Source organism: Lysinibacillus sp. FW301-JW8, assembly GCF_058788755.1.
The window spans coordinates 1-57,671 of record NZ_JBYTBB010000031.1; the positions used below are offsets into that span (position 1 = coordinate 1).

53 protein-coding genes, 1 tRNA gene, 1 other RNA gene and 1 pseudogene (1 of these 56 running past the window's edge) are annotated in these 57,671 nt (G+C 36.9%); 42 read left to right on the forward strand and 14 right to left on the reverse strand.

What is annotated here, in order from left to right; all coding sequences use genetic code 11:
* Positions 1 to 158: 158 nt before the first annotated feature.
* Entirely contained in the window at positions 159 to 368 is a 210-nt protein-coding gene (locus AC3WOM_RS13595) for a hypothetical protein (RefSeq protein ID WP_427541122.1), read from the reverse strand.
* A gap of 568 nt (positions 369 to 936) precedes the next feature.
* Between AC3WOM_RS13595 and AC3WOM_RS13600 the strand changes: the two genes are divergently transcribed.
* From AC3WOM_RS13600 to AC3WOM_RS13665, 14 genes are all read left to right on the forward strand, one after another.
* On the forward strand, positions 937 to 2,109 hold the full coding sequence (locus AC3WOM_RS13600; RefSeq protein WP_492447262.1) for an ATP phosphoribosyltransferase regulatory subunit: 1,173 nt from the start codon (positions 937 to 939) through the stop codon (positions 2,107 to 2,109).
* Entirely contained in the window at positions 2,102 to 2,725 is a 624-nt protein-coding gene (gene hisG, locus AC3WOM_RS13605) for an ATP phosphoribosyltransferase (protein WP_492447263.1), read from the forward strand. The genes AC3WOM_RS13600 and hisG overlap by 8 nt, the downstream gene beginning before the upstream one ends.
* Before the next feature lie 22 nt (positions 2,726 to 2,747).
* A complete protein-coding gene (gene hisD / locus AC3WOM_RS13610; protein WP_492447264.1) occupies positions 2,748 to 4,022 on the forward strand; it encodes a histidinol dehydrogenase in 1,275 nt (424 codons plus the stop codon).
* A 4-nt stretch (positions 4,023 to 4,026) separates the two neighbouring features.
* Positions 4,027 to 4,626, forward strand: a complete 600-nt coding sequence (hisB, locus tag AC3WOM_RS13615) for an imidazoleglycerol-phosphate dehydratase HisB (RefSeq protein WP_427541134.1) — start codon at positions 4,027 to 4,029, stop codon at positions 4,624 to 4,626.
* The gene (gene hisH / locus AC3WOM_RS13620) at positions 4,623 to 5,255 is read left to right on the forward strand and encodes an imidazole glycerol phosphate synthase subunit HisH (RefSeq protein ID WP_492447265.1); all 633 of its coding nucleotides are present in this window, start codon (positions 4,623 to 4,625) and stop codon (positions 5,253 to 5,255) included. The genes hisB and hisH overlap by 4 nt, the downstream gene beginning before the upstream one ends.
* Positions 5,249 to 6,010 carry an imidazole glycerol phosphate synthase subunit HisF gene (hisF, locus tag AC3WOM_RS13625; RefSeq protein WP_492447266.1) on the forward strand — a complete coding sequence of 254 codons (762 nt, stop codon included), beginning with the start codon at positions 5,249 to 5,251 and terminating at the stop codon, positions 6,008 to 6,010. Before hisH ends, hisF begins: the two co-directional genes overlap by 7 nt.
* Positions 6,007 to 6,624, forward strand: a complete 618-nt coding sequence (gene hisIE, locus AC3WOM_RS13630) for a bifunctional phosphoribosyl-AMP cyclohydrolase/phosphoribosyl-ATP diphosphatase HisIE (RefSeq protein ID WP_492447267.1) — start codon at positions 6,007 to 6,009, stop codon at positions 6,622 to 6,624. The genes hisF and hisIE overlap by 4 nt, the downstream gene beginning before the upstream one ends.
* A 180-nt stretch (positions 6,625 to 6,804) precedes the next feature.
* On the forward strand, positions 6,805 to 8,238 hold the full coding sequence (locus AC3WOM_RS13635; protein WP_427541294.1) for a tetratricopeptide repeat protein: 1,434 nt from the start codon (positions 6,805 to 6,807) through the stop codon (positions 8,236 to 8,238).
* 208 nt (positions 8,239 to 8,446) lie between these two features.
* Positions 8,447 to 9,391 carry a thioredoxin-disulfide reductase gene (gene trxB / locus AC3WOM_RS13640; RefSeq protein ID WP_427541147.1) on the forward strand — a complete coding sequence of 315 codons (945 nt, stop codon included), beginning with the start codon at positions 8,447 to 8,449 and terminating at the stop codon, positions 9,389 to 9,391.
* Between the two features lie 354 nt (positions 9,392 to 9,745).
* Entirely contained in the window at positions 9,746 to 10,213 is a 468-nt protein-coding gene (locus tag AC3WOM_RS13645; RefSeq protein WP_427541150.1) for an 8-oxo-dGTP diphosphatase, read from the forward strand.
* A 10-nt stretch (positions 10,214 to 10,223) separates the two neighbouring features.
* Positions 10,224 to 11,117 (forward strand): RNase adapter RapZ, encoded by an 894-nt coding sequence (gene rapZ / locus AC3WOM_RS13650; protein ID WP_492447268.1) that lies wholly within the window; start codon positions 10,224 to 10,226, stop codon positions 11,115 to 11,117.
* Positions 11,118 to 11,121: 4 nt separating this feature from the next.
* Positions 11,122 to 12,117, forward strand: coding sequence for a gluconeogenesis factor YvcK family protein (locus AC3WOM_RS13655; protein ID WP_427541156.1), 996 nt, complete (start codon positions 11,122 to 11,124; stop codon positions 12,115 to 12,117).
* Between the two features lie 67 nt (positions 12,118 to 12,184).
* Positions 12,185 to 13,132, forward strand: a complete 948-nt coding sequence (gene whiA, locus AC3WOM_RS13660) for a DNA-binding protein WhiA (RefSeq protein WP_492447269.1) — start codon at positions 12,185 to 12,187, stop codon at positions 13,130 to 13,132.
* Between the two features lie 114 nt (positions 13,133 to 13,246).
* Positions 13,247 to 13,504 carry an HPr family phosphocarrier protein gene (locus AC3WOM_RS13665; RefSeq protein ID WP_283869474.1) on the forward strand — a complete coding sequence of 86 codons (258 nt, stop codon included), beginning with the start codon at positions 13,247 to 13,249 and terminating at the stop codon, positions 13,502 to 13,504.
* A gap of 144 nt (positions 13,505 to 13,648) precedes the next feature.
* Here the strand turns inward: AC3WOM_RS13665 and clpP are convergent, their stop codons facing one another.
* Positions 13,649 to 14,239 (reverse strand): ATP-dependent Clp endopeptidase proteolytic subunit ClpP, encoded by a 591-nt coding sequence (clpP, locus tag AC3WOM_RS13670; RefSeq protein ID WP_427541162.1) that lies wholly within the window; start codon positions 14,237 to 14,239, stop codon positions 13,649 to 13,651.
* 309 nt (positions 14,240 to 14,548) lie between these two features.
* Here clpP and AC3WOM_RS13675 point away from each other — a divergent pair.
* The 4 genes from AC3WOM_RS13675 (at position 14,549) to AC3WOM_RS13690 (ending at position 17,437) form a co-directional block, all read left to right on the forward strand.
* Positions 14,549 to 14,623 (forward strand) — tRNA-Arg (locus AC3WOM_RS13675).
* Between the two features lie 503 nt (positions 14,624 to 15,126).
* Complete coding sequence (locus AC3WOM_RS13680; protein ID WP_427541165.1) at positions 15,127 to 15,924, forward strand: basic amino acid ABC transporter substrate-binding protein; 798 nt, start codon at positions 15,127 to 15,129, stop codon at positions 15,922 to 15,924.
* Positions 15,925 to 16,013: 89 nt separating this feature from the next.
* Positions 16,014 to 16,718 carry an amino acid ABC transporter permease gene (locus AC3WOM_RS13685; protein ID WP_492447270.1) on the forward strand — a complete coding sequence of 235 codons (705 nt, stop codon included), beginning with the start codon at positions 16,014 to 16,016 and terminating at the stop codon, positions 16,716 to 16,718.
* Positions 16,715 to 17,437 carry an amino acid ABC transporter ATP-binding protein gene (locus AC3WOM_RS13690; protein ID WP_427541171.1) on the forward strand — a complete coding sequence of 241 codons (723 nt, stop codon included), beginning with the start codon at positions 16,715 to 16,717 and terminating at the stop codon, positions 17,435 to 17,437. The genes AC3WOM_RS13685 and AC3WOM_RS13690 overlap by 4 nt, the downstream gene beginning before the upstream one ends.
* A gap of 54 nt (positions 17,438 to 17,491) precedes the next feature.
* Here AC3WOM_RS13690 and AC3WOM_RS13695 read toward each other — a convergent pair whose 3' ends face one another.
* Entirely contained in the window at positions 17,492 to 18,106 is a 615-nt protein-coding gene (locus AC3WOM_RS13695) for a spore coat protein (RefSeq protein ID WP_427541174.1), read from the reverse strand.
* A gap of 161 nt (positions 18,107 to 18,267) precedes the next feature.
* Between AC3WOM_RS13695 and AC3WOM_RS13700 the strand changes: the two genes are divergently transcribed.
* From AC3WOM_RS13700 to AC3WOM_RS13710, 3 genes are all read left to right on the forward strand, one after another.
* The gene (locus AC3WOM_RS13700) at positions 18,268 to 18,849 is read left to right on the forward strand and encodes a LemA family protein (protein ID WP_427541177.1); all 582 of its coding nucleotides are present in this window, start codon (positions 18,268 to 18,270) and stop codon (positions 18,847 to 18,849) included.
* Entirely contained in the window at positions 18,849 to 19,613 is a 765-nt protein-coding gene (locus AC3WOM_RS13705) for a TPM domain-containing protein (protein WP_492447271.1), read from the forward strand. The genes AC3WOM_RS13700 and AC3WOM_RS13705 overlap by 1 nt, the downstream gene beginning before the upstream one ends.
* 157 nt (positions 19,614 to 19,770) lie before the next feature.
* Positions 19,771 to 22,047 (forward strand): S9 family peptidase, encoded by a 2,277-nt coding sequence (locus tag AC3WOM_RS13710; RefSeq protein WP_492447272.1) that lies wholly within the window; start codon positions 19,771 to 19,773, stop codon positions 22,045 to 22,047.
* A gap of 56 nt (positions 22,048 to 22,103) precedes the next feature.
* Here the strand turns inward: AC3WOM_RS13710 and AC3WOM_RS13715 are convergent.
* A pseudogene (locus AC3WOM_RS13715) lies at positions 22,104 to 23,479 on the reverse strand (aminotransferase-like domain-containing protein).
* 161 nt (positions 23,480 to 23,640) lie between these two features.
* Here AC3WOM_RS13715 and AC3WOM_RS13720 point away from each other — a divergent pair.
* The 14 genes from AC3WOM_RS13720 (at position 23,641) to AC3WOM_RS13785 (ending at position 37,861) form a co-directional block, all read left to right on the forward strand.
* Complete coding sequence (locus AC3WOM_RS13720) at positions 23,641 to 24,507, forward strand: DMT family transporter (protein WP_492447293.1); 867 nt, start codon at positions 23,641 to 23,643, stop codon at positions 24,505 to 24,507.
* 84 nt (positions 24,508 to 24,591) lie between these two features.
* Complete coding sequence (locus AC3WOM_RS13725; RefSeq protein WP_427541189.1) at positions 24,592 to 24,828, forward strand: glutaredoxin family protein; 237 nt, start codon at positions 24,592 to 24,594, stop codon at positions 24,826 to 24,828.
* 383 nt (positions 24,829 to 25,211) lie between these two features.
* On the forward strand, positions 25,212 to 25,334 hold the full coding sequence (locus AC3WOM_RS13730) for a hypothetical protein (RefSeq protein WP_427541192.1): 123 nt from the start codon (positions 25,212 to 25,214) through the stop codon (positions 25,332 to 25,334).
* 210 nt (positions 25,335 to 25,544) lie between these two features.
* Positions 25,545 to 26,576: a sugar-binding transcriptional regulator gene (locus AC3WOM_RS13735; RefSeq protein WP_427541195.1), complete on the forward strand. Its 1,032-nt coding sequence runs from the start codon at positions 25,545 to 25,547 to the stop codon at positions 26,574 to 26,576.
* Between the two features lie 114 nt (positions 26,577 to 26,690).
* Complete coding sequence (gene gap, locus AC3WOM_RS13740) at positions 26,691 to 27,707, forward strand: type I glyceraldehyde-3-phosphate dehydrogenase (protein WP_427541198.1); 1,017 nt, start codon at positions 26,691 to 26,693, stop codon at positions 27,705 to 27,707.
* Between the two features lie 613 nt (positions 27,708 to 28,320).
* The gene (locus AC3WOM_RS13745) at positions 28,321 to 29,505 is read left to right on the forward strand and encodes a phosphoglycerate kinase (RefSeq protein ID WP_427541201.1); all 1,185 of its coding nucleotides are present in this window, start codon (positions 28,321 to 28,323) and stop codon (positions 29,503 to 29,505) included.
* Positions 29,506 to 29,523: 18 nt separating this feature from the next.
* The gene (gene tpiA, locus AC3WOM_RS13750; protein WP_492447273.1) at positions 29,524 to 30,285 is read left to right on the forward strand and encodes a triose-phosphate isomerase; all 762 of its coding nucleotides are present in this window, start codon (positions 29,524 to 29,526) and stop codon (positions 30,283 to 30,285) included.
* Positions 30,278 to 31,819, forward strand: coding sequence for a 2,3-bisphosphoglycerate-independent phosphoglycerate mutase (gpmI, locus tag AC3WOM_RS13755; RefSeq protein WP_492447274.1), 1,542 nt, complete (start codon positions 30,278 to 30,280; stop codon positions 31,817 to 31,819). The genes tpiA and gpmI overlap by 8 nt, the downstream gene beginning before the upstream one ends.
* Before the next feature lie 2 nt (positions 31,820 to 31,821).
* Positions 31,822 to 33,114 (forward strand): phosphopyruvate hydratase, encoded by a 1,293-nt coding sequence (eno, locus tag AC3WOM_RS13760; protein ID WP_427541210.1) that lies wholly within the window; start codon positions 31,822 to 31,824, stop codon positions 33,112 to 33,114.
* A 161-nt stretch (positions 33,115 to 33,275) separates the two neighbouring features.
* Positions 33,276 to 33,806 carry a tyrosine-type recombinase/integrase gene (locus AC3WOM_RS13765; RefSeq protein ID WP_492447275.1) on the forward strand — a complete coding sequence of 177 codons (531 nt, stop codon included), beginning with the start codon at positions 33,276 to 33,278 and terminating at the stop codon, positions 33,804 to 33,806.
* Positions 33,807 to 33,867: 61 nt separating this feature from the next.
* A complete protein-coding gene (locus AC3WOM_RS13770; protein ID WP_492447276.1) occupies positions 33,868 to 34,464 on the forward strand; it encodes a DUF6241 domain-containing protein in 597 nt (198 codons plus the stop codon).
* A gap of 521 nt (positions 34,465 to 34,985) precedes the next feature.
* A complete protein-coding gene (locus AC3WOM_RS13775) occupies positions 34,986 to 35,471 on the forward strand; it encodes a CDI toxin immunity protein (protein ID WP_492447277.1) in 486 nt (161 codons plus the stop codon).
* Positions 35,472 to 35,621: 150 nt separating this feature from the next.
* The gene (locus AC3WOM_RS13780; RefSeq protein ID WP_492447278.1) at positions 35,622 to 36,374 is read left to right on the forward strand and encodes an SDR family NAD(P)-dependent oxidoreductase; all 753 of its coding nucleotides are present in this window, start codon (positions 35,622 to 35,624) and stop codon (positions 36,372 to 36,374) included.
* A gap of 665 nt (positions 36,375 to 37,039) precedes the next feature.
* Positions 37,040 to 37,861, forward strand: a complete 822-nt coding sequence (locus AC3WOM_RS13785; protein ID WP_492447279.1) for a methyl-accepting chemotaxis protein — start codon at positions 37,040 to 37,042, stop codon at positions 37,859 to 37,861.
* 276 nt (positions 37,862 to 38,137) lie between these two features.
* Here AC3WOM_RS13785 and AC3WOM_RS13790 read toward each other — a convergent pair whose 3' ends face one another.
* The 9 genes from AC3WOM_RS13790 to AC3WOM_RS13830 form a co-directional block, all read right to left on the reverse strand.
* Positions 38,138 to 39,319, reverse strand: a complete 1,182-nt coding sequence (locus AC3WOM_RS13790) for an MFS transporter (protein WP_492447280.1) — start codon at positions 39,317 to 39,319, stop codon at positions 38,138 to 38,140.
* Positions 39,320 to 39,343: 24 nt separating this feature from the next.
* Positions 39,344 to 40,165: a MerR family transcriptional regulator gene (locus tag AC3WOM_RS13795; protein ID WP_492447281.1), complete on the reverse strand. Its 822-nt coding sequence runs from the start codon at positions 40,163 to 40,165 to the stop codon at positions 39,344 to 39,346.
* A 199-nt stretch (positions 40,166 to 40,364) separates the two neighbouring features.
* A complete protein-coding gene (gene dltD / locus AC3WOM_RS13800; protein ID WP_492447282.1) occupies positions 40,365 to 41,540 on the reverse strand; it encodes a D-alanyl-lipoteichoic acid biosynthesis protein DltD in 1,176 nt (391 codons plus the stop codon).
* Entirely contained in the window at positions 41,537 to 41,770 is a 234-nt protein-coding gene (gene dltC / locus AC3WOM_RS13805) for a D-alanine--poly(phosphoribitol) ligase subunit 2 (protein WP_402781407.1), read from the reverse strand. Before dltC ends, dltD begins: the two co-directional genes overlap by 4 nt.
* A 47-nt stretch (positions 41,771 to 41,817) precedes the next feature.
* A complete protein-coding gene (gene dltB, locus AC3WOM_RS13810; protein ID WP_492447283.1) occupies positions 41,818 to 42,981 on the reverse strand; it encodes a D-alanyl-lipoteichoic acid biosynthesis protein DltB in 1,164 nt (387 codons plus the stop codon).
* Positions 42,978 to 44,450, reverse strand: coding sequence for a D-alanine--poly(phosphoribitol) ligase subunit DltA (gene dltA / locus AC3WOM_RS13815; protein WP_492447284.1), 1,473 nt, complete (start codon positions 44,448 to 44,450; stop codon positions 42,978 to 42,980). Before dltA ends, dltB begins: the two co-directional genes overlap by 4 nt.
* A 17-nt stretch (positions 44,451 to 44,467) precedes the next feature.
* Positions 44,468 to 44,605 (reverse strand): teichoic acid D-Ala incorporation-associated protein DltX, encoded by a 138-nt coding sequence (locus AC3WOM_RS13820; protein WP_054770455.1) that lies wholly within the window; start codon positions 44,603 to 44,605, stop codon positions 44,468 to 44,470.
* A 317-nt stretch (positions 44,606 to 44,922) separates the two neighbouring features.
* On the reverse strand, positions 44,923 to 46,569 hold the full coding sequence (locus tag AC3WOM_RS13825) for an alkaline phosphatase (RefSeq protein ID WP_427541245.1): 1,647 nt from the start codon (positions 46,567 to 46,569) through the stop codon (positions 44,923 to 44,925).
* A gap of 101 nt (positions 46,570 to 46,670) precedes the next feature.
* On the reverse strand, positions 46,671 to 47,915 hold the full coding sequence (locus AC3WOM_RS13830; RefSeq protein ID WP_492447285.1) for a transglutaminase domain-containing protein: 1,245 nt from the start codon (positions 47,913 to 47,915) through the stop codon (positions 46,671 to 46,673).
* A 195-nt stretch (positions 47,916 to 48,110) separates the two neighbouring features.
* Here AC3WOM_RS13830 and secG point away from each other — a divergent pair, with 195 nt between their 5' ends.
* The 4 genes from secG (at position 48,111) to smpB (ending at position 52,472) form a co-directional block, all read left to right on the forward strand.
* A complete protein-coding gene (secG, locus tag AC3WOM_RS13835; protein ID WP_427541251.1) occupies positions 48,111 to 48,338 on the forward strand; it encodes a preprotein translocase subunit SecG in 228 nt (75 codons plus the stop codon).
* 272 nt (positions 48,339 to 48,610) lie between these two features.
* Positions 48,611 to 49,357 carry an alpha/beta hydrolase gene (locus AC3WOM_RS13840; protein WP_492447286.1) on the forward strand — a complete coding sequence of 249 codons (747 nt, stop codon included), beginning with the start codon at positions 48,611 to 48,613 and terminating at the stop codon, positions 49,355 to 49,357.
* A 34-nt stretch (positions 49,358 to 49,391) separates the two neighbouring features.
* A complete protein-coding gene (gene rnr / locus AC3WOM_RS13845) occupies positions 49,392 to 51,938 on the forward strand; it encodes a ribonuclease R (protein WP_492447287.1) in 2,547 nt (848 codons plus the stop codon).
* Between the two features lie 66 nt (positions 51,939 to 52,004).
* Positions 52,005 to 52,472, forward strand: coding sequence for an SsrA-binding protein SmpB (gene smpB, locus AC3WOM_RS13850; RefSeq protein ID WP_492447288.1), 468 nt, complete (start codon positions 52,005 to 52,007; stop codon positions 52,470 to 52,472).
* On the opposite strand, the gene AC3WOM_RS13855 is transcribed toward smpB, so the two are convergent.
* Positions 52,469 to 53,116: a hypothetical protein gene (locus AC3WOM_RS13855; RefSeq protein WP_492447289.1), complete on the reverse strand. Its 648-nt coding sequence runs from the start codon at positions 53,114 to 53,116 to the stop codon at positions 52,469 to 52,471. The genes smpB and AC3WOM_RS13855 overlap by 4 nt on opposite strands.
* Before the next feature lie 226 nt (positions 53,117 to 53,342).
* Between AC3WOM_RS13855 and AC3WOM_RS13860 the strand changes: the two genes are divergently transcribed.
* The 3 genes from AC3WOM_RS13860 to AC3WOM_RS13870 form a co-directional block, all read left to right on the forward strand.
* Positions 53,343 to 53,939: a GNAT family N-acetyltransferase gene (locus tag AC3WOM_RS13860; protein ID WP_492447290.1), complete on the forward strand. Its 597-nt coding sequence runs from the start codon at positions 53,343 to 53,345 to the stop codon at positions 53,937 to 53,939.
* A gap of 187 nt (positions 53,940 to 54,126) precedes the next feature.
* Positions 54,127 to 54,482, forward strand: a transfer-messenger RNA (tmRNA) gene (ssrA, locus tag AC3WOM_RS13865).
* Between the two features lie 540 nt (positions 54,483 to 55,022).
* Positions 55,023 to 57,671: the 5' portion of a hypothetical protein gene (locus AC3WOM_RS13870; RefSeq protein WP_492447291.1), read on the forward strand. The gene runs 189 nt beyond the window's last position; 2,649 of the gene's 2,838 nt are visible here — the first part of the coding sequence; the start codon lies at positions 55,023 to 55,025; the stop codon falls past the right edge of the window.

Here is a 57,671-nt window from a genome sequence, read left to right on the forward strand (position 1 = left end):
CGTCGCTCGCCCACAGGAAAGCGAGTAGCCTGGAACGGAGATCACCTTCATTTGACTTAGGAGTGTTCACAAAGAGTACCTTGACCATTTAGTTTTTCAACACTATGAAAAAACTGTTCCAAAAACAAAGGTATCTATGTTTTTGGAACAGTTTTATTTTAATGTTGGGAATTTGCTGCTACATATTCAGGCTTAAATTCACAATTATCATGATCTCCTAAACAAATGGACTCTGCAAAAGTTGATTTAATCGCTGTACCATCAATGTCATCATTTGTGTGTAGTGTAACTTTGTCTCCAGGATAAAATTCTCCCTTACAAATACTTACGATCATTTGCTCACTTAGTTGTACGAATGGACATGCCATATTAAATCCCTCCAATTTATAGTGTATATGTTTCTACTTGGTTATTAATGTTATTCTATAGTGTATTCTTTTAAATGTAAAATAAAAAATAGATTGAGAGTAATAATCAATAGAAATATTGATAATATAGTATTCTACTTGATAATGAAACTGAGAATCATTTTAATTTATGAGGTGATATAAATTATTTTGAAATAATTTATAATTACAGTTAATGAGAATAAGATTTTGATAAATTCATCTTTTTTAAGCACCTATTCAAAAGATAATCATTCTCATTTTTTAGCTTACTTCTAATTTTGCTACAAATGTCTTTGTCATAAAATAGACACATTCTCATTCTCAATAGGCTACTGTCCCTATTCATGAAATAAAATTTGGAGATATTTTGAATTTCATTATTTTCCATTAGTAAATGTGTATAATTAACAGAATAATCAGTGTTGAAATTGTTAGAGAATTCAAGAGAGTTTACATTGACTGAATGGGAGAAATAAGTTAGAATTCTTCCATAATCTAATTCTCTAATACTCTAGTGAATTAAAGTGAAACGTAAGGAAGTGTCTACATGTCTTCAATAAAAATGTTTGAGAAACCACTTGGAATGCGCGATACATTTCCACAAATATATGAAAAGGTAGAGGCTGTAAGAAATACTGGACGAGACTTTTTATGCAGCAGAGGTTATGAATTTATTAAGACACCTGCCGTAGAGTATTTTGATACAGTTGGTAAAGCTTCTGCGATTGCTGATGCTCATTTATTTAAGCTCGTAGATAGTCAGGGAAACACGTTAGTACTACGACCAGATATGACAACACCAATTGCTCGGGTTGCCACATCTAAATTATTGAAAGAGATGATACCAATACGCCTTGCTTATTTTGCAAGTGTCTTTCGTGCACAGGAGACAGAAGGTGGGCGTCCAGCAGAATTTGATCAGATGGGAATCGAGTTAATTGGAGACAACTCTGTGTTTGCTGACGCTGAAGTGATTGTGACGGCAATGGAGCTATTACAGCAATATGGTTTAACTAAATTTAAAGTCACTATCGGTCATGCCGGCATATTAAATTGTATTTTACAAGATTATACAGAAAGCGTTGAACAGCAAGGCATACTCCGAACACTTCTTGTGCAGCGCAACTATGTCGGATTTGAAGAAGCGGTAGAATCTTTTGATTTACCTAAAGCGAAAACCGATGCATTACTTCAATTTATTGAGGAAGCAATGAATTTAAAGCAAATCAAAGATATTGAAAAATATGTGCGAAAAAATGACGCATTAGAATATATGCAACAGCTTGCTAAATTACTTGAAATAGCTAATTTAGCGGACTATGTAGCCTTCGATTTTACACTTTCTAGTCATATGAGCTACTACACAGGCATGCTATTTGAAGTGTTTGCATTAGGAAGCGGATTTCCGTTAGGCAACGGTGGCCGTTATGACGGGTTACTAGAAGTGTTTGGTTCAAAAGTAGGTGCTACTGGATTTAGTATTCGGGTCGATCGTCTATTAGAAACACTTGATGGACTAGCAAATGAGCGTGAAGAAGCAGTGGTTGTGCTTTTTGGGAAAGATCAATTCGAGGAGGCATTAGCAAAGGTACAAGCATTACGATCGGCTGGTAAACAGGCTACCTTGCAATTAAGAAGTAGCCTAGTCGATGAAAAAGCATTTTTAGCTTATTTTTCTGAGGTAGTTGTTGTTGGACAGGAGGAAGTTGGCGGTGAATGAATTAACGATTGCTATGCCGAAAGGGCGTATTTTTGAAGAGGCATACCAAATGCTTTTAGAAGCTGGCTTTAATTTACCAGAGGAAGTAGAAATGTCCAGGAAATTGATGATAGAAATTCCTGAGGAGAAAATTCGTTTTATTTTAGCTAAGCCAATGGATGTTCCTGTTTATGTAGAACATGGGGTTGCAGATATTGGGATAGCAGGAAAGGATGTTTTATTAGAGCAGCAACGAGAAGTGCATGAATTACTGGATCTCAAAATTAGTACATGCTATATCGCTTCAGCAGGTTTGCCTAATACGACGATGAATGAAATAGCGCCAAGAATAGCCACGAAATACCCAAACATTGCTATGAAATATTATAAGGGCATTGGGGAGCAAGTAGAAATTATTGAACTTAATGGATCGATTGAATTGGCACCTATGATTGGCTTAGCAGATCGAATTGTCGATATTGTTTCTACTGGCCGAACGCTTAAAGAAAATGGTCTTATGGAATATGAATTTATTACAGATGTATCATCACGGTTAATTGCTAATCCAGTAAGCTATCGGATGAAGGGAGATCGTATTATCGATCTAGTAAGACGCCTAAAGAAATGTGTTAACTAAATAGAAAAAGGGGAGTAATCCTATGAAAATAACAAAGCTAACAAAGGGTATTTCCTTAAAGCGTCAGCTTGAAAGTGGAAATGAAGAACAGTTAAAGGTAGTACGTCAAGTATTAGCGGATGTTCGAGCAGAGGGCGACACGGCTATACGTTCTTATACAGAAAAATGGGATGGCTTTGCACCTAAAAATCTACGTGTGACACAGGAAGAAATAGAAGAAGGCGCTAATGCAATTGATCAACAGCTTTATGATGATTTAACAGAGGCTGCTCAAAATATTCGACTATATCATGAGCAACAAAAACGTTCAGGTTATCGCTTAGAGCTAGAAAATGGGTCATGGCTAGGGCAACGAATTACAGCGCTCGATGCAGTGGGGCTGTATGTTCCTGGGGGTATAGCGGCTTATCCATCGTCAGTTTTGATGAATGTTATTCCTGCACAAGTTGCTGGTGTGAAACGCATTGTCATTTCTTCTCCAGCAGGGAGAGATGGAAAATTACCACCGGGTGTACTTGCTGCAGCGCGAATTTTAGGTGTAGAGGAAATATATAAAATTGGTGGAGCACAAGCCATTGCGGCACTTGCATATGGTACAGAAACCATTTCACCAGTTGATAAAATTACAGGTCCAGGAAATATTTTTGTAGCATTAGCCAAACGTGAGGTATTTGGTGAAGTATCGATTGATATGATTGCGGGACCAAGTGAAATTGCTGTGCTAGCAGACGATACTGCATTTGCGGATGAAGTTGCGGCAGATCTATTATCGCAGGCGGAGCATGATCAGTTGGCATGTGCTATTTTAGTGACGACTTCTGAGCAATTGGCTAAAAAAGTAGCTTATGAAGTGGAGAAGCAATTAACTGCTTTACCACGTCAAGAGATAGCAAGTGCATCTATTGATAACTTTGGAGCGATTTATGTTGCTGAAACGATGGCAGATGCAGTAGATGCCATTAATTCACTAGCACCTGAGCATTTAGAAATTGTGACAAAAAATGCTGAGGCTGTGGCTGAACAGGTTCGCCATGCGGGTGGTATTTTCATCGGGCGTTATAGCTCTGAACCTGTTGGTGATTACTTTGCTGGGACAAACCATATACTACCAACCAATAGTACTGCACGCTTTGCCAGCGGGCTAAATGTTGATGATTTTGTGAAAAAATCCAGTATCGTTTTTTATAGTGAAAAAACATGGGCAGAAAATGCACCGAAAATTGCACGACTTGCACGTATGGAAGGCTTAGAGGGGCATGCACGTGCAGTGGAATCACGTGGATGGGAAAAGGAGTAGTACAATGACAGAAAAAAAACGCTTTGCGAAAGTAGAAAGAACAACAAATGAAACACAAATCTCAGTAGCCATTGATTTAGATGGTGAAGGGAAGGCTGATATTAAAACTGGCGTTGGCTTTATGGATCATATGCTAGATTTATTTATCAAGCATGGACTTTTTGATGGAATAATTCAAGCGAATGGTGATACCTATATTGACGACCACCATACAACAGAGGACCTTGGAATCGTACTAGGTCAAGCGATTCGTGAAGCACTTGGTGATAAAAAGGGCATTAAACGCTACGGCACAGCATTTGTGCCAATGGATGATGCGCTAGCACAGGTCGTTGTAGATTGCTCTAATCGTCCACATTTAGAATACCGTGTACCGCAATTAAAAGAAAAAGTGGGTAGCTTCGATACAGAATTAGTTCATGAATTTTTATGGAAATTTGCTCTAGAAGCACGAATGAATGTTCACGTCATTGTACCTTACGGACAGAATACACATCATATTATTGAAGCAATTTTTAAGGCGTTAGCACGTGCAATCGATGCGGCAGTGGAAATTGATCCACGTGTTAAAGGTGTGCCATCAACTAAGGGGCTGTTAACGTGAAAATAGGTGTGATCGATTATGGTATGGGCAATTTATTTAGTGTAGAGCAGGCATTAGAACGACTTGGCTGTGAGGTGGTTGTTACGGCTGATGAAAAAGCGCTGGATACAACAGATGCACTTTTATTACCGGGTGTGGGAGCATTTCCAGATGCTATGAAACGACTGGCTGAGACAAAATTAGATCGCTATTTACAAAAGGTAAAGGCAGACAATCGTCCACTGCTTGGTATTTGCTTAGGTATGCAGCTGCTATTTGAGGAAAGTGAAGAGGTTACGGCAACAAAAGGCTTAGGATTTTTCAAAGGTAGCATTAAACGTTTCAATGGTGTGAATGATAGTCAGGTATATCGGGTACCGCATATGGGCTGGAACGAGCTAGTCATGACTAACCGTCCAACCTGGCTAACAGCATTGCCATCAGCAAAGTATGTGTATTTTGTTCACTCCTTTTATGCAACAGATATTGATGATACAGAGCTTGTCGCCTATGCGGATTATCATGGTATTCGGGTTCCTGGTATTGTTGCCACTGGCTCTGTAACGGGAATGCAGTTTCATCCAGAAAAATCAGGTGAGCTAGGTGTTTATTTATTACAGCAATGGTTGAAGGGGGTAGCTTCATGCTAACAAAGCGTATTATTCCATGTCTGGATGTGAAAGAGGGACGGGTTGTAAAAGGTGTGCAGTTTGTGTCTTTACGAGATGCGGGTGACCCAGTAGAGTTAGCCAAGTTTTATGATGAGCAAGGGGCTGACGAGCTTGTCTTTCTTGATATCTCTGCCTCACATGAAGGGCGTGAAACAATGGTGGATGTTGTTCGACAAACTGCAGCGACACTAGCTATTCCATTTACAGTAGGTGGTGGGATTCGCACATTGGATGATATGAAACGCATTTTACGTGCAGGCGCTGATAAAGTATCAGTCAATACCTCTGCCTTAGAGCGACCAGAGCTTATTAAAGAAGGATCTGACTTTTTTGGTGCACAATGTATTGTTGTTGCAATTGATGCGCGCTATAGTGATGAAGACGGTACATGGATGATTTATACTCATGGTGGTCGCAACAAAACTAGTTGGCAAGCAACAGAGTGGGCGAGGGAAGCGGTTCGCTTAGGCGCTGGTGAAATTTTATTAACAAGCATGAATCAGGACGGTGAAAAATCAGGTTTTGATTTAGACTTAACTAAGGCAGTGAGAGAGGCTGTGACAGTTCCTGTTATTGCTAGTGGCGGTGCAGGAAATGCCGAACATTTTTACGAAGTATTAGCGGATAATGTTGATGCAGATGCAGCGCTGGCAGCATCCATCTTTCATTACAAAGAAACAAGCGTAGCGCAAGTAAAAGAATACTTACGTGAAAAAGGAGTGGCAGTAAGATGATAGAGGGCATTAAATTTGATGATAAAGGTCTTGTTACTGCGGTTGTACAAGATGTCAATACAAAAGAAGTACTAACTGTAGCCTATATGAACAAAGAATCATTGGAAAAAACACTTGAATCAGGTGAAACATGGTTTTATTCACGTTCACGCCAAGAGCTTTGGCACAAGGGGGCAACTAGCGGTCATACGCAGAAAGTGGTATCTATTAAAGCTGACTGTGACGGTGATGCATTAGTTGTGGAAGTACTTCCTGCTGGTCCAGCTTGTCATAATGGCACAACCTCTTGCTTTACAAAGCTTATTCAGCAAAATACAAAGGTTGGCTCTGTTGAGATTATATCTAAGCTTGTAAACGTTATTGAAAAACGTGAGCAAGAAATGCCAGAAGGCGCATATACTACATATTTATTCGATAAAGGAATCGATAAAATTTGTAAAAAAGTCGGTGAAGAAGCAACAGAAGTTGTCATTGGTGCGAAAAATCGAGATGCAGAAGAGGTTAAATGGGAAGCGGCTGATTTGATTTACCATTTATTAGTGTTGTTGCAAGAACAAAAAGTAAGTGTTTATGATGTGTTACATGTGTTAGAAAAACGTCACGAAGAGAAATAACAGCATATTGCTAATTGTATGGTATAATAGAGTTTACTGTGTAAAGGAACGTGGAATACGTTCCTTATTTCTTGTTTCGGAGGAAATATTTTGGAAAAGAAACATAAAAAAGAGAATTTAACGAATGTCGTGTCGTTCATTCCAACAGGCGACTATTATTATAAAAAATCAATTCAAGCAATGAATAGTGGTCAAATGAATAAAGCTTATAAATATTTACAGCGTGCAGTAGATCTAAGTCCAGATGATCCAATGATCTTATTGCAATTGGCAATCGTGGAGTTAGAGGGTCAACGTTTCGAGGAAGCGTATGATCTTCTTCGCCATGCCTATCAAATTGATCCAGAGAATCCAGAAATCATTTTTTATATGGCAGAGGTTTCAGGTTGTATTGGTATGATACAAGATGCTAAACGCTTTGCGGAGCAATATTTGCAAAAAGAGCCAGATGGAGCCTATGCAGATGAGGCGGCAGAAATATTAGAATTCGTTGCTTTTGAGCAGGATGATTTTGAGGAGCTTGATGGTACTGGCGAGGATTTATATCGACAGGAACAGGCGAGGCGCTGTATGGAAAAAGGGGACTTCCCCGAAGCTATTAATATTCTAGAAGAATTAATTGAAGATCGTCCAGATTTTTGGTCAGCTTATAATAATTTAGCACTTGCTTATTTTTATGTTGGTGAGGCAGAGCAGGCAAAGTCACTATTAAACACGGTCTTGCGTGAAAATAAGGGAAATTTACATGCTTTATGTAATTTAACAGTTATTGCGTATTATGAAAAAAATGAAGAAGAATTAAAGGACCTTTTAAATGTACTTGTAAAAATTCAGCCATATACTTGGGAACATCGCTACAAGCTAGGTGCAACATTAGCGTTAGTCGGGCAATATGATTTAGCCTTTAAATGGTTACGCAGTATGCAAAAGCGTGGTTATATAGGTGATGCTGGCTTTTATTTTTGGTTATCCCATGCGGCATACTTTTCAGGACATAAGGAAATTTCTAAGAGTGCTTGGGAGCAGCTATTAGAGCTAGATCCAGACAAAGAGGGCTTTGAACCTTGGCGTGAACAGGAAAATGTATATGAGCTTGATGCATTAGAGCATGACCGGGATTATATTGTGGAAAAACTAGAGAGTAATTATACTAGTGAGCGTATTTTTGGGTTGTTTTTATTGAGCTGTACAGCGCATAAACAAGAAATTATTGCACATCCAAAATGGATAGATGTTGAGCAATATGGTTCATTCGAAAAGTTATTCTTAGCTTATGCACTGGGTCATCATTTTGATATGAAGAACAAGGTCGAGGCTAGTTTTTTACGGGCAGTAAGTGTGCCAGAAATTTTATTAGAACAGTATGGGAAGCTTACAGCCCTCATTGCACCAATGTTTCAAATGTGGTTTGTTCTCTGTGAACAGGCACTTAATAGCAATTATCGTTTTACAAATCCAGCAGCTATTGCAGGAGCGAATGATTTCTTATTTCGTTCATCACGAATGCTCAAGGTTACAAAAAAAGAGATAGCCCAGCAATATGGGGTATCTGTGGCGACTTTATCAAAGTATATTGATGAAATTTTAATGTTCTTACCAAACGGTCATAAGTAACCTCTGAGCAACATAGTTGAATAACTTTTTACTTTCACATACGATGAACTTACTATCGTTATAATAGGTGAGACTTCAAAAAGTAGTTGAACCGATCAGGCTTTCATGGGCAGTTAATCGCCAACTCTTGCATCACTTAAATCTGAAAGTGGAGACTTACTGTACATTTAAGCAGGATAAAAAAGTATTTGTGTAGGGGGAAGAATTTATGTCGGAAGAAAAAATTTATGATGTTGTAATAATTGGTGCAGGTCCTGCAGGAATGACTGCTGCTGTATATACATCACGTGCAAACCTTTCAACTTTAATGATTGAACGTGGTATCCCTGGTGGACAAATGGCAAATACGGAAGAAGTAGAAAACTATCCAGGATTCGATACAATTTTAGGACCAGAGCTGTCTACAAAAATGTTTGACCATGCTAAAAAGTTCGGCGCAGAATATGCTTACGGTGATGTTTCTGAAATTATTGATGGGGATGAATATAAAACAATCAAATCTGGTGCGAAAGAATATAAAACACGTGCGATTATCATTTCTACAGGTGCGGAATATAAAAAAATGGGCGTGCCTGGCGAAAAAGAATTAGGTGGTCGTGGTGTCAGCTATTGTGCAGTTTGTGATGGTGCTTTCTTCAAACAAAAAAATCTTGTTGTCGTAGGTGGCGGAGATTCAGCAGTCGAAGAAGGTGTTTACTTAACTCGCTTTGCTGAGAAAGTAACAATTGTTCACCGCCGCGATAAATTGCGTGCACAAAAAATACTTCAAGATCGTGCCTTTGCAAATGAAAAAATTGATTTCATCTGGAATTCAACAGTGAAAGAAATAAATGAAGCTAATGGCAAAGTTGGTAGTGTAACATTACAATCTACTGTAGATGGAACAGAATCTGAATTTGTGACTGATGGCGTATTTGTTTATATCGGGATGCTACCATTAACAAAGCCATTTGAATCTTTAGGTATTTTAAATGATGCGGGCTATATTTTAACAAATGATAACATGGAAACAACTGTACCAGGTATCTTTGCAGCAGGTGATGTACGTGAAAAATCACTTCGTCAAATTGTGACAGCTACAGGTGACGGAAGTATTGCCGCACAAGCAGTACAGCATTATGTGGAAGAATTATTAGAGAAAATTAATGCTTAATGTTAATAGCTGTACCAAGGAAAAAAATACAAATTTTAACACGGTTTTAATATTGTTGTAACTTGAATGACATATAAAAGGTGTAATATATATTGTGTAATTAGCAATCCCCCTTTTATTTTGTTTAGTAGGTTGTTTCCGCCTAATATGGTGGGGCAACCTATTTTTGTTATGTAGGATTTTAATAATAATTGTAAGTAGTTATTTAGACCTCTTAGGTGATAGCAAAATCATGATTACTAGGAATACGAGTAAGATGAAAATTGTCAAACACTAAAGTTCTGATTGGAGGACAAATATTGTTGGGTCTTGCTATAATGAAAGATAGAATGCAAAGTGATTAGAGGTGTGCCTATGCAAAGAATTGCAAATTTAATTGCCGTTAAAGACGGTCAAGTATTATTACTTCAAAAGCCTAGACGTGGCTGGTACGTTGCTCCAGGTGGAAAAATGGAGAACGGTGAATCCATCTATGAGGCTGCTATACGTGAGTTTCAAGAGGAAACAAATGTCACACCATTAAATGCGCATTTAAAGGGTGTTTATACAATGGTTATTAAAGAAAATAATGCAGTCGTTGATGAATGGATGCTTTATACATTTGTTGCTAAGGATATAGAGGGTACACCTTTTGATGAAACGAGAGAAGGCAAGCTTGCATGGCACCCAGCAGAGGATTTAAAACATTTGCCAATGGCTGAAGGTGATCGGACAAATTTACAATTTGCCATCTCACAATCAGGCATTCAGTATGGAACATTTGAATATACGACTGATTTTGAATTATTGCATGAAAAAATACAAATATCAAAAGAACAATAAAAGGAGCTGCATGACAGTGGTGGTTGAAGGCCAACAAAGTACACATGAATTGGTTATTATTACAGGAATGTCTGGAGCTGGAAAAACAGTAGCTATTCAAAGCTTTGAGGATTTAGGGTATTACTGTATTGATAATTTACCACCGGCGTTACTTACAACTTTTTTAACCCTTCTCAGAGATTCGGGAAAAAATACTGCACGTATTGCAGCTGTCATGGATATGCGTGGTGGTGACTTTTTTGATTCTCTTATTGGTGCTCTTGACCATATAATAAAAGAAGGAGATATTGTTGCACGTATATTGTTTTTAGATGCACATGATGCAACATTAGTTAGACGCTATAAAGAAACAAGACGTTCACACCCGCTAGCTGTCAATGGCCTACCATTAGATGGTATTCAACAAGAGCGTATTTTGCTATCAGAAGTTAAAGGTCGTGCTGATTTTGTTTATAATACATCTACTATGAAGCCTAAGGAACTACGTGAAAAAATCGCGAAGGAGTTTGCAAGTGATGCAGACCATGTTTTTTCGGTTAACATTATGTCTTTTGGATTTAAACATGGTATGCCAATAGATGCAGATTTAGTGTTTGACGTGCGTTTCTTAAAAAATCCATACTATGTTGAAGAGCTACGTCCTAAGACGGGGTTACAGACGGAAGTATCCTCTTATGTTTTAGCGCTTGAGGATACACAAACTCTCATTCAAAAACTGAAGGATTTATTTGAATTTATGATTCCTCTATATAGACAAGAAGGAAAATCACAGCTTGTTATTGCCTTTGGTTGTACGGGTGGACAGCATCGCTCAGTGACATTAGCAGAGTATTTTGGGGCATATTTAGGTGGAAAAGAGAATACGGTTATAACGCATCGTGACATCAATCGAAGAAAGGATTGAGTGAATGGGGAAAAGACAAACTAAGCTTGTAGTTATTGGTGGTGGTACAGGGCTTTCAACATTACTGAGGGGACTGAAGCATCATCCATTTGATATTACTGCTATTGTAACAGTAGCGGATGATGGTGGTTCTTCAGGGCGCTTACGGGATGATTATGATATACCACCGCCCGGCGATGTCCGAAATGTTATTGCGGCATTATCGGATGTTGAACCACTTGTAGAGCAAATGTTTCAATATCGTTTTTCAGCATCACAAGATTTACGAGGGCATTCATTAGGTAATTTAATGCTCACTGCTTTAACAGAGATTACTGGAGATTTTAACCATGCCATTAGTGAAATGGGAAAAGTGTTAAAGGTCCATGGTCGCGTTATACCAGCTGCCAATAAAAAGATTAATTTACATGCAGAGCTTGTGGACGGTTCTACAATAGAAGGTGAATCTAAAATTCCAACGGCTACAAAACGAATTAGTCGTGTTTTTTTAGTGCCTGAAAATGTGAAACCGTTACCAGAGGCAATACGAGCAATCCATCGTGCGGATTATATTTTAATTGGTCCTGGTAGCTTATATACGAGTATCATACCTAATCTGCTTGTCAAAGAAATTGGTGAGGCTGTCGTAAGAGCTAAAGGAAGAAAAATTTATGTTTGTAATTTAATGACTCAAAAGGGTGAAACCATTTCCTATACAGCAGGAGATCATGTAAAAGCAATTTACGAACATGTTGGCGCTTCCTTTATCGATTCTATTTTAGTAAATGAAGAGAAGTTACCACATCCTGTACAGGAGCTTTATAAGGAAGAATGTGCTGAACCTGTAACATTTGATGTGGCAAAGCTTGAAAGTATGGGATTAGAGGTTATTAAGCGCGATATTGCAACGATTCGGTCAGATGGAACGGTTCGTCATAATGCGGCAAATGTTGCTAAATGGCTTGTAGAATACGCAAATATTTATAAACAAAAAGTAAACAATCTAAAAATACAATCATAAAGCGCTTATTGTATATGATAGGATGAGCATATACATAGAACTGAAAGTTGAAAGGGGGGCACGTGATATGTCTTTTGCTTCTGAAACAAAAAAAGAATTAACGCAAATAGAAGCGGACAATCATTGTATGAAAGCAGAAGTATCTGCCCTAATTCGTATGAATGGTTCATTATCCTTTGCGAATAAACAGCTAAGCTTAGACGTACAAACTGAAAACGCTGCAATTGCAAGAAGACTCTATACGATTATGAAAAAGTTGTATCCATATAACGTCGAGTTACTTGTCCGAAAGAAAATGCGTTTGAAAAAAAATAACGTATATATTTGCCGTGTAAGAGAAGGTGCACGTGAGCTATTAATTGATTTAGAAATCATCTCAGACGACTTTCAATTCAATCATACGATTTCTCCAGAGCTCATTAAAAAAAGTGGTCAAAAAAGAGCATATTTACGAGGTGCATTTTTAGCAGGCGGCTCTGTTAATAATCCAGAAACATCAGCCTACCATTTAGAAATCTATTCTTTATATAAAGAGCATGGCGAGGCTTTAATGGATGTGATGAATGAATTTGAGCTAAATGCAAAAACAATAGAACGGAAAAAGGGCTTTGTGACCTATTTAAAAGAGGCAGAAAAAATTTCTGATTTTCTTAATATTGTAGGAGCTCATCAGGCAATGATGAAGTTTGAGGACGTTCGTATATTGCGGGATATGCGGAATAGTGTTAACCGTATTGTCAATTGTGAAACAGCAAACTTAAATAAAACAATAGGTGCAGCATTACGTCAGGTAGAAAATATTCGATTTATTGAAAATTCTATTGGTTTAGATCAATTACCAGAAAAGCTTCGGGAAATTGCTCGTTTACGAGTGGAATATCAAGATGTCACACTTAAAGAACTGGGTGAAATGGTATCAAGCGGAACAGTCAGTAAATCAGGTGTCAATCATCGTTTACGAAAAATCGACGAAATAGCAGATGCATTAAGACGTGGAGAAAAGATAGGCGGTTAAGTTTTCATACTTTTCAGGTATGAATGTGATGCGTAATCGCGTATTGTTCTTTTGCTAGTAAGTGAGGTAAGATAAAACTAATAAGATGAACGGTAGTAAAGGGGAGTTTTGAGAATGACCGAGAGAAGAGTCCAAGTCAAATTAAAATTAGGACTACAGGCTAGACAAGCAGCGTTATTTGTTCAAGAGGCAAATCGTTTTAGTGCAGATATCTTTCTTGAGAAGGATGAGAAAAAAGTTAATGCTAAATCCATTATGGGTGTAATGAGCTTAGCTATTGCCAAAGGAACAGAGGTAGTTTTAAGCAGTGAAGGCAACGATGCTGAGCAAGCGGTTACAGCATTGGCAGAATTAATCGAAAAAGAAGATTAAATATAAAGACTGTCCAATAAATTGGGCAGTTTTTTGTGTATCTAATTACTAGAAGTGGTGGATAGCGTAGCTAATGTGACGGATAGAACGGATTAAAAGTAAAAAAAGACATCTCAGAACTAAATCTGAGATGTCTGTACTGTGTTATTTACGGTCGTTACGGTCCATAATATGGTCGATTAAGCCATATTCTTTTGCACGTTCAGCCGTCATGAAGTTATCACGATCTGTATCTCTTGAAATGACTTCAAGCGGTTGCCCAGTACGTTCTGATAAGATACCATTTAATTTTTCACGTAGGAATAAAATTCGTTTTGCAGCGATTTCAATCTCAGTTGCTTGACCCTGTGCACCACCAAGTGGTTGGTGAATCATTACTTCTGCATTTGGTAATGCGAATCGTTTACCAGGCTCACCTGCTGCAAGTAGGAATGCCCCCATAGATGCTGCCATACCGATACAAATTGTCTGCACTTGTGGTTTGATAATTTGCATTGTGTCATAGATGGCCATACCAGCAGTGATTGATCCACCTGGTGAGTTAATATAAAGTGAGATATCTTTATCTGGATCTTCAGCTTGTAGGAATAAAAGCTGTGCTACGATAGAGTTAGCCACGTTGTCATCAATCGCACTTCCTAAAAGGATGATGCGGTCTTTTAGTAGTCGTGAATAGATGTCATAGGCACGTTCACCACGGCTTGTTTGTTCAATAACTGTAGGAATTAAATTCATGTTAAATCCTCCTTAATAAAACTAAATTCGAATACTTTTGCTGAAAACTTCTGTTGTATTTCAGCTGTATCCTTATCATACACATTATAGTCAGGGAAGGTCAAATATTAACCCTGCTAAAGTGAAATAAAAAAATAAATTGTTTTTGCATTCTATAGTTGAATTGTTAGCAATACGTTTGTATAATAGTTAAGGTCATAAGTTTAAAGTACGGTTCACTATTTTGCGGGTATGCTTCAAAAAATGAGGATTATCTACATCATGCTTTTCATAAAGCCTAGAGTGAGTACTTTTTTTTTGTTTTTAATTGCCCTCGTGGTGTAATGGATAACACGTAAGATTCCGGTTCTTGCACTGGGGGTTCGATTCCCTCCGAGGGCGCCATTTTACTGATTATTTGATATACATTTATAGCTCGATTCTCCTAATAAGTAGTTTAGCAGCCTGCTTAGTGGAGAAAGAAGGGAAAATAGTGGAAATACTGCCCTAATTGGCATTATTCCCGTATTTGTTCCATTCAAACCTTCAAAAAAAGCAACAACTCCAAATTATTTTTTAGTGAACATACTGTACGTGAGGACTAGCCATCTAGTCGAAAAAAAGAATCCTATCTGAGGGGATTCTTTTTTTTTTGCCTAAAACTATCTAATTATGGCATGATTAGCCGTGTATAAATATACATTTTTGATGCTATTTTCGTTTATTCATACCGTTTTTTGCTAAAATAACGCATAGAGATAAATTTTTATGAAAAAATAATTACTTTTATACGAAAAGTTATTGTCTATTGGCAATAATGTTACTATAATTGACCTAATAGTCGAACATTTCCGAATTGTGAAAAATGAAGTCATATTTCGGAAAAACTTATTTTAGGGGGAAACGCTATGAAAAAAAGATTAACCATGTTACTTATGCTCGTGGCAGCACTAATGCTAGCTCTAGCAGGATGTGGCGCGAAGGAAGATAAATCATCAGGTAGTGCACCAGCAGAGGATGGTGGAAGCGGTAAAAAAGTTTATAAGGTAGGTACTGAGGCTACTTTCGCTCCTTTTGAATCAATTGACGATAAAGGGAATATTGTAGGGATTGATGTCGATATTTTGAAGGCTATTGCTGATGAAATGAACTTTGAAGTAGAATGGCAAAATATTGGTTGGGAGCCTGTATTCCAAACAATTCAAAATGGTGAAACAGATATTGGGGCATCAGGGATCACAATTAATGAAAAGCGTAAAGAGTCATTTGATTTTACAGAGCCATATTATGAATCTCAATTATTAATTGTTGTAAAAGAAGATTCAAAGATTAAGTCATTAGCTGAGTTAAAAGATAAAAAGATTTCGGTACAAATTAATGCTACTGGTCACGAAGCTGCCAAAAAACTACAGGGTGATGCTAGTACAAAAATTATGGCATTTGAAAATCAACCAGTGGCTATCCAAGAAATGCTGAATGGCAATGTAGATGCTGCGATCGGTGATAATGCAGTAGTTTATGAATATATCAAAGCACATCCAGATCAAAAACTTAAAATAGTAGAAGATGATGCATTTGAAAAAGAATATTATGGCTTCATGGTTCAAAAAGGAAATAAAGAGCTTTTAAACCTATTAAATGAAGGTCTACAAAAGATTAAAGAAAACGGTAAATTAAAAGAAATTACTGGCTCAGACTTTAAGTAAGACAAGGATAATGATGCCCCTAGCGCATAGTTGATAGGCTAGCGGTTTCATATTCTTTCGTAACTTTTTAGGGGAAATGGGGTTTTCGGATGGACATCTTTGACTTACGCTGGGACATAGTCTGGAACTACCGAGATATGTTTATACGTGGTATTGGCGTAACATTAATTTTGACACTCAGTGGTTATTTTGGTGGTATTTTTTTAGGATTATTTTTAGGGCTCGGAAAATTATCAACGAAAAAATGGATTTATTGGCCATGTAAGCTTTATGTTGATTTATTCCGTGGAACACCAATGCTAGTGCAAATTTTATTAATTCACTTAGCCGTAATACCTACGATTTTTGGACACTCTTTAGGTTATATGGTGTCAGGGATAACGGCACTTATTTTAAACTGTGCGGCCTATAATGCGGAAATCTTCCGTGCGGGCATTCAAAGTATTGCGAAAGGTCAGATGGAGGCAGCTCGATCACTTGGCTTAACACATAACCAAGCGATGAGAAAGGTCATTTTACCACAGGCATTTAGACGAATGATCCCACCTTTAGGGAATGAATTTATTGCGCTATTAAAGGATTCCTCATTAGTAACAGTTATTGCTGCTCCAGATATTTTATATGCAAGTAAAGTAGTAGCAGGAGCCAGCTTCCGTTTCTGGGAGCCTTACATTGTTGCAGCATTATTATATTTAGTTTTAACGTATGGTGTAACAAAAATTGTGACATTTATCGAGAAGCGATTCAGTAATAGCTATGTCCCTCGTAAGGCAGAAGGGCGGGAAGTACGATGATTAAAATTCAGAATTTACACAAATATTTTGGCAAGCTAGAAGTGTTAAAAGGTATTGATTATGAAATACAAGAAAAACAGGTAGTTTGTGTAATAGGACCATCTGGTTCAGGGAAAAGTACCTTTTTACGCTGCATTAATATGCTAGAAGAAGTGACTGATGGTGCCATTTATATTGAAAATGTGAAGATTAATGATCCTAAAACAAATATAAATGCAATACGTGCAGAGGTAGGCATGGTGTTTCAACAGTTCAATTTATTCCCGCACATGACGGTTATTGATAATGTGACAATGGCTCCTATGCAAATTCGTAAGATGAGTCGTGCCGACGCAGAAGCGTTAGGACATGAGCTTCTTAAGAAGGTTGGTTTAGATAGTAAGGCATATAACTATCCTGAACAGCTTTCAGGTGGTCAGCAGCAACGTGTAGCTATTGCTCGGGCTTTAGCAATGAAACCAAAAGCGATTTTATTTGATGAACCTACATCAGCACTTGATCCAGAAATGGTAAAAGAGGTGCTAGATGTAATGAAGAACTTAGCAGCTGAGGGAATGACAATGATTGTCGTTACACATGAAATGGGCTTTGCACGTGAGGTAGGCGATCGTGTGGTCTTTATGGATGGCGGCTATATTGTTGAAGAAGGAGCACCGGAGGAAATTTTCGGAAATCCTCGAAATGAACGAACAAAAGCATTTTTAGGAAAAGTTTTATAACTAATAATGAAAGCAGTCTCAGGTGATTTGTATCACATGTGAGACTGCTTTTTTTTAATGAAGAGGATTTGTAGTAGTACCGAATGAATCGAGTATTGTTCGCATATCCTGCTGTGAATATTGAGGCACTTGATAGTAGCCATGTTTATTTTGGTAAATAGATAATTCGTATGCCATTTCAATACAGTTGGGAATACTATCTGCAACAACACGACGAACTACAGGGTTTGTAGTCTCAGTTGCCGCAGCCGTCATACATTTTGCTGCACCTTTTTGAGCACCTAATAAGAAGCCAGAAATTGTTTCATCATTAATTTCATTTGCATTTTGCATTGGTTTTTTAGGTTGCCCAGGATTTAATCCATAAGTAAAGTTATTGCCTGTCTCCATTTGATAACGCCCAGTTGGAACAGATGGATCATGCCCAGTTTTAAATGATTCCACAATAGTGTTATACATTCCTAAAGTGAAGTTATATTGGCGATCCAAAATGTTAAGTAATTCTGGGTCCTTTACATGTGGACGTAAAATAATGGATTGATTCATACCAGCAATAATTTCGCCAAGTGTTTCATGCATGTCCATAACTTCATGTCCACCATGATTTAGGCTTTGTTGTTGGTTGAATGATGGTTGGTTAGCTGATTCGTTGTGAAATGATTGTGACAAAAAAAACGCCTCCTAAATGTTATTTTGTTGCAGTATTTAGTATGTCTATTTAGATATATTTCATACGGTATAAATCCATTGGCATATATATAGAATAGAGATGTTTTTTTGCAGCACATTAGAGGTAAAGAAAAGTAAGCATGTAAAGGAGGGAATACAATTTGAAAAAAGCTTTTGGACCTATAGGAATAATAATCATTATTTTAGTTTTACTAGCTTTATTATTTATTCCTAAATACAACAGCCTAGTAACAGCGGAAGAGAGCGTGGATTCAAAATGGGCTCAGGTTGAAAATCAGCTTCAGCGTCGCTATGATTTAATTCCGAATTTAGTGGAATCCGTGAAAGGGTATGCCAAACATGAGCAAGATATCATTTCTAGTATTTCTGAGGCGCGCTCACAAATGGGAAATGCACGTACTCCAGAGGAACAGGCAGTTGCGAATGATGCATTGAATGGCGCACTTAGTCGTTTGCTTGTAGTGGTAGAAAATTATCCAAATTTAAAGGCAGATGCTAATTTTCGACAATTGATGGATGAATTAGCTGGAACAGAAAACCGGCTAGCAGTTGCCCGTGAGGACTATAATAATGAAGTTCAGACCTTTAATAAAAATGTTAAACGTTTCCCAGGAAATTTAATTGCAGGCATGTTTGGCTTTGAGCAGAAGGAATATTTTAAAGCAGCTGCAGGCTCTGAAAAGGCGCCATCTATTGATTTCAGTAATTCAGGTAAGCAATAATGAAACGTTTTATTGTGCAATTTGCAATCGTTTGTTTCTCATTTTTTGTATTGATTAGAATGGCAGATGCAGCAATGCCCACTCCCATGAAAAATACGTATATTCATGATTTTGCTAATGTATTATCCTCTTCAGTTAAAGAAGAGCTTAATCATTATTCACAGCAGCTTGACAAAGGTACAGGTGCTGAAATAATGGTTGTCACAGTAGAATCCATTCATGGGCAGGAGCCGAAGATGTATGCGACTAAAATGATTCGCTCTTGGGGAATTGGCGATGCACAAAAAAATAACGGTGTTTTACTATTAGCAACATTTGGTCAGGGCGAAGGCAATAATGATGTCGTTATTGCGGTTGGTCAGGGGCTTGAAGGGGCATTGCCAGATGGTAAGCTTGGACGGATATTAGATACAGCGTTTTATCCAAATGCAAGTGCTGGTGACATTGATCAAGCATTTAAAGCAACGTATGCTGAAGTATTTCAAACTGTTGCAGAGGAGTACAATTGGGAGGGAGAGACACCTACAAATTCAGCTGAGGATAAAGAGATGCCAATATGGATGATTATTGTACTTGTTGTCATTGTACTTATTTTTTATTCCATTATTTCTAACGGTGGTGGAAGAGGACCTCGCTCAGGTGGCAGAGGAGGCTATCCAGGAGGATTTGGTGGTGGCTTTAGCAGCCGAGGCTCAGGCGGAGGTGGCTTTGGTGGATTTGGAGGAGGTTCATCAGCTGGTGGCGGGGCAAGTCGCAAATTTTAAACGATTAAAAAGTGAGCTGCTGGCAGTTCGCTTTTTTACTGGTTTAAAAGGAAATTATATTTAACTATTATCATTTATTGACAAAAACGCTAAAGTTGTTATAATTTTAATATATCGACAAACGATATAACGCACAATGATATAAGGAGGAATCATTTTGAAAAAAAGATTTTTATCGGCATCATTAGCGGTCATTTTAACGACTTCTGCTGTTTATCCAGTCACAATGCAAGAGGTTCGAGCTGCCAATGAAACTAGTCAACAAGTAGTAGGCCAAGAGGAAAGTGTAACGGCACAGGAATTTCTTAATTTAGCTGTAACAGCTTTAACCTTCCAGCATGGATCAGATTCTATGCGTCAGCAAATCATTGCAACGTGGGTAAAAGGTGAGGAATTAAAGGATTTAACCCTTGCTATTAAACGTGATGAAGCAGCACGTATTTTAGTAAGAGCTTTAAATAAAGAGGAAAAAGAAGCAACGCTTGCTGAGTACAAAGAAAAAGCAGCTAAGCTTGGATTATTTACAGGCCTTTTAATTAGTGATAATACGATTTCTAAGCAGGATGCAGTCAAAATTTTAAATAATGCTAAACAAGTGAAAAACGGTACTAATAACGAGGGCGTAAAGGAAATTTCTGTAGAAGACTTCATGAAAAGCCCAGGCAACTTTGGCTATCAGCTTTCGCCAGATGGTAACTATATAACGTTCTCATCAGCATGGGAAAATCGTTCTAATGTTTTTGTGAAAAAAATGGGTGATGATAGCGAGCCTGCCCGTGTATCAAGTTCAAAGGATCGAGATATAGCTGGTTCCTTCTGGAAGGATGATACATTATTATATGTTAAGGATAAAGGTGGAGATGAGAATTTCCATATCTACTCTACAACATTTAACGGGACAGAGGAAAAGGATTTAACGCCGTATCCAAATGTTACTGTAGGTTTATTGAGTGGTTTGCAGGGTGTTAAAGATGAAATTCTGATTATGATGAACAAAGAAGATGCGACAGTATTTGATGTGTACAAGCTTAATGTGAAGACTGGTAAAACAACACATGTTGCTAAAAACCCTGGCAATATCTCTAACTGGTTAGCAGATCGTGACGGAAATGTGCGTGTTGCGGTTGAATCAGATGGGGTAGTTGGGACTATTCTTTATCGTGATTCCGAAAAAGACGAATTTAAGCCATTTATTGAACTAGAAGCAGGGGATGAAGTAATGCCTCTTGCTTTCTCGAAGGATAATAAATATATTTATGCAACCTCTAATAAAGGAAGAGACAAAGTAGAAGTTGTTAAGTATGATCTAGAAGGCAAAGAAGAAGTCATTATGTCTAATAAAGAAGTAGACGTTGCAGGTGTACTATATAGTGCTGAGCAGGATAAACTATTATATGGTGCTTATATAACAGATAAACCACATTACCAATTCTTTGATGAGAACTTTGAAAAGCTATTCCGTAAAATACAAGATAAATTAGGAGTTCATGAAAGTGAATTAGGTATTAACGATTACAATAAGGAAATGACTAAATTTATTGTTAGTGTTTCTAGTGATACGGTTTTCGGAAAATATTATTACTATGATTCTCTAACAGATAAATTGACAGAATTGGCTACATTAAGCCCTTGGTTAAAATCTGAGGAACTATCTGAAATGCATCCAATTTCCTATAAGAGTAGAGATGGCTTAACAATTAATGGCTATCTGACTTTGCCAAAAAACAAAGAAGCTAAAAATCTACCGCTTATCGTTAATCCACATGGTGGTCCATGGGCACGTGATATGTGGGGCTTCAATCCAGAGGTGCAATTATTAGCAAACCGCGGATATGCTGTCTTACAGGTGAATTTCCGTTCTTCTACTGGTTATGGTAAGGAATTCCTGCAGGCTGGTAATAAACAGTGGGGTCTAAAAATTCAAGATGATATTACAGACGGCGTACAATGGGCAATTGACCAAGGTATTGCGGACCCTAAACGAATTGGCATTTACGGAGCATCATTTGGCGGATATGCTACTTTAGCAGGCATTACATTTACACCAGATTTATATGCAGCAGCAGTTGACTATGTAGGTGTATCGAATATCTTTACATTATTAAATACAATTCCTCCATATTGGGAAACAATGCGTGAAATGTTCTATGAGCGAGTAGGTCATCCAGAGAAGGATAAAGAGCTATTAACAGCTGCTTCTCCAGTTTTCCATGCGGATAAAATTAAAACACCACTATTCGTGGCACAAGGCGCTAATGATCCACGTGTAAACAAAGCAGAATCAGATCAAATTGTGGAAGCATTACGTGCTAGAGGTATCGACGTGGAGTACATGCTAAAAGAGAATGAAGGCCATGGCTTCCTTAATGAAGAAAACAAAGTCGAATTCTATAATGCGATGTTAAAATTCTTAGATAGTCATCTGAAAAAATAATAGAAAAAGAGACTGTGCATATTACTTGCGCAGTCTTTTTATGTGAGAAATATGGTTTATAAGAGCTGAATTTTATGGCTGGTCTTATTATATTTCTTGCTGTCAATCAATGTGATACAATGAGCCAGCGTTTCTACGCCAGTATGAATTTGATCATCTTCCACTTGAGAAATGCTTAGGCGAATTAGGTTTTCCTTTTTATATTCTGACAGGAACATTCTAGAGGCATCATCAACCAAAATCTGTTGTTCCTTTAACAAATGAACAATTTGCTTTGCTGCAACATGCTCTGGCAAGTAGATAGTAAGATAAAATCCGGATGATGGCTTTGTGTAAAGCGTGTTATTAGGTAGTAATAATTCACAAGCCTCCTGTAAGTGCTTCATCTTTCCAAAATAGAGTTCCTTTATTTTTTTATATGACTTTGAAACATTCCATTTTTTAAATAAATCTCAAGTGCACCCTGCGAAAGAATGGAACTATTAAAATCAGCAGTAAACTTGTAGCGTGAAAAATGGCTGCTCATTATTTTGGGAAGAATGATAGTGGCAATCCTTAAACCAGGGAGAAAAATCTTTGAAAAACTTTTTATATAAATAACTCTTCCAGAAGGATTGTATGAAAATAATGGATCAGATTTAGTGTTCGGATCAAGCTCCGCTAAAAAATCATCCTCAACTATATACACATCGTATTTTTCAGCCAATTCTACAATTTTCTTTTTCTCTTTATTTGTGTAGCTATGACCAAGTGGGTTTTGAAACCTTGGCACAATATAGAAAAACTTAATATCATTATTGCGAAAAATATACTCTAGACGTTCATAATCTATCCCATCCATAGATAAATCAATTCCAAAGGTAGTTATAGAATGCAAATTAGCTGATTCGATAAAACCAAAATAAGTAGGCTGTTCAATTAAAATATTATTTTTGCCATTTGGAAATGGCATGGACACTAATAAATTCAATGCTTGCTGTGAACCAGAGACAATAAATAATCTTTCTGGTTCGGTAAAGACCTGTAAGCTTTGTAAGTATTTTACCAACTGTACGCGCAAAGAGTAGAAGCCTTGTTGATCAGAATAAGTAAATAATTCTTCCTTATATGTATCAATTGCTTGATTGATACAGTGCTGAAAATCAATGTATGGCATGATGTTTTTATCGGGACCAGCAGATAAAAAATCGATGGTAGTTCTTCTATTGTCAAGTTGCTGAAATTCATTGACAACATAATAACCACTTTTTGGGATAGAGAATATTAAATGTTCTTTTTCCAATTCGTCATATGCTTTAATAACTGTGTTTTTGCTGCAGGAAAATTTCTCGGACAGTTGCCGGACTGAAGGAAGCTTGCTACCTGCTAGCAGATAACCATTCGCAAGCTGATTTTTAATGTCTTTAACAATTCCATTATATTTTGTATCCATAAAAATCCTCTCCTTATTCTGTACCAGGACAGATGCTAGAAAACTCTATTTCTTTTAACGATGGGTTCTCTTATTATGTATTATACCAGTACAGATGGGACAGTTTTGTACTTAACAATAAGGGGAGCTGATTGATTGTGCAAGAAAGTAGAAAAGAAAAAATGGGGATATTATTGGGTTTATTAGGGGTTATTTGTTTTAGTTTAACCTTACCTGCAACTAGTGTGGCTGTTGAATATTTTGGTACTACATTCGTTGGTTTAGGAAGAGCAGTAATTGCTTCAATTTTAGTTGCTATTATCTTGATTGCAAGAAAAGAAAAATTACCTAGTGCTCGTCAGTTTAAAAGCTTAGTAATTGTCTCTTTAGGTGCCGTGTTAGGATTTCCCCTCCTAACTTCTTGGGCAATGACTAGTTTGCCAGTATCTCATGGAGCGGTTGAGCTAACTCTGTTACCTTTAGCTACAGCAGGCTTTGCAATGATAAGAGCGGGGGAAATTCCATCTCGTAAATTTTGGCTGTCTAGTATAGCAGGTGCCCTAGCCGTAATCATTTATGCAATTTATCTTGGACTGGGACAGTTACATATTGCGGATTTAGCATTATTGGCTGCTGTCGTAATACTCGGGCTTAGTTATGCGGAGGGCGGCATGCTTGCACAAGAACTAGGTAGCTGGCAAGTGATTGCATGGGCCATTATTATTGCGGTTCCTTTTCTAATCATACCAGTATCTCTAAACGTTTCAGAAGAGATGTTACATGCACCTTTAAAAGCTTGGATTAGCTTTTTATATTTAGCGATTGTAAGTCAATTTCTAGCCTATGTAGCATGGTATGGTGGAATGGCAATGGACGGTATTTCTAGAGTTAGCCAAATACAATATTTACAGCCATTTTTAATGATTATTTTTGCAGCTTTATTTCTTCATGAATCGATTACAGTATTTACAATTGTTATTGCAATTGCTGTTGTGTTGTCCGTTATAATTGGCAAAAACTCTTCTATAGTAAAAAAAGACTCTGTATGAGTGTACGAAAAACTAGAGAAGCTTTATAGTATCTTAGTATATATGGTTGATTCGTTTTATAATAGTCTAAGGAGGTGCTGTAAAGTGAATGTGAAATTTTTTACACGGGCTAATTGTGGGCTTTGCGTGGAAGGTCTGTATACTTTAAAGCTTGTACAAGAGGACGTAGTTTTTCATTTCGATATCATTGATATTGAAGAAGATGAGGCAGTACATGAAAAATATATGTTAATGATTCCAGTAGTAGAAAAGGATGGGCAAGTGATACAATATGGTAATTTAGATTACGCAACATTGATGGAGCATTTGTCTTGCAAATGATTGTGTCATAGAATAAACAAATGAGCAGCAAATTGCACGCTTTACAAAAAAAGATACCCTTTATTTAAATTTCGCATTTCTCCTGCTAGATAAAATAGTGGCGAAGAAAGAGCGGAATTTTTTTATTTTATCTAGCAAAATCAATGTTAGTCCTCCTACTTGATGCTTGTTTAGAACGTTAACAATCTCACATTTCACAAATTGTTCAATGAAAGCGTTTTGAATTTGAACAGTTTGTGAAGACCTTCACATTTAGCTTTCTTTTTAAATAAATCGGAGTAGAATAGGGATCAAGAAAGAAATTGTTATAAAACAGTTAAAAAAGTATCACGATTTCTAGTGGTTGTTATATTACAAAAACAAATTCGAAGGGAGATTTTACAATGTGGGTTATTACAGTATTTGAGAAAAAGGATGTTCGTATTTTTGAATATACAAATAAAAATGAAGCAACAAAAGCTTTAGAAGGATTCAAGAAAAACGCCATTTTATCTTTTACAAAATAAGTCGACTAAGGTCTCATAACTATCTTAAAGTTATGAGGTCCTTTTTTTTTTCATAATTGGAAACTAACCAATATTAATTTTTTTCCAATTTCCATAGCATACACTTGCTCTTTAACTAAAAGCATATTATAATAAAACCATAAGTGGGACGTAAAATAATATAGTGGGATAAAAAACGACCCACTGTTATTGAAAAGGGAGTAGATAGATATGTTATCTGTACCTGAGGCACAGCAAAGGCTACTTCCAGAAATGTATCCGCTTCTTCAAACAAGATACCGTATTTTGCAGACAATCCAGCTATTGCAGCCTATTGGACGTCGAATACTTGCAGAATCACTAAAAATGACTGAACGGGAAATACGAAAAGAAACAGATATTTTACGTGAGCAAGGGTTATTAGATTCTCAAAAGTCGGGTATGGTATGTACAGATGATGGTGAAGTAGTAATAGAAAAATTAAGAACGCTCGTCTATGAATGGTCGGGACTTACCCAGTTAGCAAAATTACTGGAAAAGCATTTTGGTTTACAGCATGTGATTGTAGTACCAGGTGATTATAATGAGGACGATACGGTGTTAACCTTGCTTGGTAGGGAGGCAGCACAAGTATATATGTCCTCTAGTTTTGATGGTCAGGTGGTGGCTGTTACAGGTGGTAAATCTGTTGCATCACTCACACCATTTCTACATCCTGCAAATGCACAAAACATCACTTTTGTAGCTGCACGTGGTGGAATTGGACATGAAATGCAGATGCAAGCCAACACACTTGTTGCAACATTTGCCATGCAGATGGATGCGCAATATCGCACCTTGTTTTTACCTGAGCATTTAAGCGAGCAGGCATATCAAGCTATGCTAACTGAGCCAATGGTAACAGAAATGATGGATTATTATAAGCATGCAGATTGTGTTATTCATGGAATTGGTTCTGCGGAGGAAATGGCTTTAAGGCGGAACTCATCACCTGAGGATTTACGAATTCTCGAAGAAAAGGGTGCTGTGAGTGAAGCGTTTGGTTATTATTTTAATGATGCAGGTGAGATTGTTCATCGAATTCGTACAATTGGTATTCAGCTTGAGCAGGTTCAAGGTAGTAAGCAAGTAATTGCACTTGCTGCAGGTAAACAAAAAGTGAAGGCAATGCTATCGTATTTTAAGGTTGCGCCAAAGCAAACTATATTTATTACTGATGAGGCAGCTGCAAAAGCTATCGCTGAGGGTTTACCTTCTTTATAGAATAGTATTAGGTTTGAAAAAATAATTCTACTTCAGTGAGTGTTCTACACTTCTGGTTGAGAATAAAGCCAACTTGGCAAAATAATCATTTAAACATTATTGGAGGAATTGACAATGGCATTAAAATTAGCGATTAATGGATTTGGGCGTATTGGACGTTTAGTATTTCGTGAAGCAATGAAGCACGATGAATTCGAAGTAGTTGCAGTAAATGATTTAACAGATGCTGGTCAGCTTGCACATTTATTAAAATATGATTCAGTACACGGTATCTACGATGCTGAAGTTTATGCAGAAGGCGATTCTTTCATTGTGAATGGAAAAAATGTGAAAGTTTATGCTGAAAAAGATCCTACTCAATTACCATGGGGTGAACTTAGTGTAGATGTTGTACTTGAATGTACAGGTAAATTCCGCTCTATGGAAGAAGTGAGTAAGCATATTGAAGCAGGTGCTAAAAAGGCAATTCTTTCAGCACCAGCGAAGGGTGCAATGCCTACATTTGTAATGGGTGTAAACCATGAGGACTACAATCCTGAAACAGACGATGTTATTTCAAATGCTTCTTGTACAACGAACTGTTTAGCACCTGTTGCAAAAATATTGGATGAAAAATTCGGTATTGTCCGCGGTATGATGACAACAATTCACTCTTATACGAACGATCAACGTATTCTTGATTTCCCGCACTCTGATCCACGTCGTGCACGTGCAGGTGCTGTGTCAATGATTCCAACAACAACAGGGGCGGCTGTAGCAGTTTCAAAAGTTTTACCTCAATTAAAAGGTAAATTAGATGGCTTCTCTATGCGTGTGCCAACACCAAACGTTTCATGTGTTGATTTAGTAGTAGAACTAAAAGCAGATGTAACGAAAGAATCCATTAATGCGGCATTAAAAGATGCCTCAGAAAATGAACTTAAAGGTATTTTAGGCTACAATGAATTACCTTTAGTGTCTATTGACTACAACGGTAATCATGATTCTTCGACAGTAGACGGTCTTTCCACTATGGTATTAGAGAACAGCATGGTGAAGGTTCTAGCATGGTATGATAACGAAATTGGTTATTCGACTCGTTTAATGGACTTAGCTTTATATATTGCGGAAAAAGGATTCAATCGTAAATAAGCGTCATATTTCGAAAATAAAAGTAAAAAGTGTGACATAATACCGCTTTTTAGGTATAAAAAGTATAGCCTTTATAATATCGAAAAGATATAATATACAAGGGTAAAGAGAGTAAGGGATGTTTACCCCTTACTCTTTTTTTATCTAGATTCAGCAGACGTTCCAAACACCTGCTAAATCAAGATAAAGCTCCAGAAGAATGTCACGGATTTTGAAGGGAAGCTTTTCTTGCGAGCTCGAAAAAATCTCAACGCAAATACGCTGGGGCATAATTGATACAGAAATATAGCGTTGGATAGGTGCAAGGTTTAACTAAGGATCTTTCAAACAATTACGTATACAATTGCAAGACATAGAACGTGACTTTTGTTACTATAAAAGCAAGTAAAAGGGTACTTTATCAATAGCTGGTTACTTTAATGAAATCTAAGAGACATGCTATTTTATATCTTGATTCAGCGGGCGTTTGTACGCCCATTGAATCAAGATAAAGCTCCCGATCGCAATTACACTGGGACATTATTGACTAAAAATAGTGATTGTGAAGAATTGAGGAGCCAAGTTGGGTGATCCATGGAATTCACAAATTATAAACTTTGAAGGGGGTTTCTTCATGTTAAATAAGAAGACGATGAAAGATATTGAGGTAAAAGGGCAGCGCGTATTTGTACGTGTCGATTTTAATGTACCGATGGCGGATGGTGTGATTATGGATGATACACGTATTCGTGCAGCAATTCCAACAATTGAATATTTAGTGGAGCAAGGTGCTAAAGTAATCTTAGCCTCTCACTTGGGACGTCCAAAGGGTGAAATAAAAGAAGAAATGCGCCTAACGGCTGTAGGAGTTCGATTAGCTGAATTAATCGGTAAGCCTGTTACTAAATTGGATGAATCAATTGGTAAAGAGGTAGAGGAAGCTGTTGCAAACATGCAAGATGGTGACATTCTTTTACTAGAAAATGTACGTTTCCACGCTGGTGAAGAGAAAAACGACCCAGCACTTGCAGAAGCATTTGCAAAATTAGCGGATGTCTATGTCAATGATGCTTTTGGTGCAGCTCACCGTGCACACGCCTCAACAGAAGGTATTGCAAAGCATGTGCCAGCTGTTTCAGGTTTCCTGATGCAAAAGGAATTAGATGTATTAGGAAAAGCATTATCTAATCCTGAGCGCCCATTTACGGCCATTATCGGTGGTGCTAAAGTGAAGGATAAAATCGGTGTTATTGAAAGCTTACTGGAAAAGGTAGACCATTTAATTATTGGCGGGGGATTATCATTTACATTCATTAAAGCGCAAGGGCATGATATCGGCAAATCTTTATTGGAAGAAGACAAAATTGAGCTAGCTAAATCTTTTATTGACAAGGCGAAGGCAAAAGGCGTGCAATTACATATGCCGATTGATGCAGTTGTTGCAAATGAATTTTCAAAAGATGCAGAAACAAAAATTGTAGATGTAGACGCGATTCCAGCAGATTGGATGGGCTTAGATATTGGTCCAAAAACAGCAGCAAATTATGCAGAGGTCATTCAGAATTCTAAATTAATCATTTGGAATGGTCCTATGGGTGTCTTTGAAATGGATAAATTTGCAAACGGTACTAAAACTGTAGCTGAGGCAATGGCCGATACAGCAGGTTATACAGTAATTGGCGGTGGCGATTCAGCAGCTGCTGTTGAAAAATTTGAAGTAGCAGATAAGATGAATCACATTTCTACAGGCGGCGGTGCTTCATTAGAATTAATGGAAGGTAAAGAGCTTCCTGGAATTGTGGCTTTAAACGATAAATAAACTGTTGGAGGCAAAACGATGCGTAAACCAATTATTGCAGGTAACTGGAAAATGTATAAAACCTTTGAAGAGGCTATCCAGTTTGTCGATGCTATACAGGACAAACTTCCTTCAAATGACAAAGTAGATGCTGTTGTTTGCGCACCAGCACTTTACTTACCTACACTTGTGCAGGTTGCTAGTGAATCAGAGCTGGCAATTGGTGCACAAACAATGCATTATGAAAATGAAGGTGCGTTTACAGGGGAAATCAGCCCAAATCAGCTAGCTAGTGTACAAGTAGACTATGTTATTTTAGGGCACTCAGAACGTCGTGAATACTACAATGAAACAGATGAGGCCATTAATAAAAAGGTAGCAGCTGCACTAGCACATAACATCGTACCAATTATTTGCTGTGGAGAAACGCTCACAGAACGTGAAGCAGGAACGACTGAGCAAAAGGTTGCTAGTCAAATTAAAGCAGCACTTGCTGGATTTGGAGCACAAGAAGTGGAGCATATGGTCATTGCCTATGAGCCAATTTGGGCAATCGGTACAGGTAAAACAGCAACAGCTGAAGATGCAAATCAAGTATGTGGAGCTATCCGTGCGGTTGTGGAAGATTTATACAACGCTGAAACAGCGGCTGCTGTGCGTATTCAGTACGGTGGCAGTGTGAAGCCTGAAAATATCGCAGAATTATTATCAAAAGAGCATATTGATGGTGCCTTAGTTGGTGGTGCTAGCTTACAACCAGAATCATATTTAACATTATTGGAGGCGGCGGCAAATGCCTAAAAAGCCAGTAGCATTAATTATTTTAGATGGCTTTGCATTTCGTGATGAAACATTCGGAAATGCAGTAGCACAAGCAAATAAGCCTAATTTTGATCGTTATTGGAACCAGTATCCCCATGCTACATTAACGGCAGCAGGTGAAGCAGTAGGGTTACCAGAAGGTCAAATGGGAAACTCTGAAGTTGGACACTTAAATATCGGTGCTGGACGTATTGTTTATCAAAGCTTAACACGTTTAAATAAATCAATCCGTGAAGGAGACTTCTTTACGAGTAAAGCATTTTTGGATGCAATAGCACATGCTAAGGCTCATCAATCTAATCTTCATATTATGGGCTTACTTTCAGATGGTGGCGTACATAGCCATTATGAGCATATGTTTGCACTATTAAAGCTTGCAAAACAACAAGGCTTAGACGAAGTTTTTGTACATGGCTTCTTAGATGGTCGAGATGTTGGACCAACAACAGCATTAAGTTATATTGAAGAAACTGAAAAGCAAATGGCTGAAATTGGTGTAGGTCAATTTGCTTCTATTCATGGACGTTACTATGCAATGGACCGCGATAAACGATGGGATCGTGTAGCTCTAACTTACAATGTACTTGTTGATGGCGTTGGCCAAACGGCAGAAAGTGCAAAAAGTGGTGTAGCAGCATCCTATAAGCGTGAGGTAACAGATGAATTTGTGATTCCATTTAGTATTCAAGAGCAAAGTGAGCCAGTGGCAACAATTAATGATAATGACGCAGTGATTTTCTTTAATTTCCGTCCTGACCGTGCCATTCAATTGTCTAAAGTATTTACAAATAATGAATTTGATGGCTTTGCTTTATCAGCTAAGCATCCAAAGAATTTAAAATTTGTTTCCTTCACACACTATAGTGATGAAGCCCATACTCAGGTAGCCTATGAAAATGACAACCTAAAAAATACGATAGGTGAAGTGTTGGCCTCAAATGGTAAAACACAGCTACGAATTGCAGAAACAGAAAAATATCCGCATGTGACATTCTTTATGAGTGGTGGACGTGAGGAGAAATTTGAAGGGGAAGAACGTATTTTAATTGCATCCCCAAAGGTTGCGACATACGACTTAAAACCTGAAATGTCTGCCTATGAAGTGACAGAAGCCTTGCTTGCAGAAATTGCGGCTGAAAAATTTGATGGGATCATTCTTAATTTTGCTAACCCTGATATGGTTGGACATAGCGGAATGCTAGAGCCAACAATTAAAGCGATAGAAGCAGTCGATGAATGTCTAGGGAAAGTAGTAGATGCACTTCTTGCAAAAGGAGGAGCAGCTATTATTACAGCTGACCATGGTAATTCTGATGAAGTGCTGACTTTAGCAGGGGAGCCAATGACAGCTCATACAACAAATCCTGTTCCAGTAATTGTGACGAAACCGAATTTAGTTTTACGAAATGGTGGCATTTTAGCCGATTTAGCACCAACCATGTTAGAATTATTAGAGGTATCACAGCCTGCTGAAATGACAGGACAATCATTAATTGAAAAAGAGGAGAATTAATTATGCCATTTATTACACAAGTTTATGCGCGCGAAGTTTTAGACTCACGTGGTAACCCAACAGTAGAGGTTGAAGTATTTACAGAATCAGGAGCTTTTGGACGTGCAATCGTACCTTCAGGAGCATCTACAGGTGAATACGAGGCAGTAGAATTACGCGATGGTGACCAATCTCGTTACCTAGGCAAAGGTGTATTAAAAGCAGTTGAAAATGTTAACACAATTATTGCACAAGAATTAGAAGGAAACTATTCAGTTCTTGATCAAGTCGTAATCGACAAAACTTTAATCGAGCTAGATGGCACAGAAAATAAAGGGAAATTAGGTGCTAACGCAATTCTAGGTGTATCCATGGCAGTTGCACATGCTGCGGCAGATTATTTAGATGTACCTCTTTATCAATATCTTGGTGGTTTTAACTCAAAACAATTACCAGTACCAATGATGAATATCTTAAATGGTGGCGCACACGCTGACAATAATGTAGATATTCAAGAGTTTATGGTGATGCCTGTTGGCGCAGAATCATTCCGTCATGCATTACGTATGGGTGCTGAAATCTTCCATAGCCTAAAAGCTGTTTTGAAAGCAAAAGGCTATAACACAGCAGTAGGTGATGAAGGTGGTTTCGCACCAAACCTTGGCTCTAACGAAGAAGCCATTACTGTAATTTTAGAAGCTATCGAAAAAGCAGGCTATAAACCAGGCGAGGAAGTTAAACTGGCAATGGATGTAGCGTCATCTGAACTATTTAATAAAGAAGACAGCAAATATCACTTAGATGGTGAAGGTGTTGTGAAAACTTCTGAAGAAATGGTTGATTGGTATGAAGAGTTAACAAATAAATACCCAATCATTTCAATTGAAGACGGCTTAGACGAAAATGACTGGGCTGGACACAAGCTATTAACGGATCGTATTGGTGGTCGCGTACAATTAGTAGGTGATGATTTATTTGTAACAAATACGAAAAAATTATCGGCTGGTATTGAGCAAGGCGTAGGAAATTCAATCCTTATCAAAGTAAACCAAATCGGTACGTTAACAGAAACATTTGAAGCAATCGAAATGGCAAAACGTGCTGGTTATACAGCAGTTATCTCTCATCGTTCTGGTGAATCAGAAGATGCAACAATTGCTGATATCGCAGTTGCGACAAATGCTGGTCAAATTAAAACGGGTGCTCCATCACGTACAGACCGCGTAGCGAAATACAACCAACTTCTTCGTATTGAAGATCAACTAGGTGCAACAGCTGAGTATCTTGGTTTAAATTCATTCTATAACTTAAAGTAAGCAGTAGTTTTAAGCGAAAATGCTTTGAACTTAGTAATACACAACCTTTTTATACAACTTGAACTATGTTGTACATTTAGGTGAATTTAGCAATACTTATGTATTGTTTCAACCTCTGATTTATAAGTGTGATAAACACTTGTAGATTGGGGGTTTTTTATTTGCTTATCAAAGACTTGTTAAAAGAATTTACATTCGAATTACAGATTAAAAATTATTCAATCAGAACAACAGAAACTTATAACTACAATACAACTCATTTCATTCAATATCTGGATGAGTTTCATGACGTGAATGAAATTGAAGACATTTCTACAGTTCATGTAAAAAAATATATTCAACATCAATTAAATCTTGGTAAAAAAGCGACTTACATTAACACTGTAATTAAATCGTTGAGGTCGTTTTACACGTATTTAGTAGCAGAAGAGTATGTAACGTTAAACATCATGGCACGTACCAAATTGTTGAAGGAAGATAAAACTGTTATATCTACATTTACTGACCAAGAAATTGCGAAAATGATTGAAGCATACGATTTTAAAACGTATTTGAACGCCCGAAACAAAGTGATTATTGCTATGTTTGCAGATACAACCATTAGATGTTCGGAATTAATAAATTTAGAGGTAGATTGGGTTTTCATTGCCATAACTACAGGTTATTTCAATGTTGTGTTATTATTATCCTAATTACATAATATAAACCAATATAAAATTACATAATGATACAAAATTATTGAGGAGTAATAACATGAAAAGAAAAACAAAGGCGACTATCGTTATCATTGGAATATTGGGCATTTTTGGTGGAATTTTTGGTTACTTCAAATTCACCGAACAAATGGAGAAACCTGTTCCTGAAAAAGAAAAAGCAGCCGTGGGATATGTCGAAGAAACGTCTGAAGATAATATTGTTTCAGAAAAAGAAAAAGAAAAAGAAAAAGAAGCAGAAGTAGAATATGTTGAAAAAACTTCTGAAGAAATCGCTTTGGAAAAACAATATCCTGACGATTTACCAGATTATAAAATGCTATACGCCATTCATACTATGTCTCATCAAAAAGTTGTAACTGACGGAAAATGGGGACATGAGCAAATCACACAGGCCAAAATTGACCGATTGTTAGCTATAGCCAAAAAAAATGTAAACGGTTATGTATATCAAGAATTTTACATCGAAATATTGGAAAGATGGTCAAAAGGTGATTTTTCACATTCGGTAGAAGATCACAATTTCGTTTGGGAACGTGAAGGTGGCACTGCCGACTCTGGAGGGAAAGCAACTCGTTTATTTACTGCTGAAGAGGAAAAAGAATATGTGGAACAGTTTTTCGGAAATAAGCAATAGCACGTGGTTAATTTAACCAACAAGAAATCGTGCTCGTTACATTTTTCATTGCTACAACATAAAGATATTTCAATAAGAGATTATTGAAATATCAATTACGGAATCCACCAAATTACTAAGATACAAAAAAATTATCGGTGGAGGTTTTTATATGACAGAAGAAGAGTATCATCAAATATTTAGGCTTACATTCATTTTATAATGTAAAATATTTTGAGCCACTTACAAAAATCGCCTCAAAGGTTATCTAATGACCTAGGAGGGCACTGAAAAAGTCGATTTGCCACAAAAATTGTGATGCAAATCGACTTTTTTAAGTTTTCAAATCTAACAAAAGACAAATTTCTAATATAAAAAAGTGAATTTTTTTAGTTTTTCAGTGCCCTTTGACCTAGTAGGCGATTTTTTTTGTAAGTACGGTAAGCAGTCAAGTGATAATAAAGTTATTTAATTCTTTAATTCTAATGGGGGAGTTTAGTTGAAGAGCGTGGTATAGTCGGTTTGTAAAGGAGCATTTTCCTATGAATAGAGAAGAAAGAAAAACGCGTTTAGAATATCTAATCCAAGAAAGAAAGAAACATGAAGAGAAATTGGAAAAGGAGCAACAAATCTCGGTCATGTTAGAGCTGTTCCCTGAAAAGAGCACAGTGGATATATTAGATGAGAGCGAAAGTGAAAAAATTGAATGTAAAATGACAAATTGCTTTCCAATTGCATTTTGGGGAAGAATTGATTGGGAAAAGGTGAGTAAAAAAATTATTCTTACTAAAGAAGACATATTGAATATTCCTACCGTCCTAACTAATCAATCTTTGGATATTTCAATTCCTGTTTATCTTATTGTTGGGATTTACAAATACCCATTGGTAAAGACCTCCTTACTTACAATACTAGAAAGCATTGAGGATATTATGGATATGGGACCAGACCAATGGATTTATAGTCCAACGTTAAGATATGTAATTGAATTTTGTCATGATGATGTAATAACAATAGGTTGGATATGATGGGTTTATTTGGGTGCTGTTAATTGAGTAGGTTTTCTTAAAAGTTCTAATAAACCCACAATTTCCTATATATAATAATCTCTTTAAAAGGTTTAAAGATGTAAAATGTAGAATTACTATTAAAAACATATTGGTAGGAGGGAAAACACTATGCATAATTTATCTGGAAAGGTTATTCTCGTCACAGGCGCTAGCTCTGGTATTGGGCTTGCGACTGCCGAGTTGATGGCATCTAAAGGGGCTAAAGTAATTATTAATTATCATTCAAATGTGAGTGGGGCCATGGAAGCCGTCCAAAGAATTCTCGAAAAGGATGGAGAGGCCATTGCCATTCAAGCTGATGTGATGAATAAAGAAGAAGTGAACGCAATGGTTGAACAAGCTATTTCTTCATTTGGCACAATTGACGTTTTAGTTAATAACGCTGGTGGTGGCATCCGCCAAAGTACATTTATGGATATGAGTGAAGAGCTGTGGGAAGAAACGTTCAAATTAAATGTGAACAGTGTTCTCTTATGTTCCAAAGCTGTATTAAAATATATGATTCCAAAAAAAAGCGGGAAAATTATTAATGTATCTTCAGCGGCTGCACGTATTGGAGGGGCAGGAGAAAGTATTCATTATGCATCTGCTAAAGGGGCGATCAATACAATGACGATTGGAATGTCCAGAGAGCTAATTGAATATGGAATTATCGTGAATGGGGTAGCACCTGGAATGGTAGAAACACCTTTTCACGATAAATTTGCTCCTGGCGATAATCGACTTGAGCGTATGGCTTCATCTGTACCTATTAAACGGGCTGCAACACCTATGGAAATAGCCGAGGTAATTGCCTTCCTTTCCTCCGATGCTTCAAATTATATCCTTGGAGAAATTATAAATGTTAGTGGCGGGAGATAATGAGGCTAAGGAATTTTATTGAGGAATTTTTAGCTCGTAATGTAGATGACTATTAAAATACCTTTAATTGAACTAATAATGTGTTTGTTGAACAAGAATTAAACAATTTTATTATTAGGGTCAAAAACTGATCGGGTTAAGAGGAAAACCGCTCAGGAAGAATCAAGAACTGCTCGGGTTAAGAGGAAGAAAACGCTCAGGTCGAGTCAGAAACAGCTCGGGTCTCCAGGAAAAGCGCTCAGGTCGGGCCCAAAACAGCTCGGGTCCCCAGGAAAAACGCTCAGGTCGGGCCCAAAACAGCTCGGGTCCCGAGGAAAAACGCTCAGGTCGAGTCAGAAACAGCTCAGGTCCCCAGGAAAAACGCTCAGGCCAGGCCCAAAACAGCTCGGGTTCCCAGGAAAAACCGCTCAGGAAAAATCCAACAACGCTCAGCTCATAAAGAACCGCATAATAAGTGTACCAATATCCATAATACCCAAATCAGCCCTGTCTATAAATTCAAAAATTCCTACTCTAGAACTTTAGATTTGTATAAAGTCATGTCAAGAGATACAATTTTCTTGAAATTAAATATTACAAAAAGACTAACATTTACCAAAATATATAACTTACTTAACATCCTATAAGGTATAATTGCATTGAGAGAACAAAGGGAGGGCGTTGTAATGGGGGTAATACAGGCATTAAAAGAAACATTACCAATTTTTCATGAAGTATTTAAGAAGGAAATATCTATCACATTAAATGATCGTATGACAAGAGAAGTACTATTTGTATTAGATGGAATAAAAGTAAAAACACATTTAAAAGTTGGCTTTATTCCAGAGGATTCATCAGATTTTCGTCGCGTTGCACAGGGGGAATTTTTAAAGCGTAGTGTTCCAAAAGAGTATTTTGGTATCCCTATGAATAGTGAGTTGTATCCTATAAGAGAAAATGGTGAAGTCGTAGGAATATTAAGCTTGCTTTTCCCACTAGAGGCTCAAGAAAAAGTCGGAGCATTTATGGAAAGTCTACAAACAATTATTCAAGATTTACAATTAAAAATACATACAATAGCCGCACATTCTGAAGAGCTATCCGCAACAAGTGAATCCATCGCAGAAAAATCTCGACATGCTCTTGAAAATTCCTCACGCTCCAATGAAGTGACAGATTTCATTAAAATCATTTCTAAGCAAACCAATTTACTTGGCTTAAATGCATCTATTGAGGCAGCACGTGCTGGGCAATATGGAGCAGGGTTCAATATTGTGGCACAGGAGGTTCGGAAATTATCGAGTGAAACATCTACCGCTACAGAACAAATTGAAACTTCTCTTAAGACCATCACTAATAATGTTCAATCCTTGATGGAGAGCATGGAGCAAATTGAAGTGGCATCCAATGAACAAGCCGAACTAGTGCAGCAATTTAGTGAGGCAATTGAAAAATTAAGCAATGTTAGTACCCAAATGTCGTATTATGTGAAAGAAGTATTACGATAATTGATATAAAGAAATCGTTCTTTTGCCGTTTTAACATTGGACTATTTTTGATCAAACGGGTGGTTATAATGTAATGAAAGGAACATGGAATGCTCAAGAAGTAATAGAACGTTTGATTTGAAGACAGAAACGATGCCGAGAATTGGCTTTTGAATGAAAAATAAAAGCTAAAAACTGTTTTTGTAGCTGATATGGGGTTGTCTAAAAAAAGTCTTTTATAAGAAATCGAATTTCTTTGATGAACCTTTTAGACAACGCCTATTTTGCTACAATAATCTATGTTATTTGAGTAGAGGCTTTTTGATCGAAATGATAGCTGATAAATGTTAGCAATGCTGCACTGATTGCTACAATTCCTCCAACCCAGGATACATCAACAAGCCTCATATTTGTCGTGACAAATCCTCCTAGAGCTGACCCAATTGCAATGCCGATATTTACAGAAACAGGCGTTAATGATGCTGCTAAATTTTTAGCAGAAGGATAGTGTCTATCTGCTAAATCGATAAAATACAATTGCATAGTGGAGTTCATGATATACACAATAAGGGCTATAAAAGAGATGTTCAATAGTCCAGCAATAATGGAATTTGAAGAAATAAAAAATAACCCAAGAATGATAGCTTGTATAAGAAATATATATCGCAGTTTTCCTATTCCATTACGAGTTACCAATTTTCCACCTATTATCGTACTAAAGATAGATACTACTCCATAAAGTAAGAATACTAAACTAATAGATCGTTTTGGGATGAATAGTACATCAAGCAGTAAAGGTGTTAAATAAGTGTATACAGTATATGTAGCAGCAATGCTTAAAGCTGGAATAAAAAATGCTATGATAATCCGCTTATTCGTTAATAGGCCGATTTGTTTTTTTAAGGAGCTTTTTGTTCCTATTAATTTTTTAGGTATTGTAACGGAGCTAGCAATTAGGGAAATGCTTCCCAATAGAGCAGTAAACCAAAAGGTCAATCTCCAGCCACCTGATTGACCAATAAAGGTCCCAATCGGCACGCCAATTACACTTGCTATAGTAAAACCAGTGAATATAATTGAAATAACATGTCCTCTTTTTTCTGCTGGCATTACCTCGCTAGCGATTGCCATTGCAAGTGCAATTAAAACACCTGTTATAACAGCAGTAAATATTCTCGAAACAATTAGCAGCCCATATGTTTCTGATAAAGCAGATGAAATATTACCAACAATAAATAGTAAGATTAATGTCAACATTAATGGGTATTTTGCAAATCTACTGGATAAAGCAGTTAAGATGGGTGTACCGATTGCAAAAGCTATAGCAAAAGTTGATACAAGAGCTCCAGTCATAGAGATGGAGATATTTAAGTCATCTGCCACTTCAGACAGTAGTCCAACAATGACAAATTCACTCGTTCCAAGGACAAAGGTTAATAAAAATAAATTTAAAGTTAAAAGCTTTTGATGCTTAGTCAAGGTAGTTTCTCCTCCTATACAACCTCAATTTGAAGCTTTTTCTACAGCAATCTGAACCTCTGCAACATAAAATTCTGGATTATCTACTTTTTCATGAGGAATGCAAATTTCACAGCGAGGTTCACCATTTTTCAAGCGATAGCCATTACGTTCAATCCATAATGCTAACTCTGTACTTGCAGTGCATCTGTTTATTGTTGAGCAATGATGTACAAGAGTAGCCATCATCGTAATCTCTGGTAATTTTTTTATAGTAAAGAATGGGTGACTGGGCAAATCAATAGTTAACGGACGAGCTACTTCTATATCAATCTCATCCTCACACTCTTCGCAGCCATGCCAAAGGACCATCTGAGACAAAGAATGTGGTTTAGGGCTTCCTATATATTGATCCAAATGTCGAAACATTTCTGGAATTTCACTTAATGAGGTCTTCTTACGATAAGAGATTACATGCTGTGATTTAATTTCCTTTAAGACAACGTCAAGTGAGGATAAATCTTTTCGCTCATATTCAATGATACGTAGGCTTTCTTTAATTCGAAAAAGCTTAGCCTGTTCCTTTTCTAATATAGATTGAATTTCGTTTTGTTTGACTCTAAACATACCTCGAATATGTTCTAGGGGAATATTTTCGTCCATCATTTGTCGAATTTGTTCTAATGAAAACCCCAGCTCCTTGAAAGCCAAAATGCGATGAATTTGAAACATTTGCTCAGCTGAAAAATATCGATAGCCTGAAAATTGATCGGTATAAGCAGGCTTAAGTAAACCCAATTGGTCATAGTAACGTAATGTTTTGATAGAAACTTGGCTAAGCTTTGAAAACTCGCTAATTTTAAACATTGAGTATCATCTCCTTTTTGAAAATCTAAAACACCGGGCTGTGTAACGCTGCTGCTTGAAGTTTACTTTATAAGTATATCTGTCCAGTTAAGGGGAGAGTCAAGAAGTAAGAAACAGATATTAGTAAAGAGCAATAAAAAAGACAGCCTTAAGTGATTAACACTTTAGACTGTCTTTTCATCTGTTAAAGGATAATAATTTAAGATTGTGTCCAATAGTTATCTAGCTCTTGATCTACGTATACCCAGCCCTTCCATGCAATATGAATCGTATCCATAATAAAATAAGGGTCATATTCATGATCAGAGAAATCAACATATGGAACATTTGCATTTGTTAATACTTGCTCCATTTTTTCGTAATATTTTTGACGACGCTCCTGTGGATATTCGTTATAGTCATACCAATAGCCATTCACAGGAATAGAGATAAATAGCGGCTTTGCACCAGCATCCTTTAAAATATCTATTACGAGCTGAAAATCCTCATATTCAGGTGATACTGTATAATCTTCGTTCTTTCGAGTGCCTTTAAACTTTGTTAAATCAGCATTGACAAGACGTTTATAAAATTTATTTTCAATCATTAAATCATTAGATACACGCTTCTTGCCATAGTTCTCAGCATTTTTCAATTGCTGCTCAAATGTTTGATTTGTTATCAGCTTGTCATTATTTTTTAATTTATGTGACTCTCTAGGGAAAATTGAGTAATATAAATCTTTTTTCTCCAGCAGTGCTTTTTGGAAATGCCCTGCCATCATCGCAAGACGTCCAACAACAGGTTGTTCCTTGCCATTCGATAATTGATATTGATAGATTGTTCTTAATAGCTGATCGCGATTCACTGTTTCAAATTTTAACAGACGCTCCATTGCACGATTTCGAAGCTCTACATCAATGTCCTTATTGTATGCTAAATCATAGGCATGTAGCATGGAATAGTTAGGAGAAAAGTGTAATTCACCCATTCCTTTCTCCGTAAACCATTGAGGAGAAACGATGAAAACAATTTTTTTATCCTTTAAATTTTTCTCCTGTGCAGCAAAATTTAAAAAGTGTGTAATAGACTGCATCCCCCCTCGCCCTATCATAAATGTCGAATACGGTGCATTTGTAGCCCGTGCATAATTATAGGGGTGGAAGGGGTCAAAGCGATTTAATTCCGATGAGCCGTATAAAGGCATTGAGTTCGGCTCCTGCAGCATTCTCTCCTGTAAGTACATGCCCTGGAACACTAAAGGAGACATGTTCGTTTTTGCCTGCTCTACATCTTCATCTGAAATCCATGCTTTGATCCATGAATTTGGGAAAAATACGAAGACCGCAAATAGAACAAAGGCAATAAATAGTGATAAAAAGCCTTTTTTAATCATTGTCTTTCAGCTAATTTCGCTACAATACGATTTGGCGTGTTCCATTCCTCACGATTGAAATCAGTTATTGGTACTGAGATATTAAAGCGGCTTTCAATTTCGACTAATAGATTAATGGTACCGAATGAATCAAGTAGCCCTTCTTCGAATAAATCAATATCTGGGTTTTCTACAATGATATCGTCCTCGCATAATTCCACTAGCATTTCTAAAACTTGTTGTTTCTCCATAGTTAAAATTCTCCTTTATATTTAGGCTGTGTTTAATAAAGCCTTGTTTAAAATAATTTCCCTGAAAAAATATAAAAGCCAAAACAAACAGCATTAAAAGTGATAAACACGCCAATTGCATGTGTCCATTTATTTTTCGGCCAAAGCTTACGTTTTTTGTTCCAGCGTTCAAATTTATCGAAGCTAATGATTAACAGGGCATGGTAAAGACCATAGACCACAAAGTGCCATTCTAGTCCATGCCAAATTCCCATTAAAAAGAACAGTAAAAGGAAGCCAATATATGAGATTGTAAATTTATTTTTAATCCATTTTTTCTTCGTCATCCAAAGCACGAAGCGCATATAAACATAATCTCTAAACCAAAATGAAAGGCTCATATGCCAACGATTCCAAAAGTCTTTAATATTGCGACTCGAAAATGGACGATTAAAGTTAATTGGCGTTTGAATGCCCATAATGCGACTGACTCCAACGGCAAAGGCACTATAGCCAGCAAAATCAAAAAATAAATAAAAACTATACATATACATATACGCTATTTGCCCTTGAAAAGGTGTCAAATAATTATAGGTATGATTTGGTAAATAAATAAGTGTGTAATTATAGATTAAATAAGCCAAAATAAATTTATATAAAAAGCCTACAAATATATAATTAATCCCACTTAATAGTAGTTTTTGATAGTCCTGATTTGACGGAACTGTATGCAAATCTTTATAAAAGCGTCGCCAACGATCAATAGGTCCTGATGAAACAGTTGGGAAGAACAGTAAAAAATAAGCTAGCTCGACCACTGAAATTTTATCCTTTAATAGACCATCGCGTGTTTCTAAAATCATTTGTACAGATTTAAAGGTAATGTAGGATACTCCTAAGAATCCAAATAAATGATGTAGCCCAAGAATCGGAAGAACCTTTACAAGCACAAGCGGCAAGATGGACAGCAGTACAGCCACAATAAATACAGTGCCACTATTTTTTTGTAGTCGGTATTTTTGATAACCAATGATTAATAGTAACTGAAATATTGTAAAGAGTATAAGAGAGATTGTGCCATTTAAAGAATTACCAAAAATAAGAGCCAAAACAATAATGGAAACAAAGATATTATAGCCTTTTGCAGATTTTTCACGTAATCCTAAAATAATTGTTGGCAGCAACAAAATCCCAATAATGATGAAAAAAACGATATTTCCATAAGGCGTCATACTGTTTCCATAACCGCCAATCCTTTACGATCAACTTTACCATTTGTATTTAGAGGTAAAGCGTCCATGTATTTGAAGGTTTTCGGAATCATATAGGCTGGTAAATACTCTGATAACAACGATTTAAGCTGCTTCGTCATTTTAAAGGCAGATTCCAGTAATGGCTCGCGCAAAACAACGAACGCATTAAGTGAAACAATCTCGCCATCCTTTAATACAGGTACAACAACACAGCTAGAAACGGGTGGTAGATTGCCAATTTGCTTTTCAATTTCTTCGATTTCTAAACGATAGCCGTGTAGCTTTACTTGAAAATCCTTACGACCTGAAAAGAACAGATAGCCGTCTTTTTCATAGCCAATATCACCAGTTTTATAAATGCGCTGCCCATTTATTGTAGGAAAGGCCTTTTGCGTTAAATCAGGTGCACCAAGATAGCCTGCACTAACAGTTGGTCCTGAAATAATAATCTCTCCATCCTCTAATAGTGAAAGATTTGGTTCTGATAGCGGAGCGATTGGTAATTGATCAAATTGCTCCAACAGTTCAGGTGTGACTTCCACATAAGATACAGCGACGGTTGTTTCAGTTGGCCCATATAAATTAAAGATAGTTGCCTGTGGGAAGCGCTGCATTAATTCTTGCACAACGGATACTGGTAAAACCTCTCCGCAGAATAAAAATGTATCTAAAGCAGGCATTAACTCCTGATGCCACTCTTTATTCATTAAGCACATTTTCACAAAGGACGGTGTTGAGGTCCAAACACGGATTTCAGCCGTAGCTAATGCATCAAATAGTGATTTTGGATAAGCAATTTGCTCTTGTGTAATCGCATAAAGTGTCTGCCCATTTATCAAGGCAGGATATAAATCCATTACTGATAAATCAAAGGAATAGGGAGCCTGATTTAAAAACACTCCAGATTCCTGTAATGGGAAGTGCTTATTCATCCAATCAACAAAATGCGCTAAGTTATCGGCTGTAATTTGGACACCCTTAGGTTTACCAGTTGAACCAGATGTGTAAATAATATAATAAACGTCTTGCTCCTGAACCCATGAGGAAGGCTCTACTGAAATAGTAGAAGGCTGTGTGATAATATCACTTACCGCCACTTCAGGGATTGACAATGGAGCACTTAATGATTCTGTTTTTAGTAGCATACAGGCTTCAGAGGCTTCAATAATAAGCTGTAGTCTTTCAGAAGGTGTAGACGAATCAACTGGTACATATGGATGCCCAGCCTTAACAGCACCTAAAAAGGCAACAATTTGCAATGTTGACATATGACCGTAGACGACAATCGGCTGTTTTCTTTCTAAGTCAAGAGCTAGTAAATAGTGTGCTACACAATCAGAGAGATACCAAAGCTCACTATACGTTAAGGACTCACGATTGGTTTGATACGCAGTTTTTTGTGGCTGCTGTAGTGCCACATTTTGAATAGCCGATAATATACTTAACATCTATATTTCTCCTTTTTTTAAAATTCCGTATATATAAATGGTCCAGCGTTCATATCATGGAACCCATGAATAATAAACAAAAGCACCAAAATGATAAAATAAAATAACGTAAAGCCTATAAAACGTAATAGCTCATTATTTTTAATGGATTGCATCAGTTCACCTCCAATTTAATAATGAAAAAGGATTATAACTTTGTAAATATACTAAATAAATAGATATTTTTTCAAGTTATTTTTTATAATTCTTCTATTAAAATTTTTAACACTGTTTTGACGGAATGTGGAGAAAAATGTTGCTGTATTTTGCTATATTCATTAAATCATAAGATTAATTTAAGATTAAATTAAGATTTGGGAAAAATTGATGTAAAACAAAGCCCTTAAATCAAAAAAAGTACCATCATCAGTTAATCTAATCAACTTATGATGGCACTTATATTTTTATCCCGTTTAACTTATGGGAAAATCATTTAGTTAACAGCATCTAACACTTTTTTGGAAACATAAAAATCTGTTCCATTGTAGACATTAATGGTATCAAATGTATATGTTTTGGTCGTATTGCTTGAAGCTTGCTCATAAATCATTATGTTTTTATTTACTGGAATCGTTAATGTAATATCTTTTTTTTGAGCAATAAATTTCGGGTTTTCATGATCTGTTCGATCTATCTTTGTCGTATAGCCCTTTTCTGTAAAAGCTTTTGTTGCAGGGATATATAAATCCTTCGTCAGCTTATTTAAATCAAAGCTCATAAATTGTGCCATTGTATATGCTATTTCTGTGTTTTCAACAAGGCCAGTTATTACTGAAGGTCCAAATGTATAAAGAAATACATCCTCACCAGTATGTCCGCCTGTTGTAAAACCAATATTTGCTCGTTTGGCAAGCATCTGTCCCATCTCTTTACTCAGATTCTTAGAAGTTGCTAAGGTTGTTCGCTCACCTTTAGATAAGTCTGTTAAACCATAGAGTGCTGCTACCTCTATCATATTGGATTGATCTTGTTTCAATTGACTTAGGGCACCTTCAAGGGTCATTCTCGCTTTCCTTAACGGATCAATAAAAGCAGAAACAGGCATGCTGGCATATGTCTTTGTTGTATTCGTATTCCCCATTGTAATACCGCTATTACCATGATCTGTCACGGCAATAACCGTTGTATGCCCATCCTCTTTGGCAAAATCAAGTGCTTTTTGGACAGCCTCATCAAACGCTAAAATTTCACTGATGATGCCGATTGTGTCGTTGGCATGTGCTGCCCAATCCACCTTACTGCCCTCTACAAATAAGAAGAAACCTTTGTCATTTTGTTTAAGCGTTTGAATGGCTTTATTTGTCATTTCAGCAAGCGTCGGCTCAGATGCTCTGGTGATAGGGCGATCTATATTGTAAGCAAGGGCATTTGGAGCAAAGCTTCCCCAAATTTTCGATGAGGAACTTTTTAAAAGTTCATCACGAGTTTTTACAATGTCATAATTTTTTTCTTTTAGGACATTCACTAAGTTCTCGCCATCTTTACGAGCATTATTAGCGGCACCTGGAATGAGAGATGCCAATCCACCGCCTAACACAACATCAATGTTTTGATAGACCTGCTGCTCAGCTATATCATCATATTGGCTTCTATTTTTTACATGTGCTGAAAAGCCTGCTGGTGTTGCATGTTGAATTTCGGAAGTAGAAATCAGCCCAGTTGCCATGCCCTGCTGTTTCGCTCCTTCTAAAACATTGGCTACAGGACGCATAGTGTCACCTTTGGCTAATTGCGTTAATCCTGGAGAATTAATAACGGCTGGTAACACACCTACAAATTTACGATTTGATTTATGTCCTGTGGCTAATGCAGTAGCAGCAGGTGCAGAATCGGTAAGGGCAGATTCTGCAGAGTAAGTACGAACTGCACCAGTTAAAATCGCATCTAATGCCAAATTTCCACCCTTATACCATCGAGAGAGTGTGACAGCATTATTACTACTCCCATCCATCACCATCATAATAACATTTGCTGGCTGAGTAGCTTTCGCAGCTTGTACTTGTGGTAGGGCGATATTTGTCGCCGAAAAAATCATTGCACTAGCTATAACCCATGTACGCCATTTTTGTAAGTATTTCATGATGTAGTCTCCTTTAGGTTAATTTCAAAAGTAGTGTAACGAAAGTTTATCTTCACCAGCTGTGTTGAAGCGAGAAATTAGATATGGTGCAAATTCATATATTATAGTTCCTGTTCATACTCCTCACCGTCTACTGTTTGATAATATAAAATGCCATCTGCAATGATGAGATTCAATACCTCTTCTTCTAGTAACACTTCCTCTGCGCCATCGTTAACATCAATTTTTGTTAGATAGCCTGCATTGTCATAATCACTGCAATAAAGTGCATCCTCATAGGTAGCCAAGTAGTAGCAGGCTGTTTCTGAGATTTGCTTATTTTGCTGTGTTGTTAAATTATAGGCGTATACCATGTTGTCGCGAATGCTATTATAGTAAATAATATCTTCGCCCGTATCGGCATACCACATATCATGCATAAAATCATAGTCCTTGCTTGTTGCCGCAAAATAGTTTTCTTTGACCCATAGATGATCTTGACTTAGTTTTTCATCATTCACTAAAAAATATTCGTAGGAAATTGCATAAGGCTCATTTGGATCAACATCATTCCATGTTGTATCAAGATGATACCAATTACTGTCAATGTCTACTAAATTCCATGCATGCAGTTCATTGTCGCTATAGCCATATACATATTGAGCATCAAGATCTGAGGCTGCCAATAGTCGGTAGGCGAGTAAAGCATAGGCCTGACAAACAGCCGTGTTTTCTTGAATTAACTCATATACTGTCTGTCCTTCCGTTGATCCCTGCTCGGTATAAGTGGCTAATTGTACAATCATATCGTTAATAGCCTTGGCACGATGGAAGTCATCCATGTCATCAGTAATATACTGTTCGACAAATTGATTGACAAAGGAATCCACTTTTTCCTCTTTTTTAGCATCTGTCAAATAGCTAATCGTAAATTCAATTAAATATCCATTGTCTTGATCCCACGAGGTCCATTCAAAATTCAAGAAATAACCAGCCGTATAAGGATTCACATAGGAAAGTAAGCTATTCATGTCATTTAGCTGAACCTCGAATTCTTCCCAATCCAGTTTCCCTGTATAAACAACCTCAAATGTCTTATCAAAATTAGCGATATGCTTTTCTACTTTCTTTGTAAATTGCAATAAGGCAGGGTCCTTTTTAAACAAAGTAGTAGAAAAAAGGTCTGAGGCGGAAAAGGAAGCGGATATAACTTTGCTCTCTGGCTTTTTAATGTCGTCCTTTGTGTCTGTTTCTTTTATGGAAGAATCAGTTGTCTCTTCAAGGTATGTATCTAGTGTTTCGGAGCAGGCAATTAGCAAGACAGATAAGCACAATAAACAAAGCATAGAAATGATTTTTCTTATCATAAAGTTCCTCCAAGCGATATTTTTTTCCATTATAAGCGAGGAGGATGAATAAGTGCATTGTAATTTTCTTGTGATAAGGACAATAAGAAAAATTGTGCAATTTACAGATTATTTTCAATCTAAGTTTGTCATGGCAACCTTTTTTTGTTATAATGTGGTGTGTTGTGATGTTTCGAAGTTCGGGAGGTGCAGTGGATGCATACAGTAGTATTAGTTTCATTAATTATCGTATCATTAGCATTGATTGTTGTCGTATTACTTCAATCTAGTAAAAGTGCAGGCTTGTCAGGTGCCATCTCGGGTGGAGCTGAACAACTATTTGGAAAACAAAAAGCACGTGGTATGGATCTTATCCTTCACCGTGCAACAATTGTGTTAGCAATTTTATTCTTTATTTTAGCAGTCGCTATTACAAAAATCTAATAGTTGAAGATATATCGCCTAACCGAACTGGTTGGGCGTTTTCTTTTATCCAGGATGTTGATGGATAGAAGAGCATAAGTGGCGAATTGAACCATCGAACAGACGGATAGAAAACCGAAAGTGATGGATAGGACCATTGAACAGACGGATAGAAAACCGAAAGTGATGGATAGGACCATTGAATAGAAGGATAGTGCATCATCACTGATGTAGAATCTCTAGTAAATGGCTATAATGGTGATAGTATGTATTGGTATGAAGGAGAGCTTACAATGAACAAAACTTTATCTCAGCCATTTTTCTTTCAGGCAGGACCACGAGCGGTATTATTATTGCATGGTTTTACAGGAAGCTCGGCAGATGTCCGAATGCTTGGTAGATTTTTAGAGAAAAAAGGGTATACTACATTAGCGCCTCACTATAAAGGTCACGGTGTGGAACCAGAAGAACTTATCACAACAGGACCTGCTGATTGGTGGCAGGATGTCGTAGCTGCCTATAAGCAGTTACAAGATGCTGGTTATCAGGAGATTGCAGTTGCAGGTCTATCATTAGGTGGTGTGATGGCACTTAATGTGGCGTTAAATAACCCAGTAAAAGGAATCATTACAATGTGTGCCCCGATGACAATGCGTACAACCGATGTCATGTTTGAGGGAGTCTTGAAATATGCAAGAGACTATAAAAAATTCCAAGGCAAACAGGATGAGCAAATCGAAGCAGAGATTTCAAATATTGCTGAAAAAGGTATGCCATCTTTACAGGAGCTACGTGAATTTATTGCCCGTACCCGTCAAGAAATTGACATGATTTATGCCCCAATTTTTGTCGTTCAAGCAACAAATGATGAGGTAATTGAGACAGAATCTGCCAACATTATATATAATCAAACTGAGTCACTTGAAAAGCACATCAAGTGGTATGAAAACTCAAGGCATGTTATTACATTAGATCAAGAAAAAGATCAGTTACATGAAGATATTTATCACTTTTTAGAAGGCCTAAATTGGGCACAATAAACAAATAGGATTTTCTCAATGAAGGAGGGAAATTATGAAAGATCAAAAGGATTCACTACAAAGTCGTTTACTCGATTTTTTCAGTGAAGAAGATTATAAACCATTAACCGTGGGCGAAATTGAGGACGTATTTGGCTTTGAAGATGCTGACGAGTTTAAAGAGCTTGTAAAAACTTTAGTGCGTATGGAGGGGCAGGGCTTAGTTGTCCGTTCACGCTCCAATCGATATGGCTTGCCAGAGCGTATGAATTTACTAAGAGGTAAGTTTATTGGTCATGCAAAGGGCTTCGGCTTTGTGACGCCTGATATTGAGGGAATGGATGATGTTTTCATTCCACCGCATGAAGTTAATGGTGCCATTAACGGCGATATCGTTCTTATCCGAGTGTTAAAGGAATCATTCGGTGATCGTCGCGAAGGAACTGTGACAAAGGTAGTGGAACGTGGACAAACAAGCTTTGTTGGTACTTTCCAGGCAAATCGTGGCTTTGGCTTTGTTGTCTTAGACGATAAAAAGCTACCAATGGATATTTTTATTGCAAAAGGTGATACATTAGGTGCAGTTGACGGACACAAGGTTGTCGTTGAGGTCGCTACTTGGCCAGAAGATTTAAAATCAGCGACAGGCTATATTACAAAGATTTTAGGTCATAAAAATGATCCAGGTGTGGATATTCTCTCTATATTATATAAGCACGATATTCCACCAGAATTCCCAGATGAAGTGATTGCAGCTGCACAACGAGTGCCTGATGAAATTACTGAGGCTGATTTAGAGGGGCGCCGTGATTTACGTCACGAAACAATTGTCACAATCGATGGAGCAGACGCAAAGGATTTGGATGATGCAGTTACTGTAACAAAAAATGGTGACGGTACTTATAAGCTTGGCGTACATATTGCAGACGTTAGTTATTATGTAACGCAAGGCTCTGTCATTGACATTGAAGCCTATGATCGTGCGACAAGTGTCTATTTAACAGATCGTGTGATTCCAATGATTCCACATCGTTTATCGAATGGTATCTGTTCCTTAAATCCTCAGGTCGATCGTTTAACTTTGTCCTGTGAAATGATTATTGATGCTAATGGGAATGTGATTTCACACGAAATTTTCCAAAGTGTCATTAAAACGACAGAGCGTATGACATATAAGGATGTTTACAAAATCTTAGTAGAGCAGGACGAGGAGCTAATTACTCGTTATGAGTCTCTTGTACCAATGTTTAAAAACATGGCAGAGCTATCATCGATTTTACGTCATAAACGTGAAATGCGCGGAGCAATTGACTTTGACTTTAAAGAATCCAAAGTCATTGTCAACGAGGATGGCTGGCCAGTAGATATTGAATTACGCGAGCGTACAGTAGCAGAGAAATTAATTGAAGATTTCATGCTAGCTGCCAATGAAACCGTAGCAGAGCACTTCCACTGGATGAATGTACCGTTCCTATACCGAATTCACGAAGACCCAAAGCCAGAAAAGCTCCAACGCTTCTTTGAATTTGTCACGAATTTCGGTATTTTAATTAAAGGTACCGGCAATACCGTTCATCCTAAGGCTTTACAGGATGTTTTAAAGGCAATTGATGGTATGCCAGAGGAGCCAGTAATTTCAACAATGCTCCTACGCTCTATGCAGCAGGCAAAATATTATCCAGAGAGCCTCGGTCACTTTGGTTTATCGACGGATTTCTATACACACTTTACATCACCAATTCGTCGTTATCCAGACTTAATCGTGCATCGTTTAATTCGAACATATTTAATTAATAAAGATACATCGAGAGAAACGATTGCACAATGGAGTATGGCAATGGATGAAATTGCTGACCATACATCAGAGCGTGAACGCCGTGCTGTCGATGCAGAACGTGATACCGATTCATTGAAAAAGGCTCAATATATGTCCGATAAAATTGGTGAGGAGTTCGAGGGAATCGTCTCATCCATCACAAACTTCGGGATTTTCGTGGAGCTACCAAATACGATCGAAGGTCTTGTCCATATTAGCAATATGACAGATGACTACTACCGTTTTGACGATCGCCAAATGATTATGATTGGCGAACGAACAAATCGTCAATTCCGCATTGGTGATGAGGTCATGGTTCGTGTAGCAAATGTTATTATTGAGGAGTCATCCATTGACTTTGAAATCGTTGGAATGGTAACTTCATATGGACGAACACGCAAAGCAGCCCCTACTGTTATTCACGCCCGTAAAAATTACAACGATAACAAAGGCGGTAGTGGCAGCCGTAGAGGTAGTCGTAACGAGGACGAGCGAGGTGGCCGTGGAGGTCGCAGAGGCGGTCGCAACGAGGAAGAACGAAGCAGTCGTGGCAGTCGCAGAGGTGGTCGTAACGAGGAAGAACGAAGTAGTCGTGACAATAACAGAGGCGGTCGAAGCGAAGAGGAAAGAGGCAAACGTGGAGAGCGCCGTGAAAGCGACCGTGATCCAAGAGGCAGCCGCAAAGATGGCTCCAGCCCAGGTCCTAAAAAACGCGTAAAGCAAAAGCAAAAATTCTATGAGGGCATTGCTAAAAAGAATAAAAAGAAAAAATCAAAACGTAAATAAATTCATTAACAATCCAATGCGAGCAGGTTAACCCCTGCTCAACCTTTAAATTAGAGGGTGAAGAATATGGCAAAAGGTACTGGGAAAGTATTAGCACAAAACAAAAAAGCCAGTCATGACTACTTCATTGAAGACACAATTGAAGCAGGCATGGTGCTAACAGGTACAGAAATAAAATCCATCCGTGCAGGAAGGGTCCAACTAAAAGAATCTTATGTACAAATTCGTAACGGTGAAGCATGGATCAGTAATATGCATATCAGCTCATTCGAACAAGGCAACCGCTTTAACCATGATCCACTGCGCGCCCGCAAGCTACTGCTTCATAAAAAGCAAATCGGCGAGCTAGTCGGTGCCGTTAAACGTGACGGCTACACAATTGTTCCATTAAAAATGTACATTAAGGATGGCTACGCCAAACTATTAATCGGTGTCGGCAAAGGGAAAAAGGACTACGATAAACGTAACGACATGCGCAAGAAAGAAGCCAAACGCGAAATGGAACGTACCTTTAAAGCGAAAAATCAATATTAATAGATTATTAGAAAGCTCACTATTTTCGGATGGTGAGCTTTTTGGTTTTGATAGCAGGGTAGGTCGGATAAAACTTGCAAAGCGACGGAAGGAAAGGCGGAATCGACGGATAGAACTTGTAAAGTGACGGAAAGAAAGGCGTGAGTGACGGAAAGAACCTGCAAAGCGACGGAAGGAAAGGCGGAATCGACGGAAAGAACTTGCAAAGCGACGGATGGAAAGGTGGGAATGACGGAAAGAACCTGCAAAGGGACGGAAAGAAAAGCGTGAGTGACGGAAAGAACCTGCAAAGCGACGGAAAGAAAGGCGTGAGTGACGGAAAGAACTTGCAAAGCGACGGAAGAAAGGCGTGAGTGACGGAAAGAACTTGCAAAACGACGGCAGAAAGGCAGGAATGACGGGAAGAACCTGCAAAGCGACGGAAGAAAGGCGTGAGTGACGGAAAGAGCTTGCAAAGTGACGGAAAGAAAGGCGTGAATGGCGGAAAGAACTTGCAAAGTGACGGAAAGAAAGGCAGGAATGACGGATAGAAAGGCGGGTTCGACGGAAAGAACCTGCAAAGCGACGGAAGAAAGGAGGGAATGACGGAAAGAACTTTCAAAGCGACAGATAGAAAGGCAAGACTGACGGATAGAATACTGCACCCGAGCAAGTTCTAAAGGAAGCCAATGATAAAATATAATGAAGAACTGACCGCATATAGGAGGAAATCAGATTCTTAAAATAAAACGAAAACTACCGTTTATGAACATCGAGCATATTTACTTCGCCGAAGACTGTCTTACTACGAACAATAGAAAAGTGCTAGTGTGCTACCATCAAACCAAGCAACCTGCGCAAAGGCTAAAAAGTCAAAAGACTCTGCAAATCATGCTACAGCAAGATGAAGAAACGCTATTAGCCACTTTATCAAAAATGAATCGCTATATGCTGCGCCGTGCCAAAAAAGAGCCCTATGAAGTCATCGTAAAAGATAATCCTTCTGACCAAGAGCTATTAGAATTCCAGCATTTTTACAACGCCTTTGCCAAAATGAAACATACAAATCGCGTCCGAAAATTTCATTTACAAACCTTACAGCTACTTCGCAATCAAGGCGCACTGGTATATACAAAGCTTCAAAACGACAAAGGTGAAGCGCTGTGTTATCGACTTTACATTGTCGATGAAGAAACGGCTTTTAATCTATATACAGGTACGGCTGTCTGGATAAAGGATAGACCTGATTTAAAACAGCAAATCCGCTTTGCCAATCGGTATTTAATTTGGGAAAATATCATGATGTTTCGAAGCAAAGGATATGCATGCTATGATTTCGGTGCAGTAACGAACAAGGAGGAAATTAATGAATTCAAGCTCGGCTTTGGCGGGCAAGAGGTAGAGGTCTATTATGGTTATCTCACAGATTCTAGATTAGGAAAGCTCATTTTGCTTTTAAGAGATTTGAAATGTAAGATGATGAAATAAGAAAATCATTGTGAGCAAGCCAATTTTTTCTACTATAGCGGGACACTTGAACTATAGCTAGATTTGCTTTATAATAAGTATTACTGAATGCCAGATTACATGGAAGCGTACGTTAAGCTTCCACCGTACTAGAAGAAATTCTAGCTCCTTTGCTTGAACGAGGCTACGTGCTTCGATTCATATTCAAGGGGACGTTACGGATTCGACAGGGATGGTTCAAGCTTTGGTCGCGCGTCGGAGGTCTCGGCTCCGTCATCAACGGAAGTTATATAATAACTGGCAAACAACAAAACTTAGCTTTCGCAGCGTAAGCTCTTAAGCGCTCTGCCTCTCTATCGCCCATGTAGAGAACGTAGGGCCCAACTTTAGTGGGATACGGTCGGTGGTGCCACCTGAGTCACCGACAAGAGATTTCCAGGTTAGCGTACAGGACGCCTGTTTGTCGGCATAATGTTACGTGAATCGTAAATAGGCAAACTACACGCGTAGAAGCTGAAGTATTGGAGTTTCTGGACGCGGGTTCGACTCCCGCCGTCTCCATACATAAAGTGGCTACAAACGTAGTCATATCAATGTGACGTAAAGCATAAATTTTCCGTTTGGAAAGTTTATGCTTTATTTCTTTTTAGGAAATTTTATGGTTAATTGCTGATTATATTTAAGAGTTAGAAGGTGAAGATTTGATTCCATACTTGTTTCACTTTTTTTAGCTTGGTATGTATTATATCCGAAGTAATGGACCAAGAATGATATTAGAGCATTTACTAATGATGGTATCACTATCTCCATAATCAGAAATCAATGTTATTAAAAACGTCAAAACCCCTTGCTGCAAGGGGTTTTCTTTTGTATGCCTTAGGAAAATTGTTACTTAACTAGAGACTCCAGCATAAAATCATGCATTACCATAGTATAGTAAATTAGTGATTTCCTACTTAAAATTCTTCAAATCTTACACTTGAATAGGTAATATATAGTATATAATTAAAATAATATATATAGGTAACAATAAATTACTAGACGATGATGATAATCTAGAAATTTTCGAGGAGTTAATTCCAATTGCTTGGGGGAACAGAGATAATGAAACAATATTTTAAAGTTATTGAAGTTATAAAAAATTTTGTATCTAATAAATCTGAAAGGTTTACGATTTTCCCTAACATTGATTCTATGGGGATAGAGGATATATTGCTGAATCTAAATGAGCTTTTTTCTAAAGAAGATGATGAAATAGAAAAAGAACATAAGAAAAAATTTAAGACCGATAATTATGAAAATGGTGTAAGATATTTTGCCATTGAATTAGTTCGTTCGCTACTTCCGCATCATAACGAATTAGAAAAATTAGAAAAAAAGCAGGGTTTTAAAGAATATAGCAAATTATTAAGTCAAAGACACATTGCTTATAGTCATTACCATTTGCACAATATTTATAATAATCATTTGGGAAATCTTGATATAATTATAAAAGATTCTTCTTACAAGAAAAATTTATATTTAGGCTTGGTAATGTTTTATAAAAAGTTTTATGGGAAATTTCATGATAATGAAGAAGCAATAAAACTATTATGTAATTATTATCCTGAAAACATTGATTTGTCTAATGAAAGAGAGGATATAGTGTATGCTCTTTTTAGACATATTACTAATGCTGGTATGCAAGGTGACAGTGGTTTTGCCTATAATGGGATTGGACTAATAAAGGAATATATAGGGAAGCTACCAATTGAAGTTATAAAATTAGTTTTAAACAAATATGAATTGTCTAACATTATTTACAATAAAGTATACAGATGTCAAATTTTCTATATTATAGAATATTCTTCGCTATCTATTGAAAAGAAAAAAATATATAAGTTCCATTACATAGATAGTCTAATGTTAGCAAATAAAATGAATTTAAATCTATATGAAAAGTATAAAGGGGAAAATTCACAGCCCTATATTCTATCTTTTCATGAAAATTTTTCGAAAACTCAAATAAATGTAATTAAGTACAATGAAACCAATAATGCTAGAGGTTATTGGACGAATCATATCTCAATAGAACGAAGTTTTATAGTAGATGAAAAGTCTGTTATCACTATTCGACTTAATCTAAGTATTGAAGCAGGACAAAAAGAACAAATATATATTACAGACAATAATAAACCGAGAAATAAAATACATTTCTTGTTTAAATATGTTGATTGGACATTAGATGTTATTCAGTCTAAAGAAACTGAGCAAAAACTTCTGAATTTTATTAGTAATAATGAACAATCAAAAATTACATATCGAAGTTTAACATTTTCATTGTTATATCTTAATAATTTTAGGGGAATGAATGATCAATTAATTGATTTTGATCATAAATTTAAATATTCCAATGTAACTAAAAAACTTGATAAATCATCGATAGATTCTGTTATTCCTCATTTTTATAGTGAAAATATTTATTCATTGACTTGTATAGTAGGGAAAAATGGGACAGGTAAAACTAGTACAGTAGATTTTCTAAAAGATACGTTCTTTAAACTAATTAACTTAATTAATAATTATAATCTTAGCTGTGAGAATGGCCATATTAAAGAAGTGAATTATAGTATATTAGATAAGGATTGCGAATTTTTAGTGGTATTTTGTTTAGGAGATGAACCTTATATTTTGACGAATATAGAAAACATTGAAAATGTTTCTGGTATATCCGTTAAGCCTTTCAATAAAAACGTATACACTAGTGAGAATGAGTTAAGTAAAGTTGCTTATTTCTCCAGTATGCTTAGTTCAAATTTAGAAGATATTTATATTAATAATGCTACAGGAGAAAACGAAAAAAGCCTAGCAAAATCTTTAAATAATTATAGACATATAGATTATTCAGAAGCAGTAAGTTTTATTGAAAAGAGAAAAAGGTTAGAGGAAACTAAAGAAAATTCTATTAATAGTAATCGAGGAAGTATTTCTAAAGAAGTATGCTATTATGTTTCTTTTTTACATCATTTAATTGAAAAAGATAAAATATATAATTATCTAGATTTTCTTGAAGAAAAAAAAGAGATAGTGATTAAAAGCAATTCATTGAGTGAACAAGAAAAGATACTCTTGGATAAAAAAATTCCAATTGAAAAAATGATAAATAAGGTGAAACCATTTATCACTGTACCTGATTCTATGTTTGGATATTTTTCATCTGGACAATATGCAAAGTTTTCGTTTCTAGTGAAGCTTTATTGGCTTTTAGAGGGGTATAGAAAATATAGTACAATATTCGAAAAAGAGTTAAGTGAATTCGAAGATGGAAAAATTACAAATGCTCTTCAAATAGATAATTTATTTAGTCGTGATGAAGCAATACTAGACGATGAAACAGCATTAATATTTATTGATGAGGGGGAGCTTTATTATCATCCCGAATGGCAGAGACTGTATATTAAAACATTGATTGATACTATTAGAGATACTGATAAAAGGTTTAAATTGCAAGTAGTTTTAACTACAAATTCACCATTTATAATTTCAGATATTCTTCGTGACGATATAATTTATTTATCAAAGGAAAATAAACTATCAGAACGTCCACTTGGACAAAATATTCATAAGTTGCTTATGAATAATTTTTTCATGTCATATACTATCGGAGAGTATAGTCGAACATTAATTGAGAATATAATAATCTGGCTGTCTAAGAAAGATGAAAAAGATGAAAATATAAATGTTAATGAACAAATAAATTATTATTTTGGTGAA

Coding starts and splice junctions, on each gene's coding strand:
- AC3WOM_RS13780 (WP_492447278.1), top strand. CDS start 35,622: ATGCATAATTTATCTGGAAAGGTTATTCTCGTCACAGGCGCTAGCTCT.
- rnr (WP_492447287.1), top strand. CDS start 49,392: ATGAAAGATCAAAAGGATTCACTACAAAGTCGTTTACTCGATTTTTTC.
- dltC (WP_402781407.1), bottom strand. CDS start 41,770: ATGGAGAAACAACAAGTTTTAGAAATGCTAGTGGAATTATGCGAGGAC.
- AC3WOM_RS13775 (WP_492447277.1), top strand. CDS start 34,986: ATGAATAGAGAAGAAAGAAAAACGCGTTTAGAATATCTAATCCAAGAA.
- AC3WOM_RS13830 (WP_492447285.1), bottom strand. CDS start 47,915: ATGATAAGAAAAATCATTTCTATGCTTTGTTTATTGTGCTTATCTGTC.
- dltA (WP_492447284.1), bottom strand. CDS start 44,450: ATGTTAAGTATATTATCGGCTATTCAAAATGTGGCACTACAGCAGCCA.
- AC3WOM_RS13840 (WP_492447286.1), top strand. CDS start 48,611: ATGAACAAAACTTTATCTCAGCCATTTTTCTTTCAGGCAGGACCACGA.
- AC3WOM_RS13635 (WP_427541294.1), top strand. CDS start 6,805: ATGAATAGTGGTCAAATGAATAAAGCTTATAAATATTTACAGCGTGCA.
- AC3WOM_RS13645 (WP_427541150.1), top strand. CDS start 9,746: ATGCAAAGAATTGCAAATTTAATTGCCGTTAAAGACGGTCAAGTATTA.
- hisD (WP_492447264.1), top strand. CDS start 2,748: ATGAAAATAACAAAGCTAACAAAGGGTATTTCCTTAAAGCGTCAGCTT.
- AC3WOM_RS13680 (WP_427541165.1), top strand. CDS start 15,127: ATGAAAAAAAGATTAACCATGTTACTTATGCTCGTGGCAGCACTAATG.
- AC3WOM_RS13770 (WP_492447276.1), top strand. CDS start 33,868: ATGAAAAGAAAAACAAAGGCGACTATCGTTATCATTGGAATATTGGGC.
- AC3WOM_RS13730 (WP_427541192.1), top strand. CDS start 25,212: ATGTGGGTTATTACAGTATTTGAGAAAAAGGATGTTCGTATTTTTGAA.
- secG (WP_427541251.1), top strand. CDS start 48,111: ATGCATACAGTAGTATTAGTTTCATTAATTATCGTATCATTAGCATTG.
- AC3WOM_RS13735 (WP_427541195.1), top strand. CDS start 25,545: ATGTTATCTGTACCTGAGGCACAGCAAAGGCTACTTCCAGAAATGTAT.
- AC3WOM_RS13820 (WP_054770455.1), bottom strand. CDS start 44,605: ATGCAATCCATTAAAAATAATGAGCTATTACGTTTTATAGGCTTTACG.
- AC3WOM_RS13720 (WP_492447293.1), top strand. CDS start 23,641: ATGGGGATATTATTGGGTTTATTAGGGGTTATTTGTTTTAGTTTAACC.
- AC3WOM_RS13655 (WP_427541156.1), top strand. CDS start 11,122: ATGGGGAAAAGACAAACTAAGCTTGTAGTTATTGGTGGTGGTACAGGG.
- AC3WOM_RS13705 (WP_492447271.1), top strand. CDS start 18,849: ATGAAACGTTTTATTGTGCAATTTGCAATCGTTTGTTTCTCATTTTTT.
- gap (WP_427541198.1), top strand. CDS start 26,691: ATGGCATTAAAATTAGCGATTAATGGATTTGGGCGTATTGGACGTTTA.
- AC3WOM_RS13745 (WP_427541201.1), top strand. CDS start 28,321: ATGTTAAATAAGAAGACGATGAAAGATATTGAGGTAAAAGGGCAGCGC.
- trxB (WP_427541147.1), top strand. CDS start 8,447: ATGTCGGAAGAAAAAATTTATGATGTTGTAATAATTGGTGCAGGTCCT.
- hisB (WP_427541134.1), top strand. CDS start 4,027: ATGACAGAAAAAAAACGCTTTGCGAAAGTAGAAAGAACAACAAATGAA.
- hisIE (WP_492447267.1), top strand. CDS start 6,007: ATGATAGAGGGCATTAAATTTGATGATAAAGGTCTTGTTACTGCGGTT.
- eno (WP_427541210.1), top strand. CDS start 31,822: ATGCCATTTATTACACAAGTTTATGCGCGCGAAGTTTTAGACTCACGT.
- clpP (WP_427541162.1), bottom strand. CDS start 14,239: ATGAATTTAATTCCTACAGTTATTGAACAAACAAGCCGTGGTGAACGT.
- whiA (WP_492447269.1), top strand. CDS start 12,185: ATGTCTTTTGCTTCTGAAACAAAAAAAGAATTAACGCAAATAGAAGCG.
- smpB (WP_492447288.1), top strand. CDS start 52,005: ATGGCAAAAGGTACTGGGAAAGTATTAGCACAAAACAAAAAAGCCAGT.
- rapZ (WP_492447268.1), top strand. CDS start 10,224: ATGACAGTGGTGGTTGAAGGCCAACAAAGTACACATGAATTGGTTATT.
- AC3WOM_RS13860 (WP_492447290.1), top strand. CDS start 53,343: ATGCTACAGCAAGATGAAGAAACGCTATTAGCCACTTTATCAAAAATG.
- gpmI (WP_492447274.1), top strand. CDS start 30,278: ATGCCTAAAAAGCCAGTAGCATTAATTATTTTAGATGGCTTTGCATTT.
- AC3WOM_RS13595 (WP_427541122.1), bottom strand. CDS start 368: ATGGCATGTCCATTCGTACAACTAAGTGAGCAAATGATCGTAAGTATT.
- tpiA (WP_492447273.1), top strand. CDS start 29,524: ATGCGTAAACCAATTATTGCAGGTAACTGGAAAATGTATAAAACCTTT.
- AC3WOM_RS13690 (WP_427541171.1), top strand. CDS start 16,715: ATGATTAAAATTCAGAATTTACACAAATATTTTGGCAAGCTAGAAGTG.
- hisF (WP_492447266.1), top strand. CDS start 5,249: ATGCTAACAAAGCGTATTATTCCATGTCTGGATGTGAAAGAGGGACGG.
- AC3WOM_RS13665 (WP_283869474.1), top strand. CDS start 13,247: ATGACCGAGAGAAGAGTCCAAGTCAAATTAAAATTAGGACTACAGGCT.
- dltD (WP_492447282.1), bottom strand. CDS start 41,540: ATGATTAAAAAAGGCTTTTTATCACTATTTATTGCCTTTGTTCTATTT.
- AC3WOM_RS13685 (WP_492447270.1), top strand. CDS start 16,014: ATGGACATCTTTGACTTACGCTGGGACATAGTCTGGAACTACCGAGAT.
- AC3WOM_RS13795 (WP_492447281.1), bottom strand. CDS start 40,165: ATGTTTAAAATTAGCGAGTTTTCAAAGCTTAGCCAAGTTTCTATCAAA.
- AC3WOM_RS13600 (WP_492447262.1), top strand. CDS start 937: ATGTCTTCAATAAAAATGTTTGAGAAACCACTTGGAATGCGCGATACA.
- dltB (WP_492447283.1), bottom strand. CDS start 42,981: ATGACGCCTTATGGAAATATCGTTTTTTTCATCATTATTGGGATTTTG.
- AC3WOM_RS13785 (WP_492447279.1), top strand. CDS start 37,040: ATGGGGGTAATACAGGCATTAAAAGAAACATTACCAATTTTTCATGAA.
- AC3WOM_RS13825 (WP_427541245.1), bottom strand. CDS start 46,569: ATGAAATACTTACAAAAATGGCGTACATGGGTTATAGCTAGTGCAATG.